The sequence below is a fragment of the Kitasatospora sp. MAA19 genome, assembly GCF_029894125.1.
In the GTDB taxonomy this organism is placed as follows: domain Bacteria; phylum Actinomycetota; class Actinomycetes; order Streptomycetales; family Streptomycetaceae; genus Kitasatospora.
This window is the reverse complement of sequence record NZ_JARXYZ010000014.1, coordinates 114,293-170,408: the sequence shown is the minus strand read 5'-3', so window position 1 is coordinate 170,408 and position 56,116 is coordinate 114,293. Positions and strand designations below refer to the sequence as shown.

At 72.0% G+C, this 56,116-nt stretch carries 52 protein-coding genes and 1 pseudogene (1 of these 53 only partly in view); 29 read left to right on the top strand and 24 right to left on the bottom strand.

Annotation, left to right across the window (positions count from 1 at the left end):
* Positions 1–252 precede the first annotated feature (252 nt).
* The 3 genes from modA to P3T27_RS22345 all read left to right on the top strand — a co-directional run bounded on the left by modA (position 253) and on the right by P3T27_RS22345 (position 3,228).
* Complete coding sequence (gene modA / locus P3T27_RS22355) at positions 253–1,110, top strand: molybdate ABC transporter substrate-binding protein (protein ID WP_280681112.1); 858 nt, start codon at positions 253–255, stop codon at positions 1,108–1,110.
* 122 nt (positions 1,111–1,232) lie between these two features.
* Positions 1,233–2,054 carry an ABC transporter permease gene (locus tag P3T27_RS22350; protein WP_280681218.1) on the top strand — a complete coding sequence of 274 codons (822 nt, stop codon included), beginning with the start codon at positions 1,233–1,235 and terminating at the stop codon, positions 2,052–2,054.
* Between the two features lie 73 nt (positions 2,055–2,127).
* Entirely contained in the window at positions 2,128–3,228 is a 1,101-nt protein-coding gene (locus P3T27_RS22345) for an ABC transporter ATP-binding protein (RefSeq protein WP_280681107.1), read from the top strand.
* Between the two features lie 74 nt (positions 3,229–3,302).
* On the opposite strand, the gene P3T27_RS22340 is transcribed toward P3T27_RS22345, so the two are convergent.
* Together P3T27_RS22340 and P3T27_RS22335 are read right to left on the bottom strand one after the other, a co-directional pair.
* Positions 3,303–3,962: a response regulator transcription factor gene (locus P3T27_RS22340; RefSeq protein WP_280681217.1), complete on the bottom strand. Its 660-nt coding sequence runs from the start codon at positions 3,960–3,962 to the stop codon at positions 3,303–3,305.
* A gap of 44 nt (positions 3,963–4,006) precedes the next feature.
* Positions 4,007–5,263, bottom strand: coding sequence for a histidine kinase (locus tag P3T27_RS22335; protein WP_280681105.1), 1,257 nt, complete (start codon positions 5,261–5,263; stop codon positions 4,007–4,009).
* Between the two features lie 225 nt (positions 5,264–5,488).
* Between P3T27_RS22335 and P3T27_RS22330 the strand changes: the two genes are divergently transcribed.
* The 4 genes from P3T27_RS22330 to P3T27_RS22315 all read left to right on the top strand — a co-directional run bounded on the left by P3T27_RS22330 (position 5,489) and on the right by P3T27_RS22315 (position 8,948).
* The gene (locus P3T27_RS22330; RefSeq protein ID WP_280681103.1) at positions 5,489–6,427 is read left to right on the top strand and encodes an ATP-binding cassette domain-containing protein; all 939 of its coding nucleotides are present in this window, start codon (positions 5,489–5,491) and stop codon (positions 6,425–6,427) included.
* A complete protein-coding gene (locus tag P3T27_RS22325) occupies positions 6,424–7,197 on the top strand; it encodes a hypothetical protein (RefSeq protein ID WP_280681101.1) in 774 nt (257 codons plus the stop codon). The genes P3T27_RS22330 and P3T27_RS22325 overlap by 4 nt, the downstream gene beginning before the upstream one ends.
* 17 nt (positions 7,198–7,214) lie before the next feature.
* Complete coding sequence (locus P3T27_RS22320) at positions 7,215–7,967, top strand: hypothetical protein (protein ID WP_280681100.1); 753 nt, start codon at positions 7,215–7,217, stop codon at positions 7,965–7,967.
* 63 nt (positions 7,968–8,030) lie between these two features.
* Entirely contained in the window at positions 8,031–8,948 is a 918-nt protein-coding gene (locus P3T27_RS22315) for an IS982 family transposase (protein ID WP_280681099.1), read from the top strand.
* A gap of 56 nt (positions 8,949–9,004) precedes the next feature.
* On the opposite strand, the gene P3T27_RS22310 is transcribed toward P3T27_RS22315, so the two are convergent.
* Entirely contained in the window at positions 9,005–9,832 is an 828-nt protein-coding gene (locus P3T27_RS22310) for a MerR family transcriptional regulator (RefSeq protein ID WP_280681098.1), read from the bottom strand.
* 117 nt (positions 9,833–9,949) lie between these two features.
* Here P3T27_RS22310 and P3T27_RS22305 point away from each other — a divergent pair, with 117 nt between their 5' ends.
* From P3T27_RS22305 to P3T27_RS22295, 3 genes are all read left to right on the top strand, one after another.
* Positions 9,950–10,681 (top strand): SDR family oxidoreductase, encoded by a 732-nt coding sequence (locus tag P3T27_RS22305; protein WP_280681097.1) that lies wholly within the window; start codon positions 9,950–9,952, stop codon positions 10,679–10,681.
* Between the two features lie 108 nt (positions 10,682–10,789).
* On the top strand, positions 10,790–11,200 hold the full coding sequence (locus tag P3T27_RS22300; RefSeq protein ID WP_280681096.1) for a VOC family protein: 411 nt from the start codon (positions 10,790–10,792) through the stop codon (positions 11,198–11,200).
* 498 nt (positions 11,201–11,698) lie between these two features.
* Positions 11,699–12,814, top strand: a complete 1,116-nt coding sequence (locus P3T27_RS22295) for a DNA alkylation repair protein (RefSeq protein WP_280681095.1) — start codon at positions 11,699–11,701, stop codon at positions 12,812–12,814.
* Between the two features lie 736 nt (positions 12,815–13,550).
* On the opposite strand, the gene P3T27_RS22290 is transcribed toward P3T27_RS22295, so the two are convergent.
* Entirely contained in the window at positions 13,551–14,369 is an 819-nt protein-coding gene (locus P3T27_RS22290; protein WP_280681094.1) for a MerR family transcriptional regulator, read from the bottom strand.
* Between the two features lie 129 nt (positions 14,370–14,498).
* On the opposite strand from P3T27_RS22290, the gene P3T27_RS22285 reads away from it, so the two are divergent.
* Together P3T27_RS22285 and P3T27_RS22280 are read left to right on the top strand one after the other, a co-directional pair.
* Positions 14,499–14,873 carry a nuclear transport factor 2 family protein gene (locus P3T27_RS22285; RefSeq protein ID WP_280681093.1) on the top strand — a complete coding sequence of 125 codons (375 nt, stop codon included), beginning with the start codon at positions 14,499–14,501 and terminating at the stop codon, positions 14,871–14,873.
* Between the two features lie 93 nt (positions 14,874–14,966).
* Positions 14,967–15,293 carry an antibiotic biosynthesis monooxygenase gene (locus tag P3T27_RS22280; RefSeq protein ID WP_280681092.1) on the top strand — a complete coding sequence of 109 codons (327 nt, stop codon included), beginning with the start codon at positions 14,967–14,969 and terminating at the stop codon, positions 15,291–15,293.
* Positions 15,294–17,208: 1,915 nt separating this feature from the next.
* Here P3T27_RS22280 and P3T27_RS22275 read toward each other — a convergent pair.
* The 3 genes from P3T27_RS22275 to P3T27_RS22265 all read right to left on the bottom strand — a co-directional run bounded on the left by P3T27_RS22275 (position 17,209) and on the right by P3T27_RS22265 (position 19,417).
* On the bottom strand, positions 17,209–18,084 hold the full coding sequence (locus P3T27_RS22275) for an NmrA family NAD(P)-binding protein (RefSeq protein ID WP_280681091.1): 876 nt from the start codon (positions 18,082–18,084) through the stop codon (positions 17,209–17,211).
* Positions 18,085–18,333: 249 nt separating this feature from the next.
* Entirely contained in the window at positions 18,334–18,870 is a 537-nt protein-coding gene (locus P3T27_RS22270) for a carbonic anhydrase (protein WP_280681090.1), read from the bottom strand.
* A 46-nt stretch (positions 18,871–18,916) separates the two neighbouring features.
* Positions 18,917–19,417: a hypothetical protein gene (locus tag P3T27_RS22265; protein WP_280681089.1), complete on the bottom strand. Its 501-nt coding sequence runs from the start codon at positions 19,415–19,417 to the stop codon at positions 18,917–18,919.
* A 718-nt stretch (positions 19,418–20,135) separates the two neighbouring features.
* On the opposite strand from P3T27_RS22265, the gene P3T27_RS22260 reads away from it, so the two are divergent.
* Positions 20,136–20,654: a MarR family winged helix-turn-helix transcriptional regulator gene (locus P3T27_RS22260; protein ID WP_348534123.1), complete on the top strand. Its 519-nt coding sequence runs from the start codon at positions 20,136–20,138 to the stop codon at positions 20,652–20,654.
* A 173-nt stretch (positions 20,655–20,827) separates the two neighbouring features.
* Here the strand turns inward: P3T27_RS22260 and P3T27_RS22255 are convergent.
* Positions 20,828–21,037: pseudogene (locus P3T27_RS22255) on the bottom strand (transposase); the annotation flags it as partial.
* A 410-nt stretch (positions 21,038–21,447) separates the two neighbouring features.
* Between P3T27_RS22255 and P3T27_RS22250 the strand changes: the two are divergent.
* Together P3T27_RS22250 and P3T27_RS22245 are read left to right on the top strand one after the other, a co-directional pair.
* Complete coding sequence (locus P3T27_RS22250; protein ID WP_280681088.1) at positions 21,448–22,671, top strand: Dyp-type peroxidase; 1,224 nt, start codon at positions 21,448–21,450, stop codon at positions 22,669–22,671.
* Positions 22,672–22,748: 77 nt separating this feature from the next.
* Positions 22,749–23,792 (top strand): beta-propeller fold lactonase family protein, encoded by a 1,044-nt coding sequence (locus P3T27_RS22245; protein WP_280681087.1) that lies wholly within the window; start codon positions 22,749–22,751, stop codon positions 23,790–23,792.
* 553 nt (positions 23,793–24,345) lie between these two features.
* On the opposite strand, the gene P3T27_RS22240 is transcribed toward P3T27_RS22245, so the two are convergent.
* The 3 genes from P3T27_RS22240 to P3T27_RS22230 form a co-directional block, all read right to left on the bottom strand.
* A complete protein-coding gene (locus tag P3T27_RS22240) occupies positions 24,346–25,098 on the bottom strand; it encodes a peptidyl-tRNA hydrolase (protein ID WP_280681086.1) in 753 nt (250 codons plus the stop codon).
* A gap of 105 nt (positions 25,099–25,203) precedes the next feature.
* Positions 25,204–25,770, bottom strand: coding sequence for a hypothetical protein (locus P3T27_RS22235; RefSeq protein ID WP_280681084.1), 567 nt, complete (start codon positions 25,768–25,770; stop codon positions 25,204–25,206).
* A gap of 90 nt (positions 25,771–25,860) precedes the next feature.
* Positions 25,861–26,793, bottom strand: a complete 933-nt coding sequence (locus P3T27_RS22230) for a hypothetical protein (RefSeq protein WP_280681082.1) — start codon at positions 26,791–26,793, stop codon at positions 25,861–25,863.
* A 123-nt stretch (positions 26,794–26,916) separates the two neighbouring features.
* On the opposite strand from P3T27_RS22230, the gene P3T27_RS22225 reads away from it, so the two are divergent.
* Positions 26,917–27,288, top strand: a complete 372-nt coding sequence (locus P3T27_RS22225; protein ID WP_280681080.1) for a YbjQ family protein — start codon at positions 26,917–26,919, stop codon at positions 27,286–27,288.
* Between the two features lie 110 nt (positions 27,289–27,398).
* Positions 27,399–28,523: an NAD(P)-binding domain-containing protein gene (locus P3T27_RS22220; protein WP_280681079.1), complete on the top strand. Its 1,125-nt coding sequence runs from the start codon at positions 27,399–27,401 to the stop codon at positions 28,521–28,523.
* 132 nt (positions 28,524–28,655) lie between these two features.
* Here P3T27_RS22220 and paaE read toward each other — a convergent pair whose 3' ends face one another.
* From paaE to P3T27_RS22180, 8 genes are all read right to left on the bottom strand, one after another.
* Positions 28,656–29,864 (bottom strand): 1,2-phenylacetyl-CoA epoxidase subunit PaaE, encoded by a 1,209-nt coding sequence (gene paaE, locus P3T27_RS22215; RefSeq protein ID WP_280681077.1) that lies wholly within the window; start codon positions 29,862–29,864, stop codon positions 28,656–28,658.
* A complete protein-coding gene (paaD, locus tag P3T27_RS22210) occupies positions 29,865–30,386 on the bottom strand; it encodes a 1,2-phenylacetyl-CoA epoxidase subunit PaaD (RefSeq protein WP_280681075.1) in 522 nt (173 codons plus the stop codon).
* On the bottom strand, positions 30,383–31,288 hold the full coding sequence (gene paaC / locus P3T27_RS22205; RefSeq protein ID WP_280681074.1) for a 1,2-phenylacetyl-CoA epoxidase subunit PaaC: 906 nt from the start codon (positions 31,286–31,288) through the stop codon (positions 30,383–30,385). Before paaC ends, paaD begins: the two co-directional genes overlap by 4 nt.
* Positions 31,289–31,301: 13 nt before the next feature.
* On the bottom strand, positions 31,302–31,595 hold the full coding sequence (gene paaB / locus P3T27_RS22200) for a 1,2-phenylacetyl-CoA epoxidase subunit PaaB (RefSeq protein WP_030234269.1): 294 nt from the start codon (positions 31,593–31,595) through the stop codon (positions 31,302–31,304).
* Positions 31,592–32,671, bottom strand: a complete 1,080-nt coding sequence (paaA, locus tag P3T27_RS22195) for a 1,2-phenylacetyl-CoA epoxidase subunit PaaA (RefSeq protein WP_280681071.1) — start codon at positions 32,669–32,671, stop codon at positions 31,592–31,594. Before paaA ends, paaB begins: the two co-directional genes overlap by 4 nt.
* Before the next feature lie 289 nt (positions 32,672–32,960).
* Complete coding sequence (locus P3T27_RS22190) at positions 32,961–34,385, bottom strand: M20 family metallopeptidase (RefSeq protein WP_280681069.1); 1,425 nt, start codon at positions 34,383–34,385, stop codon at positions 32,961–32,963.
* 765 nt (positions 34,386–35,150) lie between these two features.
* Positions 35,151–35,810 carry a response regulator transcription factor gene (locus P3T27_RS22185; RefSeq protein ID WP_280681068.1) on the bottom strand — a complete coding sequence of 220 codons (660 nt, stop codon included), beginning with the start codon at positions 35,808–35,810 and terminating at the stop codon, positions 35,151–35,153.
* A complete protein-coding gene (locus P3T27_RS22180) occupies positions 35,807–37,165 on the bottom strand; it encodes a histidine kinase (protein WP_280681067.1) in 1,359 nt (452 codons plus the stop codon). Before P3T27_RS22180 ends, P3T27_RS22185 begins: the two co-directional genes overlap by 4 nt.
* A 187-nt stretch (positions 37,166–37,352) precedes the next feature.
* Between P3T27_RS22180 and P3T27_RS22175 the strand changes: the two genes are divergently transcribed.
* The 3 genes from P3T27_RS22175 (at position 37,353) to P3T27_RS22165 (ending at position 40,074) form a co-directional block, all read left to right on the top strand.
* Positions 37,353–38,267 (top strand): hypothetical protein, encoded by a 915-nt coding sequence (locus P3T27_RS22175; protein ID WP_280681065.1) that lies wholly within the window; start codon positions 37,353–37,355, stop codon positions 38,265–38,267.
* Positions 38,268–38,397: 130 nt separating this feature from the next.
* Positions 38,398–39,411, top strand: a complete 1,014-nt coding sequence (locus P3T27_RS22170) for an aldo/keto reductase (RefSeq protein WP_280681063.1) — start codon at positions 38,398–38,400, stop codon at positions 39,409–39,411.
* Between the two features lie 75 nt (positions 39,412–39,486).
* Positions 39,487–40,074 carry a TetR family transcriptional regulator gene (locus tag P3T27_RS22165; protein WP_280681061.1) on the top strand — a complete coding sequence of 196 codons (588 nt, stop codon included), beginning with the start codon at positions 39,487–39,489 and terminating at the stop codon, positions 40,072–40,074.
* Positions 40,075–40,278: 204 nt separating this feature from the next.
* On the opposite strand, the gene P3T27_RS22160 is transcribed toward P3T27_RS22165, so the two are convergent.
* From P3T27_RS22160 to P3T27_RS22140, 5 genes are all read right to left on the bottom strand, one after another.
* Positions 40,279–40,545 carry a GlsB/YeaQ/YmgE family stress response membrane protein gene (locus tag P3T27_RS22160; RefSeq protein ID WP_280681060.1) on the bottom strand — a complete coding sequence of 89 codons (267 nt, stop codon included), beginning with the start codon at positions 40,543–40,545 and terminating at the stop codon, positions 40,279–40,281.
* A gap of 143 nt (positions 40,546–40,688) precedes the next feature.
* Positions 40,689–42,218: an NCS1 family nucleobase:cation symporter-1 gene (locus tag P3T27_RS22155; protein ID WP_280681058.1), complete on the bottom strand. Its 1,530-nt coding sequence runs from the start codon at positions 42,216–42,218 to the stop codon at positions 40,689–40,691.
* A 27-nt stretch (positions 42,219–42,245) separates the two neighbouring features.
* Entirely contained in the window at positions 42,246–43,259 is a 1,014-nt protein-coding gene (locus P3T27_RS22150) for a TIGR03842 family LLM class F420-dependent oxidoreductase (RefSeq protein ID WP_280681055.1), read from the bottom strand.
* Between the two features lie 77 nt (positions 43,260–43,336).
* Positions 43,337–44,767: a dihydropyrimidinase gene (hydA, locus tag P3T27_RS22145; protein WP_280681053.1), complete on the bottom strand. Its 1,431-nt coding sequence runs from the start codon at positions 44,765–44,767 to the stop codon at positions 43,337–43,339.
* A gap of 11 nt (positions 44,768–44,778) precedes the next feature.
* Positions 44,779–45,621, bottom strand: coding sequence for a nitrilase-related carbon-nitrogen hydrolase (locus tag P3T27_RS22140; protein WP_280681051.1), 843 nt, complete (start codon positions 45,619–45,621; stop codon positions 44,779–44,781).
* Between the two features lie 469 nt (positions 45,622–46,090).
* Here P3T27_RS22140 and P3T27_RS22135 point away from each other — a divergent pair, with 469 nt between their 5' ends.
* The 9 genes from P3T27_RS22135 to P3T27_RS22095 form a co-directional block, all read left to right on the top strand.
* Positions 46,091–49,486 (top strand): hypothetical protein, encoded by a 3,396-nt coding sequence (locus tag P3T27_RS22135; protein ID WP_280681049.1) that lies wholly within the window; start codon positions 46,091–46,093, stop codon positions 49,484–49,486.
* Positions 49,487–49,866: 380 nt separating this feature from the next.
* Positions 49,867–50,442 carry a cysteine dioxygenase family protein gene (locus tag P3T27_RS22130; RefSeq protein ID WP_280681048.1) on the top strand — a complete coding sequence of 192 codons (576 nt, stop codon included), beginning with the start codon at positions 49,867–49,869 and terminating at the stop codon, positions 50,440–50,442.
* On the top strand, positions 50,436–50,822 hold the full coding sequence (locus P3T27_RS22125; protein ID WP_280681047.1) for a rhodanese-like domain-containing protein: 387 nt from the start codon (positions 50,436–50,438) through the stop codon (positions 50,820–50,822). The genes P3T27_RS22130 and P3T27_RS22125 overlap by 7 nt, the downstream gene beginning before the upstream one ends.
* Positions 50,823–51,313: 491 nt before the next feature.
* A complete protein-coding gene (locus P3T27_RS22120) occupies positions 51,314–52,459 on the top strand; it encodes an ATP-binding cassette domain-containing protein (protein ID WP_280681046.1) in 1,146 nt (381 codons plus the stop codon).
* A complete protein-coding gene (locus tag P3T27_RS22115; protein WP_280681044.1) occupies positions 52,449–53,117 on the top strand; it encodes an ABC transporter permease in 669 nt (222 codons plus the stop codon). Before P3T27_RS22120 ends, P3T27_RS22115 begins: the two co-directional genes overlap by 11 nt.
* A complete protein-coding gene (locus P3T27_RS22110; protein ID WP_280681042.1) occupies positions 53,114–53,791 on the top strand; it encodes an ABC transporter permease in 678 nt (225 codons plus the stop codon). The genes P3T27_RS22115 and P3T27_RS22110 overlap by 4 nt, the downstream gene beginning before the upstream one ends.
* Before the next feature lie 40 nt (positions 53,792–53,831).
* Positions 53,832–54,776 (top strand): ABC transporter substrate-binding protein, encoded by a 945-nt coding sequence (locus P3T27_RS22105; protein ID WP_280681040.1) that lies wholly within the window; start codon positions 53,832–53,834, stop codon positions 54,774–54,776.
* A 112-nt stretch (positions 54,777–54,888) separates the two neighbouring features.
* A complete protein-coding gene (locus tag P3T27_RS22100) occupies positions 54,889–55,500 on the top strand; it encodes a hypothetical protein (protein ID WP_280681038.1) in 612 nt (203 codons plus the stop codon).
* A 566-nt stretch (positions 55,501–56,066) separates the two neighbouring features.
* Positions 56,067–56,116, top strand: the start of a protein-coding gene (locus tag P3T27_RS22095) for a glycosyl hydrolase family 18 protein (RefSeq protein WP_280681036.1). Its footprint extends 1,693 nt past the window's final position; only the first 50 of its 1,743 coding nucleotides appear in the window; the start codon lies at positions 56,067–56,069; its stop codon lies off the right edge, out of view.

Here is a 56,116-nt window from a genome sequence, read left to right as displayed (position 1 = left end):
CCCGGCCCGCCCCCTGCCCACCCCTGGCCCGACCCGGTGCCGAGCGCGGCACCGCCCCCACCCCTCCCCGGCGCCGTCCGTGCACGTTTGAGCCTTCCCACAGCCGGGCGGACGCTCTCTCCGTACCGCCCCTGTGCGAAGCGACAGAGGATTTATCGCTCGCATTTGCGGCACTATGATCACCGTAATGGCCGCACCTGCGACCGCATCCCCGCGCCCCTTCCGGCGCGCGCCCTGGAGGGGAAGCACCCGATGAGCACCCGTACGACCACCACCCGCAGAGTCGCCGTCGCCGTCGTGGCGGCCCTCGCCCTCGGCCTCGGCGCCACTGCCTGCGGCAGCGACGGCGGCCGCAAGTCCGGCGCCGCCTCCCCGGCCTCGACCGCGGGTTCCTCGGCCTCGTCGGCGACCGGCGGCGGCAGCGTCCCGAAGGCCGGTGGCAGCATCACCGTCTTCGCCGCCGCCTCGCTCAAGGAGACCTTCACCGAGCTCGGCAAGAAGTTCGAGGCCGCGAACCCGGGCGCCAAGGTCACGTTCAACTTCGGCGGCAGCTCCAGCCTCGCCACCAGCATCAACTCGGGCGCCCCGGCGGACGTGTTCGCCGCCGCCAGCCCGGCCACCATGAAGACCATCACCGACGCGGGCGGCGCGAGCGGCGACCCGAAGACCTTCGTCAGGAACACGCTCACCATCGCCGTGCCCAAGGGCAACCCCAAGCACATCGCGGGCCTGAGCGACCTCACCGCCTCCGGCGTGAAGGTCGCGCTGTGCGCGAAGGAGGTGCCGTGCGGCGCCGCCGCCCTGACCGCGCTCAAGGCCGCCAACCTCAACCTCACCCCGGTCACCCTGGAGCAGGACGTCAAGGGCGCGCTGACCAAGGTCGAACTCGGTGAGGTCGACGCCTCGCTGGTGTACAAGACCGACGTGAAGTCGGATGCTGCGAAGATCGACGGTGTGGACTTCCCCGAGGCCGACAAGGCCGTGAACGACTACCCGATCGCCGCGCTGGCCAAGGCGCCGAACAAGGACGGCGCCGCCGCCTTCGTCGCGTACGTCCAGTCGCCCGAGGCCAAGCAGGTGCTCACCGCGGCGGGCTTCCAGGCGCCGTGAGCGGCCGCACCACCGACAACGCTCCCGACAGCGGCCCCGACGGCGCCCCCGACGGCGGCCCCGACGGCGCTTCCGGGAACGGCCAGGGGAACGGCCCGGGGGGCGGGCCCGGCCCGACCGGCGTGGCAGGAGCGGCGAAGGCCCTGCCACGCCGGCGCCGGCGTACGCACCGCGTCCCGGTCACCCTGCTGCTCCCGGCGCTGCTCGGGCTGGCGTTCCTGATCCTCCCGCTGGTCGGCCTGCTGGTCCGGGCGCCCTGGAGCGGCCTGTCCGAGCAGCTCACCAGCACCGCCGTCTGGGACGCCCTGCGCCTGTCGCTGATCTGCGCGACGGCGGCCACGGCGGTCTCGCTGGTCCTCGGCGTCCCGCTGGCCTGGCTGCTCGCCCGCACCGAGCTGCCGGGCCGGCGGGTGATCCGGGCGCTGGTCACCCTGCCCCTGGTGCTGCCGCCCGTGGTCGGCGGTGTGGCGCTGCTGCTGGTCCTCGGGCGGCGCGGCATCGTCGGCTCCTGGCTGGACTCGGCCTTCGGCATCACGCTGCCGTTCACCACCACCGGGGTCGTCATCGCCGAGGCGTTCGTGGCGATGCCGTTCCTGGTGATCAGCGTGGAAGGCGCGCTGCGCGCCGCCGACCCCCGCTACGAGGAGGCGGCCGCGACCCTGGGTGCTTCCCGGCTGACCGCGTTCCGCCGGGTGACCCTGCCGCTGATCGCCCCGGGGATCGCCGCCGGGGCCGTCCTCGCGTGGGCCCGGGCGCTCGGCGAGTTCGGTGCCACGATCACCTTCGCGGGCAACTTCCCGGGCCGTACCCAGACCATGCCGCTGGCCGTCTACCTCGCCATGGAGTCAGACCCGGAGGCGGCGATCGCGCTCTCGCTGGTCCTGCTGGTGGTCTCCGTCGCGGTCCTGGTCGGCCTGCGCGACCGCTGGATGTCGACCCCGTGACGGCCCGGCGCACCCCTGCGACGCCCGACCGGAACACGGCCATCGCCGCCCCGACCCCCTGGACGCCGCCCCGATGAGCACCGCCACCGCCTCCGACGCCGTCCCCGCCCCCGAGGCCGCCCCCGCCCTCGACGCCCGGCTACGGGTGGACCGCGCCGCGTTCACCCTCGATCTCGCCCTCACCGCCGCCCCCGGCGAGGTGATCGCGCTGCTCGGCCCGAACGGCGCCGGCAAGTCCACCGCCCTGCGCGCCCTCGCCGGACTGCTCCCGCTCACCGGCGGCCACCTGCGCCTGGACGGCCGGCTGCTGGAGGACCCCGGGCAGCGCGTGCACACCCCCGCCGAGGAGCGCCCGGTCGGCGTGGTGTTCCAGGACTACCTGCTCTTCCCGCACCTCAGCGCGCTCGACAACGTCGCCTTCGGCCCGCGCTGCCAGGGCCGCCCCAAGCGCGCCGCCCGGGCCGAGGCGGCCGCCTGGCTGGAGCGGATGGGCCTGGCCGACCACGCCTCCGCGCGCCCCGGCGGCCTCTCCGGCGGCCAGGCCCAGCGGGTGGCGCTGGCCCGGGCGCTGGCCGTCCGCCCCCGGCTGCTGCTGCTGGACGAGCCGCTGGCCGCCCTGGACGCCCGCACCCGGCTCGACGTACGCGCCCAACTGCGGCGCCATCTGGCCGAGTTCGAGGCCGTGGCGGTGCTGGTGACGCACGATCCGCTGGACGCGATGGTGCTGGCCGACCGGCTGGTGGTGATCGAGGACGGGCGCGAGGTGCAGTCCGGCGGCCCGGCGGAGGTCGCCCGGCGCCCGCGCACCGACTACATCGCCCGCCTGGTCGGGCTCAACCTGTACCAGGGCACCGCCGAGGGCCACCAGGTCACGCTCGCGAGCGGCACGGTGCTCGCCACCACCGAGGAGCTGACCGGCCCGGCGTTCGTCGCCTTCCCGCCGTCCGCCGTGACCCTGCACCGCGAACGGCCGCAGTCCAGCGCGCGCAACGTGTGGGAGGTCGAGGTCACCGGCCTGGACCTGCACGGCGACCAGGTGCGCGCCGACCTCGCGGGCGACCTGCCGATGGCCGCCGACCTCACCCCGGCCACCGTCGCGGAGCTGGGCCTGGCGCCCGGATCCGCGGTCTGGGCCTCGGTCAAGGCCGCCCAGACCCACGCCTACCCGGCCTGAATCCGGCCGCGCCGCCTGGGGCGGTCCCGGGCCCGCCCTGGGCCCGACCCGGCCCGTCCCGGCCCGACCGGGCGCTACTCCGAGGGCTCGACGAAGCCGGACTCGTACGCGGCGATCACCGCCTGGGTGCGGTCCCGCGCGCCGAGCTTCGCCAGCACGCTGCTGACGTGGGTCTTCACCGTCTGCACGCCGAGGAACAGCCGCTCGGCGATCTCCCCGTTGCTGAGGCCGCGCGCGACCAGCCGCAGCACCTCCGCCTCGCGCTCGGTCAACGCCGCCCGGCTCATCGTCTCGCGGGCGGCCTGATTGCCGTGGCCGGCCGCGAGGCGGCGGATCGTGGTTGGGAACAGCAGCGACTCGCCCGCCGCCACCAGCCGTACCGCGTGGGCGATCTCGGCCGGGCGGGAGCGCTTCAGCAGGAAGCCGTCGGCGCCCGCGCGCAGCGCCTGGTAGACGTAGTCGTCGTTCTCGAAGGTGGTGACGACCAGGATCTTCGGCGGCCGCTCCCCCGGCGAGCCGGGCCGCAGGAGCTCGCGGGTCGCCGCCAGGCCGTCCAGGACCGGCATCCGGACGTCCATCAGCACGACGTGCGGGCGCAGCGCGCGGGCCAGCGCCACCGCGTCGGCGCCGTCGGCGGCCTCGCCGACCACCCGCAGGTCCCCCTGGGCCTCCAGGACGGCCCGCATCCCGGCCCGGACCAGTTCCTCGTCGTCGGCGAGCAGGATGTCGGTCATCCCGGCGGCGCCCCTCGTCGGACCGTCTCCCGCAAGATCGTTCGTCACGAGCCCAAGCGTAGGGGCAGCCGGACGGCGAGCACCCACTCCCCGTTCCCGTCGTCCGACGCCCCGGCCGTGGCCTCCCCGCCGAGCAGCGTGGCGCGTTCCCGGATGCCACGCAGCCCCTTGCCGCCCTTGCGCGCCGAGCCGGCCGCGGGCCGGGCCGGGCCACCCGAGGGCCGCGCCGCGCCGCCCGTGCCGGGGGTGCCGGCCGCCGTCCGGTTGGCGCAGCGCAGCTCCAACCGCCCGTCCCGAACGGCGATCCGGACGCTGACCGGCTCGCCCGGCGCGTACTTGAGCGCGTTGGTGACGCCCTCCTGGACGATCCGGTAGGACTCGCGGGAGAGCACCCCGGGCAGCATCCCCGCCGACACCTCGATCCGCGCCTCGACCGGGCTCCCGGCCGCCCGGGCGGTGTCGAAGAGCGCCGGCAACTGGTCCACGCCGGGCTGCTCGGTGGCCGCTCCGCCGCCGGTCACCGCGTTGCCCCCGGTCGCCGTTCCCTCCGGCGTCTCGCGGAGCAGGATGAGGGTGCGTTCGAGGTCCTCCATGGCCCGGCGACCGGCCTCCTCGATGACTTCGAGCGCTTTGGCGGTGAAGGCCTGGTCCCCGACCTCGCGCGCGGCGCCCGCCTGAAGGACCGTCACCGTCAGTGCGTGGCCGATGGAATCGTGCAGCTCACGGGCCAACCGGTTGCGTTCCAGCAGCCGTTCGGCCCGCAGCTCCGCCTCCGCCAGCCGCTCCACCGGGGATGGCCCCAGCAGCCTTACGGCCATGGCGAGTTGAAGGCGCCCGGCGGACACCACCAGCCAGCCGTAACCGAGCACCAGCAGCGGGGCGAGCGGGAGGTACCAGAACGCGTCCGGCCCGGTCAGCAGGTCGAAGCCGCTGGTGAGGCCGAAGGACGTCGCGAACCCGACCGCCGAACCGAGCACGACCCGCCCGATCAGCCAGCCGGCGGTGCGCCGCCGGTCCGCCCAGGTGCGGGAGGGCTCCGCGGCGATGTCCTCCTCCCGGTCGGGCACCAGCAGCAGCCGCGCCTGCACGCCCTCGGCGCGGCGGGCCGCGGGGACGAGGGCGATCAGGGCGATCAGGACGGCGTCCAGTGTGACGCTCGCGATCAGGATCTCGCCCAGGCCCTTCCGGTACGTCCCCGGGTAGATCATCAGGACGACGCCCGCGAAGATCCACCCGACCAGCAGGTGCAGCAGGCGCGCATACGTGGCGCCGGCCAGCAGTGGCGCGAGAATCCTGGGCATTGCGCCATCCTGCCAGGTCAGCACCCGCCCCGAGCTCCCCCGCCGGTCCGCGGTCCGCTCCCTCCCGGGAGGGAGGAGGCTCCCGACCCCGGCGGGATCCGCCGACCCGGCCCGCTCCGGTCGAATGTGACCACCGGCCGGGACCACCGAAACCGTCGGGACCACCGAGAGCACCGAGAGCACCGGGCCTCCGAGGCACCGGACCACCGAGAAGGGAGCGCGGCCGTGATCGAGATCCAGGGCCTCACCAAGGAGTACGACGGCCGGCGCGTCGTCGACGACCTGTCCTTCGAGGTCCGGCCCGGCCTGGTGACCGGCTTCCTCGGCCCGAACGGCGCCGGCAAGAGCACCACCATGCGCCTGGTCCTCGGCCTGGACCGCCCCACCGCCGGACGCGCCCTGGTCGGCGGCCGCCCGTACACCGAACTCACCCAACCGCTGAGGCAGGTGGGCGCGCTGCTGGACGCCCACGCCCTGCACGGCGGCCGCACGGCCGGCGGCCACCTGCGCTGGCTCGCCGCGAGCAACGGCCTGCCGCAGCGCCGGGTGGACGAGGTGCTCGCCCAGGCCGGCCTGGCGGACGCGACCGGTCGGCGGATCCGCGGCTTCTCCCTCGGCATGCGCCAGCGTCTCGGGGTGGCCGCCGCACTGCTCGGCGACCCACCGGTACTGCTGCTGGACGAACCGGTGAACGGCCTCGACCCGGAGGGCATCCGCTGGATCCGCAACCTGCTGCGCGAACTCGCCGCCGAGGGCCGGGCGGTGCTGGTGTCGTCCCACCTGATGACCGAAATGGCGCTCACCGCCGACCACTTGGTGGTCATCGGCCGCGGCCGGCTGCTCGCGGACGCCACCACCGCCGAATTCATCGAGCGACACGGCCGGACCAGGATCCGCGTCCGGGCCGTGAACCCGACCAAGCTGGCCGCCCTGCTCGGCAGCGACCTGCTCCGGCAGTCGGACCCCGACGCCGACCTCGCCGCGACCCAGGTGGACGACGGCGCCTGGGAGGTGACCGGCGCCGAACCCGAGCAGATCGCCGCGCTCGCCGCCGCGCACGGCGTGGTGCTGTACGAGATCGCGGTCCAACAGGACTCGCTGGAGGAGGCGTTCATGCGGATGACCGCCGACAACGTCGAGTACCGGGCGGAGGCCGCCGCATGAGCCCCGACCCCGACCCCGACCCCGGCTCCGACTCCGTCCCCATCTTCACCGCCCTCAACGCGGAGCGGATCAAGCTCACCACCCTCCGCTCGCTCTGGATCACCCCGCTGCTGTCCTTCGTGCTCACCGCGGGCGGGACCACCGCGGTCACCGCGGCGCTCGGCGGCAAGGACCACACCATCACCGACGACCCGGGCGTGGGCGTCTTCTACGGGCTCAACTTCGGTCAGGCCGCGCTGGCCTGCTTCGCCATCCTGCTGATCGGCCAGGAGTTCAACACCCGCATGATCGACGTGTCGCTCACCGCCGTCCCCCGGCGCGGGCGGCTGTACGGCGCCAAGCTCACGCTCGGCGCGCTGGTCGGCCTCGGCGTCGGCTCGGCCGGCACCGCGGGCTCCTTCGCCGGGTACGCGGCCACCGTGCCCGGCGCCTGGGACGGCCCCGGCTTCGCCCGCAGCGCCACCGCCGGCGTGCTCTACCCGGTGCTGCTGGTGGTGTTCTGCCTCGGGGTGACCACGCTGCTCGGCAACCTCACCGCCGCCATGGGCCTGCTGGTACCGGTCGTCTTCCTGCTCTCGCCGCTGCTCGGCGGTGTGCCCGGGGTGCGGCGGGTGGTCCAGTTCCTGCCCGACCGGGCCGGCCAGTACGCGCTGCACTACGCCGACGACCCGCGGGTCTCGTACGGGCACTGGACCGGACTGCTGATCATGGCCCTGTGGACCGGGGCCGCGGCCTACGGCGGCCTGCTCGCCCTGCGGCGCGCCAAGTGACCTCACCAGAAGGGAAGATGACGATGAGCGCGGCCCACGCCCTGCGCGCCGAACGGATCAAGTTCACCACCCTGCCCTCCCAGTGGGCGGCCCCGCTGGTCGCCCTGGCGCTGACCGTCGGAGTCACCGCGGCCGTCAGCGCCGCCTCCGGCCCGAAGGACCGGACCAGCGGCGTGGACCCGGCCAACGGGATCTACTACGGGCTGCTCTTCGGCCACGTGGCCGTGGCCTGCCTCGGGATCCTGCTGATCGGGCAGGAGTTCAACACCCGCATGATCAGCACCTCGCTCATCGCCGTCCCCCGGCGCGGGCGGCTGTACGGCGCCAAACTCACGCTCGGCGCCGGGCTGGGTCTGCTGCTCGGGCTGGCGTCGACGGCGGGCTCGTTCCTGGCCGTCGACGCCACGGTAGGACTGGACCTGTCCACCCCCGGCCTGGCCCGCAGCTTCCTGGCCGGCGTGCTCTACCACCCGCTGCTGGTGCTGCTCTGCCTCGGACTGACCGCGATGCTGGGCAACTTCAGCGCCGCACTCGGCCTGCTCGCCCCGATGGTGTTCCTCGGCACCACCTGGCTGGCGGCCATCCCCGGCGTCCGCGAGGTCGGACAGTTCCTGCCCGACCGGGCCGGCCTGTACGCGATGCGCACCCGGACAGAGTCCGGCATCCACTACGGGCACTGGACCGGGCTGCTGATCATGGCCCTCTGGACGGCCGCAGCCGCTTACGGCGGCCTGCGGGCGATCCGGCGGCACCAGGCCTCCGGCGACTAGATGATTGATGCCAAGGGCTCATTGACACGCATGAGATGAAGCGAGGGAGTCCAAAGGTCGGTTGTGACGCCAGACATGGACTCCCTCGCGACCGCACTCTACGTCAAGACCGGCGACCTGCTGATCGGTTCGACGCAGCTCGCCCCGTGGCGGCCGGTGGTCGGCATAGCACCGCAGCTCAGCGATGCCGAACTGGTGACGCTGTCGATGATGCAGGCCATGCTCGGCTACACCTCTGAGGCCCGTTGGCTGCGGCATGCCCGGGCCCACCTGCGGCACCTGTTCCCGTACCTGCCGAAGCAGCCCGGCTACAACAAGAGGCTGCGGAAGGCGGCCGGGCTCATCCGGCACGTCATGCGCGAGCTGGCTACGGACACCGCACTGTGGACCGACGACGTGTGGGTGGTGGACTCTACTCCGGTCGAGTGCGGCCGCTCCGGGGAGACCGCCAAGCGCTCCGACCTGGCCGGATGGGCGCAGTACGGCTACTGCGCCAGCCACACGCGCTACTTCTGGGGACTTCGGCTGCACCTGCTGTGCACGCTGGGCGGGCTACCGATCGCGTTCGCGCTGACCGGGGCAAAGGCCGACGAACGCGAGACGCTCCTCGACATCCTCGCCACCGAACCGACGCGCATCACCGACCGGCCACCCGGACAGACGCTGATCGGCGACAAGAACTACTTCGGCCGCGAGTTCGAGTCGCAGCTGGCCGACCTGAACATCGAACTGCTACGCCCGGCCCGTAAGGGCGAGGCCGGGCGGGCCGGATCGCAGCTGTTCAAGCCGTTGCGGCAGGTCATCGAGTCGATCAACGAGACCTTCAAGGGCCAACTCGACCTCGAACGGCACCGCGGCCGGACCCCCAACGGTGTGATCGTCCGCGTGCTTCAGCGGCTCCTCGCGCTGACCGCCGCCATCTGGCACAACGAGCACACAGGCCGGCAGATCATGCGGTCACTGACCGCCAACGATCACTGAGCCCTTGGACTTGATCATCTAGACGCGCCGGACCGTTCCACGTGTGACGTAGTTATCTAAGGCCTGGGCCGGGTTTGGAAGATCGGCCATCCAATTTCGGTCTGCCACAACGACTCATTCGGGGTATCGGAGGGGCCGACGAGGTAGTACTCGCGAATCGGCCCGTCGACCGCCAGGGCGTGTCGGGTCACGTAGTCGGCGAGGGCGCCATACGTTCGGTCGACTTCGGTGCTGGAACCGAGATGGACGATCGTGGCGAGCTCTGCCGACGGGATCACGGTGGTGCTGACGCGTCCGACCGGCTGTGGCAGGGGGTCGGACGGAAGGAAGATCGTGACCCGCCCCCGGCCCTCGGTGAACAGCTCTGTGTCGTAGATGCCCCCCAGGGGGCCGGCCGGGTTGATGCCCTGGGCGGACAGGGTGGCAGCCACTTCGCCCATGGCTCCCCGATACCAGGCCACAACGTCGGCCTGGTCAACGGTGTCGGTGATGGCAGCGGCGGGCGCGGCGGCGACATGGCGGTGATCAATCGCGACGGTGCTGTCCTGGGGGCGGTCCAGCAGACCCCGGAGGGATGCGACCGTCTCCTGGGTTCGGGCCAGGCTGGACTCGAGACGCGTCAGATGGTTGGCGATCACCCGATTGCGGGTCTCGACGTCAGGAGCCTGAAGCACGATCTGGATGTCATCGAGCGGCATCTCCAGATCGCGGAAACGGCGGATGATCTGTGCCTTTACGATCTGCTCCGCGGCATAACGCCGGTACCCGCTGTCCACGGCCACCTCGACCGGCTCCAACAGTCCGACCTCGTGATAGTGGCGAAGCATCTTCACGCTCAGGTGCGTGGCCCGGGAGAAGTCGCCGATGGGCATCGTCGAGTTCACGAGCCCAGCGTGACTCTCCCCCCGTAGGAGAGTCAAACAGAAACTCCGCTCTTGACCCTCCCCCAGCGGGAGCACAAACGCTGGCATCCGATCGTGACGCACAGAAACGAGGATGTCATGAGTACCACCGCTGGAACTGTTGGAACCGCCCTGGTCACCGGGGCCACCCACGGAATCGGCCGGGCGGCTGCACTGCGCCTGGTCCGAGACGGATGGGAGGTCATCGTCCACGGCCGCAACGCGGAGCGAGGCGCCGAGGTCGTCGCTGCCATCCAGGCCGAGGGAGGCCGAGCCCGCTTCGTGGCAGCCGACCTGACGGACATCAGCGAGGTGCGCCGCCTGGCCGAGGAGGCCGGCGAAGTCGACGCGCTGGTCAACAACGTCGGCACATCGTGGTTCGGCCCGACCGCCGATCTCGACGGTCCCGGGTACGACGCGCTCTTCGACGGCAACGTCCGCTCCGCCTACTTCCTCGTCGCCGCTCTGGCCCCGGCCATGGCCGCTCGAGGCCGAGGCAGCATCGTCAACCTGGGGAGCATGGCCGGCACGATCGGCCTGGACGGCGCCGCCGCCTACGGTGCCACCAAGGCAGCCATGGCCTCGATGACCCGCTCGTGGGCGGCCGAGTTCAGCCCGAAGGGGGTTCGGGTCAACGCCGTCGCGCCCGGGGCGGTGCACAGCATCCCGGAGCTGTACGACGTCACCGAGGCTTTCGCCAAGACCTCACTGATGGGACGGGGCGCCCAGGTCGACGAGATCGCCGAGGTCATCGCCTTCCTCGCCTCCGACAAGGCCAGCTACGTGACCGGCGCGGTCCTGGCCGCCGACGGCGGCCGCGCCGCTGTCTAACGCCGTGACGTGGCTCGACATGAGCACCAGCGTCGGTCACAGCCTGAACACGGGCATCTCGATCGACAGCAAAAGACAACAGCAAGAGAACAAGGAGGACTGAGGGCCATGAAGCTCCTCGGGTTGGATCACATCGGAATCGTCGTGCGCGATATGGACGAAACCATCGCGCGGGCGGGCGAGACCGTTGATGGCAGCGCTCTCGGCGAGCGCATTCTCACCGACGACCTCGACCTGCAGTTTCTGCTCTTCGGTGAAACGCGCCTGGAACTGATTGAGCTCCGCGCCGCCGGTTTCGGCATGCCGATGCTCAAGGATGGCGAGACTGCGGTCATCGGCCATCTCGGATATGAAGTCGACGACCTCGAAGACACCATGGCCGAACTGGCACACCGAGGGGTCGCCTTCCAAGGCGAGTTCAAGACCGACGAGGTCCACTCCATCTTCACGGTGCCGGAGACGACGTTCGGGCTGACCCTGCAGTTCACGCAGTACCTCGGCCGCGAGACGGGCGCGTGAGCGCTGAGGGATCCAAGAGGGTGATGGCGCGGTAATCCCGCCGACCGCGACCACCCCACCGGCGGTCACGGGCAGGCGGCGACATCGCTCGGTACGGCGCGCTGCCGCCTGCTGCTCCGCGATCTTCGCCCGGACCGCCCGGCGGTCCGCGCGTTCCTCGCTCGTGGGCATCGCTGCTTCTGGTGGGTGGCGGCAGTGGGCCCGGTTCCCGTTCCAGGATGGTCATCGCAGCTCGCGAGGACGCCACCGCACCACCCCGTGGCGCGAGCGGAGCAAGACCAGCGCCCCTAGGGCCTGCACCGCTCCCGCCTCTCGGCGCCCTGGTCTTCCTTGGAACTGACCGGCGTCTGTAAAGCCGCTGAGCACGGAAGCGGCCGGCCGATGTGCGTGCCCGCCGGACCGGGTGACCTGCCTGCGGCTTTGACTCTCCCGTAGGGAGGGGACACACCCTAGGGTGAGCGTGCCCGCACTGCCAGCAACGAAGGAGATGAGGACGGCGTGCCGTTCGCCGATCAGTTGATCAGCGTGGACTGTGTCGAAGCGCTGGCCGAGGTCTTGAGCAGCGTCGCACCGCGGCGTCAGTGGACGGCCACCCGAGCGGTCGCTGCGAGCCTGCCGGGTATGGCGCTGTCCGAGCGCGCCCGGGCGGTACGTGACGCGCTGATCAACGACCTGCCGAGCAAGTGGTCGGCCAGTGAGAAGATCATCTCCCGGGCGCTGGCTGATCCGGCGTTCACTAGCTGGATGATCTGGCCGGTGACGGAGGCCGTGGCCAGCCTCGCGACCGGTGACGGCTCGGCGGTCGTCTTCGACGCGGGCCTGGTGCTGCTGGCACGGTTGACGCCCCGCCTGACCGGTGAGTTCGCTTTGCGCACCTTCCTCAATACCGACCTGGATCGCACCCTCGTGATGGCACAAATCTGGGCGCAGGACGATGACGCGCATGTGCGCCGTCTGGCCAGTGAGGGCACTCGGCCCCGCCTGCCCTGGGCCAAACGGGTACCCGCGCTGCTGGCCCGACCCGCCGCCACCGAGGCGATCCTGGACGCCCTGCACGCCGACCCGTCGGACTACGTCCGGCGTTCCGTGGCCAATCACCTCAACGACCTCAGCCGCTCCGACCCCGCTGTGGCCGTTGCCACTGCCCGCCGCTGGACCGAGACCGCGACGCCGGGCACGGCCGGCAGGGTGGTCGGTGTGGTGCGCCACGGGCTGCGCACCCTGATCAAGCAAGCGGATCCGGGTGCCCTCGCGCTGCTGGGCTACGGCACGGCGGACGACCTGAGCGTGGACGGCCCCCACCTGCACAGCGACACGGTCACGGTCGGCGAGACACTGACCTTCGACGTGACGATCACGAACACCGGGGCCGAGCCGGTCAAGACCGCCGTTGACTACGTGGTGCACTACCGCAAGGCCAACGGCGCGCTGGCGCCCAGGGTGTACAAGCTCACCACGCGCATTCTCGCCCCCGGACAGAAGCTGGCTCTGACCCGCGGCCAGAAGTTCGTGCCGTTGAGCACGCGCCGGTTCTATCCGGGCGGCCAGGCCCTGGAGTTGCAGGTCAACGGCGCCCGCTACGGCTACGTCCCCTTCCTCCTGCGCGAGACATAACCCGTGCCTGCGGAACGGGCTCCCGCTCAGGCTCGACGAACTGCTCCACGGAGAGCCGCCAGCCGTCGGCCTCCATCAACGCCCGGATCTGTTCCGCCATCTCCCCGGACAAGGCCCTGAGCTCGTAGTACGGCTGGTCATCGCGGACACCGCGAAGGGTCCCGTGGTCCCGCCAGCGCAACGGCTCCGATTCCTGGATCACGATCAACGCCGTCGGCCGTGTGGCCCCCAACACGTGTCAGCGGCGGCCGCCGGTTCCGGCTTCGACAAGGCTTCGGCACCGGGGCCGGGCCGCCCTGACCCTCCGGACGGGACTTGGCCGGCCTTCGTGGCCGTCGCCGTGTGTCCCGACGGTGCGTGGCCCCGGGCCGCCCGGCGGGCGTCTTTTCCCCGCGCCGCAGCAACGCCGGTACACAGCAGGATCAGCTCCACGCAGCCGAGGAGCGGCACCGAGGGATACCACAACCCCACGGTCAGGACGATGAGGCCGACCAACGATGCGACGACCAGGAAAACAGCTCATCCGCTCTTCTGTCACCGGCTTCGGTCGGGACCGACGCTGACGCCGACCTGGCGTGCACGCACGTCGTAGGCCATGGCGCGGCTCCCTTCCGAGCTTCAACCGTGGGGGCGTCCTCGACCAGGCATACGCCGCGCGGCTGCGAGCGGTTCAGGGCCTGCTGGGGCGGGTTTCGGTCCAGTCGACCATGAGGCGTCGCTCGGCGCGGCCCAGTCACTAGCCGTTCGCGCGGAAGATGGGCCAGCCGACCTCGGTGACCCACTGGTCATCCTCGGCCGCATCGAGGGGGCTGCGCAGGTAGAACTCGCGTAGCGGGCCGTCGACGCCGATCTCGTGCCGTGCGGCGTAGGTGCCCAGGTCACCGTAGGTGAGGTCGATGGTCTGCAGGGGCCCGCGGTGGACCGCGACCGCGAGTTCCGCGCCGGGCACCACCACCGCGTCGATCCGGCCGACCGGGCGAACCTCGCCGTCGACCGGGATGAACACGAGTGCCTCACCGCGTTCGTCCTGGAGCAGTTCATTCGCGAACAGCCCGCCGATCGGGCCGGTCGTGCGCAGTCCCCGGGCTGTGGTGAAGCCGTGCAGCTCGCCAAGAGCGCCCTGCCACCAGCCCGCCAGGTCCTGGTGGTCGACGACCGCGCGGATCCCGATCGCCGCCTGCTCACGGACTGTGCGGTACTCGATGGCCGGCCTGCGCACGGGCCGGACCAACAGGTCGCGCAGCGATTCGACGGCGCTCTGCGCCTGCGCGAGCCGGTCCTCCAGGCGGGCGAGATGCACGGCGATCAGCTCGTTGCGGGTGCTCACATCCTCGGCGGCCAGCACCGCCTTCACGTCCGCCACCGGCATGTCCAGGTTCCGCAGGCGCACGATCACCTGAGCGGTGGGCACCTGGTCCAGGGAGTAGTACCGGTAGCCGGTGCCCTGGTCGACATCGGCCGGCGCGAGCAGCCCGACGTCGTGGTAGTGCCGCAGCGTCTTGATGCTCAGATGGGTCACGCGGGAGAACTCGCCGACCGTCAGGCCTGTGTGCATGGCACCAGTGTCAACCCTCCCCCTGCCGGAGGGTCCAGCGCAGGGCCGCCGGTTGACTCTCCGGTGCGGGCAGGGCCCACCGTTTGAGCAGGCACCGCACCAGTGCCGAGGTCATCGAAGGAGCTCCCCATGAACACCAACATCCAGGCCGCGGTTCTGCCCGACGTCGTCGCCGCCTACATCGAGGCGGTCAACGCCTTCGACGTGGACGCCGTCATGGCGACCTTCGCCGACGACGCCGTGGTCAACGACGTGCGCCGCGAGTTCGCCGACCTCACCTCGATCCGCGCCTGGGTGCGCCGCGAGATCGTCGGCGACAAGGTCACCATGGAGGTGGCCGAGGTCGTGAACCACCGCGCCCTGACGATCGTGCGGGCGCGCTACGACGGTGAGTACGACAAGACGGACCTGCCCGAAGAGCTGGTGCTCACCAGCTATCTCACGGTTGCCGACGGCAAGATCACGTCTCTGATCATCGTCCACAACCAGCCCTCTCCCTACTGACCGCGAGCAAGGTCGACCAGACCGCACCGCCCCCGCCGCCGACGCCTCGCCCGGCCGCCGCGGAATGGAACCGGACCCGGAAGGAACATCCCCATGAGCGCACAAGTCACTGCCGAGTTCTTCGCCCAACCTGGCCGTGGCGAAGAAGTCGCGAAGCTGCTGCTGGACGTCCTGGGCGAGAGCCTCACCTTCGAGGGCTGCGAGGACATCCGCATTCTGCGCGACCAGAATGCCCCCGACCACGTGACGGGCCTGACCCAGTGGACCGAGGCGCACAACTACACCGACTACCTCGCCTGGCGCGCCGAACACGGCTCCACCGCTACCTTCGAGGGCATGCTCACCCGCCCTCTGGTGATCCACTACTACGACGAGATCTACCACGGACAGGGCATCGCAACGCCCAGAGACCAGGTCTGAGAGCTGGACCGCGCAGATCCGGCCCCCCGACCAGCGGTCACCCGCCACGTCCGAGTGGAAGACCGTGTCATGCTCTGGACCGGCTCCGAACAGCACTCCCTCACAGCGTCGAGCTCGCGGGCCGGACCTAGGGAATGACACTGATCGAAGGAGCGCATCAAGGCCAGTCCCGAAGGGGGTGGCGGACGTGAGTCACATGCGTCAGCAGGCGGGCAAGGACGAATCTGCTTCAGGACGCCCGGGGCGAGGAACCGGTGCGCAGGGCGCTGCAGAACCGTCGACTTCCCCAGCGCGACCTACAGGAGATCGACGGCGAGGCGGAGGTCTGGCCGGGGGTGTGGATCGCCCCCACTCCCGGGCATACCGACGGGCACCAGTCGCTGGTGATCCCCTCTCTGTCAGCCCTGGGTGAGACATCCCGCCCCCTACTGGCGGACGCCCTTAGCGAAGCGGTTTCGCCATAACCCCCGTAGGGCATTTGGTCGGGCTTGAGCGCTGGGCCGATGCCCTTCCCCTTGACCCAGTGGCCGATCTGCCGCTCGACGCTCCGAGCGTGGCGTGCCCTGTCGTACAGCCACCGCCCGCGAAGCGTCCAACCCTGGCCACCGTGCTGCTTGAGCCGCAGTGGGCCGTTGGCGATTCCCCACTTCAACGCGTCGAGACCGGTGTGGTCTATGAGATAGAGGTAGCCGGGCTTGTCGAGTTCGATTCCGTGGTGCCCGCAATTTGGGCAGCCGCTTCCGCGCCTGCTGACGTTGCCCAGCCGGAGCCCGGGGTTGTCGTGCAGCGTTTCGCAGTCGGTGCAGAACATCTTCCAGGGCAGCAGCACACTGCCGGGGTAAGGCTCCTGGGGCACGAGGTTCGTTGGTACGCGGGCCCTAGCCTCAGCGTCACTGTGCTGGGAGGCGGCGGACATCTTCCTTAGCCCGCACGGTACGCACTGATGCCCAAACCTCTTGATGTTGGAGTGGGCTGGCGATGTCAGCACGCCCGTACGAAGACACTTGGACAGCCATGGTGCAGCAGAGCGGCGGAAGGAAACCTGGGGCTCCAGGTCAGCGTCGATCATGACGTCGTAGGCGTCCTCGCTCATGGCGATCTCGGCGCAGTTCCGGCAGGCAGCCCGTCCGTCCCGGACATTGCCCAGATGTTTCGGATATACCGTTGCACAGATCATGCATCGGCACAACCATGGAGCGTTCGCGCCTGGATAGTCCGCTTCCACCAGAGGTTCCCAGCCGGCGGCGCACATGGTACTGGCAGCTGTGGCCGAGCTAAATTTGCGGCTCTTCGAGATCTTCTCCGAGCGACAGAATCCATTGCAAGGGCCTTGGCGCTGCGTGTAGACCCTCTTGTAAGTCGGGGTGCACAGCTCCCCGCAGTTCATACATATGCATTTCCATGTGTTTCCTGAGCCGGGATACGGCTCGATTGGCCATGCTCCGCCGGCGATCATTCGCTTCTTCGCCAAGGCCGGATCAATACCTGGCGGCATTCCGTTACCCCCTTTGCAGGTCTGAAAAATTCTGGCGTGGTGCCAAGAAAGTGCGGGACTTGAGAGCGTCAAGCCACGCACTGGTGCGCTAAAGGAAGTTGCGGCTAGGACGGTCGGCGGCCGTATCGATTGTCGAGATCATCGAAGAACGCCCGGAGCATTTCTGGTGCTCCAGCCCATCGCCTTCACGGTCGCCAAGCCGCCTCAGCGGGCCCGGGTCGCCTGACCACGGCCCCGCACCTCGGTCCGGCGATCAGGGTGCGGGCACATCGTCCGAGCTGTTGCTGCTCGCCAGGCGGCGCCGGTCGCCGGTGTCTGCGTCCGATCGTGCGGGCCGGGCACCGCGTTCATTGCTCCGTGCGGATCGATTTCCCATCTGTCCTCGCCAGGATTGCGAAGCCGCCTGGTCCAGCCGCTGTTCTAGTTCGCGGGTTCGTCGAAGTATTGCTTGTTGCGTTCGACGAAGGCGGCGACGGTGAGCGGGTCGCGGCCGGTGAGGGTGCGGACGACGTCGCTGGTTCCGGCGAAGATCCCGTTGCGGTAGTCGACGGCGACGTTGGTCAGGTGCTGGATCTGGTGGACGCCCATGCCACGGTGTTCCAGCTGGGAGCGGAACTCGTCGATCTCGATGGGCACGTACGTGATCTGTCGTCCCAGGGCCTGGGTCATGATTTCGGCCATCTGGTAGTGGTCGAGCTCAGTCGGCCCGTAGAGCGGGTAGGTCATCCCGGCGTGCCGCTGGGGGTCTTCGAGAAGGGCGGCGATCACGCGTCCCTGGTCTTCGCCGGCGATGGGGGCGTGGTGCGCCTTGGCGAACGGCAACCGAAGCTCACCGCTCTTTGGGTCCCAGAAGGTGAGGAGCCATTCGGCGAAGAAGGTGGGTCTGATGTGGGTGACGGCCCCGCTGAAGTGGTCCAACATGCGTTCGGCGATCCAGTGCTGCCGGGCGGAGTTGCTCACCGCGTCGCGCCGGGCCGAGATCTGCGACATGTTGACCAGCGCGCCGACCCGGTTCTCCTCGGCCGCCTGCAGCATGATGGCGGAGGCTTCCATCAGCCCCGGGCGGATCGGGTAGGCGAAATAGACTCCGTCGACTCCCGTGGTCACCTGGACCACGGCGTCCAGGTCCAGCATGTCCCCGACGACGATCTCGGCGCCGGCAACGGCGAGCCGGTCGGAGCGCTCGTCGGTGCGGTGGACCAGGGTGCGTACGCGGTGGCCGTGCTCGAGCAGCGTGGTGGCGGCGCCTGCGCCGGTCTTGCCGGTGGCGCCGGTGATGAGGAAAAGGCTTGTCATGACGGGAACCCTTCTTTTCGACATGGGGCGCCCTGGCGGGCCGCCCGGTAGAGGAATGTGCCGACGGTCGTGGTCGGTCCGGGCACGGTTTCGACCGGAGGTAAGACGCGGGGCGGATTATCGAGCGTGCCGCGTGCCCGGCTGCAGTCGTGGCGCATTCGACCCGGGTCGGTGACGGCGCTCCCGGCCCCAGGGTTCCGAGGATCTGTTCTGTTCGGGTGGATACGCCCGCATCGCTGCTCCGCCTCGCTATTCGACGGGTAGCAGGGTCGGCGCGACGACGGTCTCGACTCGCCCGGTGTCGACGTCGTAGACGAGGCCCGACACCCAGTACGCGGCCGCCCGGATGTGGGCCAGGACCACGTCGACATCGACACGGACCGAGCCGATCGGATCACTGACGGACTTGGCGTCGAGCTTGTCTGTCGGGATCTCGAAGTACTCTGCGAGGAGGTCAGGGAAGGCGGCCAGGTCGGTCATGCCGCAATCAGTGTGGTGCAGGATGACCAGGTTCCAGTCCCCGGGTGGGCGGCTCTCCGCGTTGGCTTGGCCGACCTTGGCCAGCATGGCCATCGTGCGCAGCGTGGCGGGGGTTACCCGTCCTCCGACATTGCGGATCACGGCGGCCTCGCCGTTGTTGAGGCCCAGGACGCGCGCGGGGTCGACACGCGGGTCGACACAGCCGATGACCATCATGTTGCCGGACGGGCTGAGCCGCAGGTCGGGGTTGTAGGCATCGGCCGCGAACACGGCGTTGCGCTCAATCAGATCGCGAGTGTCGGTCATGAGATTCCTTGTCCGAGGGGGTTGCGGCACTTCGGCTACTAGGCGGCTAGGCGGCGGCTTCTTCGAAGACCTTGACCATCTCCGCATCGAGCCTGCTCGGGACGCCCGAGAGGGCGACTTCGGGGAACTTGCTGAAGAACGCGGTGACTTGGTCCAGGTCGATGCGCGTCTGCTCGCCGTCGCGCTGGGAGACGCAGATGCGGACCGGCGCGCCCAGGCCCGCGGCGCCGGAGTATTGGAACAGGCCTCGCGCGATGACGGCGTTGCCGACCAAGTAGAACTTGGACTCGACCGGGATCCCGGCGAGCCTCATCGTCGAGCCCTGCTCGAAGTCCCAGAAGACGGAGAACCCGGTCGGCACCGAGACCTCGTCGACATAGGCCTCCAGCCCCTCGCGGTCCGAGTGCGTGACGTACTCCATCAGCTTCGGGATCGAGAAGCGCTGCAGGCGCGACTCGATGGCCTTGACCACCTCGGAGTACGGCTTGTCGGAGCGGATCGTGAGCAGGACGGCGTCGTAAGGAGTCTGTGTGACCTGAGCTGCCATGGGCCTCTCACCACCATTTCATCGGAAGAAGAGCGTTGCCGGTGTCGTCAGCTTCGTGGACCACCGTCGCGTAGCAGAGCTCGAACCGGAGGACGGTGGCTGGGCCGGCCCGCAGCCTCAGGTCTGCGAACGCGCTCACCAGGAACTGCCGGGTCATCCTTGGCCGCTCGCGCGAGGGGGTGGGGTGGTGAAGCCCCCTTCCGCTGCACGAGCCAGCCGTTGTCGGTGCCATGTTTCAGATTCTCCCGACCCGGCGGCCAATGTGTTGTATCTACACTACATCTGCGCGCCGCAGACATGCAACGGCTGGGGCCGGTTTTGATTCGTGTCCAACGCCGACCGCACGCGAGCCGAGCACCTCGGTCGCGCCGACGACCCGGCGCCCGCCGAAGGCTCACCCCATCAGCGACGACGGTCAGGCCGGCCGGACTCTTTCTCGGATAGCGATGCCGCTCGTGCGCCCGGCAAGACCGGCGCGAGTGCGTGATCACCGGGAATCAGTCTGGGGATACAGGCGCGTGGTCACGCATGCTCAACTTCGAGTTGGCCCCGGCTCGCTCGCGTACGTACGCGCATCGCCGCGTAGTCACTGTCGAACCCCGGGAGCTGATCGAACAGTGAGCCATGCCAGAGATTCCCTCAACCAGCTGGTGTCGAGGTACCCTTTCGCAGCAGAGATGTAGCTGCAACACTTTGGGTAGTCGGATTCGAGGCAGGCATGGAGCAGTCAGCAATAGCGGTTGGCCTCGCGGCGGAGGTGGGTGGCGCTTGCCTGGGCATGCGAGTGGCCCGGCTCCATCGAGTCGTCACACGCTGCTACGAACAGGCGCTACAGACGGTAGGGCTCAGCCAGCCTCAGATGGAGGTTCTCGCCTGCCTCGTCATCGACCCCAAGCCCGTGAGGCCTGCGACGCTGGCCACGCAACTGATGCTTGAGCGGTCCACTGTGAGCCGGAACCTCGCGCTCATGCAGAAGAACGGCTGGATCGCGGCGGTCGAGACCTCGGCCACCGGACGGGCAATGTCAGTGACAATCACCGAAGCCGGTGTAGCTGCGTTCGCCCGTGCGGGTAGCGCATGGCGCCGCGCGCAGGCCGACGCGGTCAAGATGCTCGGCCCGGACGCGGTCACGACGCTCAACCAGTGGCTTGGCTTGGACACACCATCGCCCGCAAGCGAGAGCGACGTGGATGCCGTTGGCCCGCGAAGCCGAGCATCAGCGGGCAAGGACGGCTAATGGATGTGGGCGTAGCTGTTGCGCTAGGAGCGTGGGTCGGTAGCGGGCAACCCGCCGAGTGGCCGAGATCGGTGGGAAACGGTTGCGGTGGCTCGGACGGCGTCTATGGGGGTTGTGAACGGGGCCATGGGCCCGGATTCCGGCCTTCTGGGGACCGGGGAGGTTCGGGCTGGTCAGCCGGCCAGGGCGGCGAGTCCGGTTGTTCCGGTGCGCCGGAAGATCTTGCGGAGGTTGTGACAGGCGAGCAGTCGCCATTCGCCGCGGGCGCCGTCTTCGCCGCGCAGGAGGAGTTGGCGGCCGTTCTGGCAGGTCATGATCTGTCCGAAGACGGGTTCGACGATGGCCTTGCGGCGGCTGTAGGCGGCGAGTGGTTGCCGTCCAGGGCCGTCTGTTCGAGTGAAATCCGGACCAGGGTCAGGACTTGAAAGCTTCGCCCGGTGCCCTGCGGACCTTGGCATCCCCTGCCCGCACCCGAACGGCACGCCCGGGATGCAGGTGAGCATTGACCGTGATCGTATGCCACTGCCAGTAACCCCCCGGTGTCCCAGACGAGTCCCACGAGGACGCTCTCCGAACATCCAGGATGCGGCCGGTCACAGTCCGGAATTCCGACGAAGGCGACCCCGACCGGTCATCACCGCCGGGCCGGTCAGGCGGGGCATCGGCCCAGGCCACAGGTGCACACCACCGTGCTCGATCCGAGAGGGACAACATGGGTGACGAGAGAGCCTCAGCCCTGGCAGACGGGTGGCGTGGCGGAGGATGCCCCGCGAGTCTCCTCGCGCGACGGTCGATGCTTCAGGGCGCAGCCGCCAGCCTTGTCGGGGCGGCAGCCGGGAGCCTGCTGAACAACCAGGAAGCCATCGCCCAGGAAGGAGGAGGCGACGGCGACCCGACGACCGGGAGCCTGATTCCGTTTCACGGCTACCACCAGGCAGGCATCGTCACCCCGCCCCAGAGCGTCGGAGAGTTCGCCTCCTTCGACGTGACAGCCAAGAACCGCGCAGAACTCATCGATCTGTTCCGCACGTTGACTTCCCGGGCCCGATTGCTGACCTCTGGGCGCACGGATCCGAATGCGTCCCCGGACGCTCCGCCCACGGACAACGGGATCCTCGGCCCCGGAGTCGTGCAGGACGATCTCACCATCACCGTTGCCGTCGGCGAGAGCTTGTTCGACACGCGCTACGAACTGCAGGCGCGCAAGCCCGTCCAGCTCAAGACAATGGCGCCGTTCCTCCACGACGACCTGGACCCCGAACTGTGCCACGGCGACCTGTTGCTACAGGTGTGTGCCGGTCACCGCGACAGCACCGTGCACACGATGCTCGACATCCTGTCCCACACCGAGGGCATGCTGAAGCAGCGATGGACCTTCCACTGCCAGCGCAATCCGCCTCGCCCGACCGGGATTCCGCGTGACTGGTTCGGGTTCAAGGACGGCATCACCAACCCCGACACCACCAATACGGCCCAGCTGGACAACGTGGTCTGGGTGCAGCCCAACACCGACGAGCCGGCATGGACGGCAGGCGGGACGTACCAGGTGCTGCGCATCGTCCATTTCTTCCTTGATGCATGGCAGAAGGTGCCGATCTCCCAACAGGAGCGGATCTTCGGCCGCCGAAAGATCAGCGGCGCTCCTCTGTACGCCCTCTCGGACGACGCGCCGGACACGTTCGATCCCATCTACACCAACGACCCGCAGGGACTGATCACCCCGCTGAACTGCCATGTCCGGCTCGCCAACCCGCAGACTCCGGAGACCGCATCGACCAGCTCCATCCTGCGTCGCAGCTACGACTACGAGCGCAGTCCCGGAGTGAACAGCCAGCCGGACCTCGGACACCTGTTCTGCTGCTTTCAGCGCGAACTCAACACCTACATCACCATGCAGACCCGGCTGGAAGCCGAGGCGCTCGTGCCGTACATCAGTCCGCGCGGCGGAGGCTACTTCTTCGCCCTTCCAGGAGTGCGCGACAGCCAGGACTACTTCGCCCGCGCGCTGTTGACCTGACTGCCGCTTCCGGACCGGTCGTACGGGAGAGGGGCCGGGTCGCGAACCGAAGTTCCACGAAGTACCCAGGAGGCGAGATGCGTTTCCGAACCCACACCGACCGCGGCCTGAGCGGGAGGGCGGTCGGGCCGGTGCTGGGAGCCGGCATCGGGCTCCTGCTGGCCTGTGGCCTCCTCGCCGCGTGGCTCATCCCGGCGTCGTCGCCGTCACGCTCCGCCGCCCCGCTCGCGGGCGTCGGAGGCCACGTGTACGTGACCAATCAGCTCGACAACACGGTCTCGGTGATCGACGCCGGTACCAACAAGGTCGTCGCGACCGTCCCAGCCGGCAACGCGCCTGAAGGCATCGCTATCACCCCCGATGGCACGTACGCGTACATCGCCGACAACGGATCGGCCATGGTCTCGGTGCTCGACACCCGCACCAACAAGATCGCCACCACCGTGCCGGTCGGGCACAACCCCACCGGCGTCCGTCTGAGCCCTGACGGCACCTACCTCTACGTTGCCAACGGCGGTTCGGACAGTGTCTCGGTGCTCGACACCCGAACCAACCAGGTGACCGCGACGGTCCCGGTCGGCGTCTCCCCGGTGAGCATCGCCATCAGTCGCGACGGTGCCACGGCCTACATCGCCAACACCGGATCGCACACTGTGTCAGTCCTCGACACGCGTACGCAGCGCGTCGTCCGGAACCTGACCGCCGGCCCCTCCCCGGTGAGCGTCGCCGTCACCCCGGACGGCGAATCGGCCTACGTGGCCAACGAGACGGCAGCAACCGTCTCCGTCGTGGGAACCCGCGCGCAGGCGCTCACCGCCACGGTCCCGGTCGGCGAAGGCCCCTTCGACGTAGCGCTGGCACCTGACGGTTCAAGGGCCTATGCCGCTGATCTCGGCCCGGGCACGGTATCCGTGATCGACACCCGTAGCCACCGCGTCTCGGCGACCGTTGCCGTGGGCCCTCCGGGCACCGACCCGTTCAACCTGGCGGTCACCTCAGGCGCGGTCTACGTCACGAACCAGGGAGCGGGCACCCTTGCGGTCATCGACCCCAAGAGCCTCAAGGTTGCCGCAACCGTAACGGTCGGCACCAGCCCCTACGGCGTGGCGGTGAGTCCGTGACCGCGGTGTCCGCCCGCTTTGAAGTTCCACCGGCGACGGCAGCGGGCGGTCCTGCGGCTCTCCGCGCCCGGTCGACAGTCCGCCGCCGCGCCTCCGGCCAGGTGACGGAGGCGCACCTTCGCCTGTGCGGTCTGCGGTCCGGACGCTGGTCGCATCACGGCGCGGTCAGCTGCTATTGGATACCCCAGATGGTCACCATCGATCCCGACGACGTGAGCGCCCACGCCTACCACCCATCAGCAACCTCGCCGATCTGCGCATGCCCCATCCATGGAGGGGACCGTGCTCACTCAGATTGACGGGCGTCTTCGGCCAGCGCAGGATGAGCTCGACGGTCAAGTGGTCGATGCTCGGCGCGGCGCGGACGACCGGCGCCGGAACGGCGTTGAACACCGCGCCTGCGCCCCCGGGGACACCTACCCGTCTTGCCCGGTAGAGGGAGCGTCACCCTCCCCCCACCCCCTCCGAGAGAGGACCCGCCGGAGGCACGCGACTGCCGGGAACGCGCGCGCCTCACCCGCTACGCTGCCGTGTTGGGGTCAGAGTGGTGCGTTCACGAGCGCCGAAGGCGCGGGGTAGGGCAGTAGCGCGTGCCGCCTTCGAGTGCAACAGTTAGCCCGGGGGCGATCTCGGTGAAGCCCGCGTCCCGGACCAGCGGCAGTCCACTGGCCACCAGCCCCTCCCACGCCTCCGGTGTGGCCGTCCGCACCGCGAGCGCGAATCCGGACTCGGCCCACTCCTTGCGCTGCGCCTCCTCCAGCCGCCACCACGCGAGCTGGGCGGCGTGGCCGGTCTGGGCCATCGTCTTGCCCGCACTCATCTCCAGCTCCGGGTTGAGCCACAACACCGGCAGACCCGGCTCAGGAGCGCTGATCTCGGCGGTCTCCTCCAGGTCCGTCCCGGAGACCTGGAGCTTGGCGAGCTCCTTCGGCCAACCGTCCAGCGGCACCGGCGGAAACACCCGAACCTCGGCCTCCCGCCCGCTCACCGTGATCCCCGGCAGCTCGCCCGCCCGGCGCCACTCCCCGCCCCGGGCCCGCCGGACCACCTTGCGGATCCGGGCGTCCTCCCAGGCCACGACCCGCTCCGCCCACTCGCCGTCCGCCTCGGTCACCCGCGGGTCGGCCAGCAGGGTCAGCACCGCCCGGGCTGAGGTCTCCAGCGCGTCGGTCCGCCCGGGCGGCGTGGCCCGCTCCACCCGGACGACGAGCGGCAGCACGTACTGCGGCCGCCCGTCACGGTCCTCCGGGGCCGGAGCGGCGTCGGGAGCGGAAGCGGGAGTCGGGATGTCGAACGGAGAAGTCACCCGTCCAGCATGCCAGCCCCGCCACCCCGGTGATCACCCGGTGCCCGGAGTCCCCGAACGACCCTCCCGGTCCGCCCCGGCTCACCCCGCCCCACCCCGCCCCGCTCAGCGCAGCCGCTGCCGCAGCTCGTCGACGGCCGTCCGGATGCTCGCACCGTAGGCGTCCTCGGGCAACGCGTCCAGGCTGCGCACGGCGCGCTCGAGCTGCTCGCGCGCGAGGTCGGGCTCGCCGAGCTTGAGGTGGTCGGAGGCCAGGTTGAGGTGCAGCGAGGGGTAGAACGCACGCACCTGGAGGGCGGACTCGTACGTCTGGGCCCGCTCGGCGGTGAGCGAGTCGGCGGCGGCCAGCGCCCGCCGGTCCCACTCCAGTTCGGCCTGCGGATCGTCCTGCAGGTCGGCCAGGTAGTGGGCGAGGACACAGCGGTGGAAGACGTCGCCCCGCTCGCCCAGTGCCGCCCAGAGCTCCTCGAAGCTGGCCCGCGCCTCAGCCGTCCGCCCGCGCTGCGCGGCCTGCACACCGTCCAGTCCGAACCCGATCCGGGTGAGCACCGGGTCGTCCCCGCCTGCCGCAGAACCCGCCGCAGAACCGGCCGCAGAACCGTCCGCCCCGGGTGCCTCGTCCGCCCCGTCCGACCACCCGGACTCGGCGCGCACATCAGACATATCGGACATGTCCGCAGCCTAACCGCCCACCCGCCGCAGCGCCCGGAAGGCGACGTGCCGGGCGACCCGAAGGCCGACCGGTGCAGGACGAGCGACCGGTCAGCGCCGGTAGCCGCGCTGCAGGTCCCGCGCCTCCGCGTCCTCGTACGTCAGGAACCAGCCCTCCGGGTGCGTGGCCGCCAGCAGCACCTCGGTGCGCTGCTCGGAGCCCAGCTCCGGGTCGCCGTCGTCCGGCCCGTAGACGCCGAACAGCTCGTCGTGGCAGCCGTCCCAGTCGTAGTCGTACAGGTCGGCCGGCAGGTCGCCCATCATGTCGGCCACCGACTCGGGCTGCGCACCGAGCAGGGCCCGGGCGTCCACCAGGGCCATCCGCAGCGCGATCTCCTCAGCCAGGCAACGCGGCAGCGGCCACTCGCCGAGGGCGAGGTCGTCAGCAAGGTCGTCGAAGGCCCGGGCCATGGCGCGGCGCCAGCTCCGGTGCAGCCGCCAGGTGCGCTGGGGCAGCCGGGCATAGACCGTCCAGTCGGCGTCATCGGCCTCGGAGACCGGGTCGTCGCCGTGCTCGTCGAGGTCGTCGTAGGCGGCGTCGGCCAGGCCGAGGAGTTGGGCGTGCAGGAGACAGGCGGTGCGCGGGGTGAGGGTCCAGTCCGCCCCCGCGCCGCCCTCCTCGTCCTCGTCGCCCTCCAGCGGGAACAGCTCGGCGAAGTCCGGCGCGAAGTCCTCGGTCACGCTGATCTCCAACGTGCCGCCGATCGCCTCGACCCCGGGGATCGCGGCCACCAACCGGTCCGGGTGCAGCAGCGCGCCGAGCGCCGCGTTGGCATCCTCTGCGACCTCGCGCAGCAGCTCACGGCGCTGACCGGCCGGATCGTTGCCCTCGAACACCAGCTCCTCGACAGCCCTGATCGCGGCGGCGCGCAGCGCCGGCCAGTCGGTGATCCGCAGGCCCAGCACCACCGTCGCCTCGATCTCCTGCGCACCGGAGTCCTCCGCCGCGCCCGGCCCCTGTGGATGATCGCTTCGCTCGCCCATGGGGCTACGGTACGGCCTTTCGGCCGCCCGATCACCGGTCTGAACCAGCTTCTGGACCCCTTCTCGGCCATCCCCCGGCCCCGCCTCTGTCACTCGGACGCACGACACCGGCAGGATGGGCCCATGGCTGACATCAACGAGTACGGCGGCGGGCAGGGCCCGAACGCCGACGTCCTGGTCGTGACCACCAACGACATCCCCGGCTTCCGGGTCGATCACGTGATCGGCGAGGTCTTCGGACTGACCGTGCGCAGCCGCCACATCGGCAGCCAGATCGGCGCCGGGCTGAAGTCGCTGATCGGCGGCGAGCTTCGGGGTCTGACGAAGACCCTGGTCGAGAGCCGCAACGAGGCGATGGAGCGCCTGATCGAGCAGACCAAGGCGCGCGGCGGCAACGCGGTGCTGATGATGCGCTTCGACGTCACGGAGGCGGCGGACGTCGGCACCGAGGTCTGCGCCTATGGCACGGCCGCGGTGATCTCCCCGGCCGCCTGACACTCCCGCGGACCGGCTTCACCGGCAGGCCCCGCGGCCCGGTCTCCCGGGCAGGCCCCCGCAGGCAGGCGTCCAGGGAACACCCGCCGCACCCCCGATGTTTCACCGGCGTGACTGTTTACGGTGCAACCAACGACGGGCAGCGACGCGTGGACGTCCTGGTGGTGGGCGCCGGGCAGGCGGGACTGTCCGCCGCCTACCACCTGCGCCGCCGCGGCTTCGCCCCCTACCGGGCGGACGCCGACGGCGGCTTCGTCGTGCTCGACGCCAACCCCGCGCCGGGCGGCGCCTGGGCCCACCGCTCGCCCTCCCTGCGGATGGCCACCGTGCACGGCTTCCACGACCTGCCGGACGCCGAGCTCCCCGCGCCCGATCCCGAGGCCCCGGCGCGCGAGGTGGTGCCGGGGTACTTCTCCGCGTACGAGGCCCGGCACGCGCTCCCGGTCATACGCCCCGTCGCCGTTCACGCGGTGCGCGCCGAGACCGACCGCCCGGACTCCCGGCTGCTGGTCGAGACCGACCACGGCACCTGGTCCACCCGCGCGCTGATCAACGCCACCGGCACCTGGACCCGCCCCTTCCTCCCGCACTACCCGGGCCGCTTCGCCGGGCGCCAGCTGCACTACGCCGACTACCGGGGCCCCGAGGAGTTCGCCGGCCGGCGCGTCCTGGTGGTGGGCGGGGGCGCCTCCGCGATCCAGGTGCTGTCGGAGGTGGCGGCGGTCGGCGAGACGGTCTGGGTCACCCGGACCCCGCCGGTCTACCACGACGGGCCGTTCACCCCAGAGTACGGGCGCGCGGTGGTCGCCAAGGTCGAGGAGCGGGTCCGGCAGGGTCTGCCGGTGCGCAGCGTGGTGAGCGTGACCGGGCTCGGTCCGTCGGTCTCCTACCGGCGCGCGGAGGAGCTGGGCGCGCTGCACCGCCGTCCGATGTTCGACCGGCTCACCGAGCACGGCGTCGCCTGGGGGGACGAGGAACTGGCGGTGGACGCGATCGTGTGGGCCACCGGCTTCCGCCCCGAGGTCGGCCACCTGGCCCCGCTCGGGCTGCGCTCCCCCGGCGGCGGCATCGCGCTCACCGGCACCCGAGCCACCGCCGATCCGCGCGTCCACCTGGTCGGCTACGGGCCCTCCGCCAGTACCGTCGGGGCGAACCGGGCCGGGCGCGCCGCCGTCAACGACCTCGTCCGCCTGCTCGGTGAACCGGTGAAGCTCCCCGTCCCGGCCACGGTCTGAAACGCTCGGCGGCCGAGCAGGTCAGGGTGGGACTCGGCCGAGCCGCCGAGTCCCCGAGCCTGCGCGAGCCCCCGAGCCCGCGAGCCCGCGAGCCCCCGAGCCCGCGAGCCCGCACGCCGCGACGCCGGCCGCTCAGCGGTCGTAGTCGACCGTCACCCGGTCGGTGAGCGGGCGGGCCTGGCAGGTGAGGACGTAGCCGGCGGCCAGCTCCTTCTCCTCCAGCGCGAAGTTGCGGCGCATCTCGACCTCGCCCTCGGTGACCAGGGCCCGGCAGGTGCCGCAGACCCCGCCCTTGCAGGCGAACGGCAGGTCGGGGCGGGAGCGCTGGGCGCCGTCCAGGATCGACCGGTCACACGGAAGCGACAGTGTGCTGCCGCGCCCGTCGAGGACGACGGTGACCTCGCTGTGCGCGCCCTCGGCCGTCCCGTCCGTGCCGTCCCGGTCCGCCGGGCGCTCGGCGACCGGCTCGTCCTCGGCGTGGAACAGCTCCTGGTGCACGCGCCCGCCCGGCACGCCCAGCCCGGCGAGCAGCTCCTTCGCACCGGCGACCATGCCGAACGGGCCGCAGAGCCACCAGTGCCCGACACTCCCGACGTCCACCAGCGCCGCCAGCAGTGCCCGCACCCGCTCGGGGTCCAGCCGACCGCTGAGCAGTTCGGCGTCGCGGGTCTCCCGGGACAGGACGTGGACCAGCTGGAAGCGGCCGAGGTAGCGGTCCTTCAGGTCGGCCAGCTCGTCCGCGAACATCACGGTGTCGCTGCGCCGGTTGCCGTACAGCAGGGTGACGGTGGAGCGGCGGTCGGCGGCCAGGACGGACGCGGCGATCGACAGCATCGGGGTGATGCCGGAACCGGCCGCGAGCAGCACGTGGTCGGCGGGGACACCGAGGTCCGGGGTGAACAGGCCCGACGGCGTCAGCACCTCCACCTCCTCGCCCGGCCCCGCGTCCCGCACCAGCCAGCGGGAGAACAGCCCGCCGGGCACCTCCCGGACGGCGATCCGCAGCGGACCGCCGGCGGGGGCACAGATCGAGTACGAGCGGCGCTCGTCGGTGCCGTCCACCACCTTGCGCAGCGTCAGGGTCTGCCCCGGCCGGAAGGCGAACTGCGCCGCGAGGCCGTCCGGCACCGCGAAGGTGACCGCCACGGCGTCCTCGCAGAGCCGCTCGACCTGCTCGATCCGCAGCCGGTGGAACGCCGGACGGCGGGCGGGGCGCCCAGCGGTGGCCAGGGCCGGGGCCTGGGCCTCGGCGGTGGCGCCGACGGGCGAGGCGGTGGTGGCGTCGGCAGGCGCGTCGGCGGTGGTGTCCGCCGGCGAGGCGGCGTGCGAGGCGGCGGGCATTCAGATCTCCTTGACGCGTTCGAACGGCTCCCGGCAGGCGCGGCAACGCCAGAGCGCCTTGCAGGCGGTGGAACCGAAGCGGGACAGCTCCTCCGTGTCCGCGCCGCCGCAGCGCGGGCAGGGCACGGGAGCGGCGGTGCGGGTCGGGCCGAGCGCGAGCGGGACCGGACCGGCCGCGGCGACGGCGGAGGTCGGGCGCGGCGGGGCGATACCCGCCTCGGCGAGCTTGCGGCGGCCCTCGGCGGTGATCAGATCGGTGGACCACGGCGGATCCAGCCGCAGCCGGACCCGGACGTCCCGGTACCCGGCCGCGCGCAACCGGCGGTCCACGTCGGCGGCCATCTCGGCGACGGCGGGGCAGCCCGAGTACGTCGGGGTCAGCCAGGCGGTCACCGCGCCGCCGTCCACCTCGACCTCGGCCAGCACGCCCAGGTCGGCCAGGGTCAGCATGGGCAGTTCCGGGTCCGGGACGGCCGCCGCGACCTCCCAGGCCGCCCCGCGCTCCGCCACCGTCGCGCTCACCACGTCGCCCCCGGGTGTGCGCGGGCCAGCACCTGAAGCTCGGCGAGCAGCGGGCCGAGCGCCTCGGTGTGCACGCCGTCCCGGCCGGCCCGGCCGAGCACGGAGGCCAGCGGCGGCACGTCCGGCACGGTCAACCCGGCTTCGGCGAGGACGGCGGAGAGCGAGCGCAGCACCGGTTCGCGCAGCACCGCCGGGTCGACGCCCGCCCGCAGCTCCGCCGGGTGGGCCGTGAACAGTTCGTCCAGCAGCGGCCAGACCGCGTCCAGCCCGGCCTGCATCCGCGCCGACGAGTACGGCGTGCCGTCGCCGAGCCGCAGCGTCCAGGCGGTGGCGTACTCGCGGTGGTACGCCAGCTCCTTGACGCCCCGGGCGGCGACCGCCGCCAGCACCGGGTCCGGGTGCGCGCTCAGCGCCTCGTACAGCGCGCAGCGCGCGGTGGCGAACAGCAGCAGCCGGGCGATCGAGTGGGCGAAGTCGCCGTTCGGCACCTCGACCAGGCGGACGTTGCGGAACTCGTGCTCCTCCCGCCAGTACGCCAGGTCGTCCTCGGTGCGGCCGGAGCCGTCCGCCTGTCCGGCCCGGGTGAGCAGCAGGCGGGCCTGGCCGAGCAGGTCGAGGCCCAGGTTGGCGAGCGCGACCTCCTCCTCCAGTTCGGGCGCCCGGGTGCACCACTCGATCAGCCGCTGGGCGAGGACCAGGGCGTCGTCGCCGAGCATCAGGCAACAGGCGGCGAGGTCCGCGCCGTCCACGCCGGGGGGCAGGGCGGTGTCCACGCCGAGCAGCGGGTCGGCGAAGCCCGTCCCGTACGCCCAGCGGCCCTCGCCCTCGGGGCCGGGGGCGGCCTCGGCGAGGCCGAGGTACACGTGGTCGTCGACGTCGGCTTGGGTGCTGTGGTCCTGCATGGCGGTTCCCCCGTCAGATGTGCGGGACATCCTCGGGGATGTCGTAGAAGGTCGGGTGGCGGTAGACCTTGTCGCCGCTGGGCTCGAAGAACGGGTCGCGCTCGTCCGGGGTGGAGGCGGTGATCGCGTCCGAGCGGACCACCCAGAGGCTGACGCCCTCGTTGCGGCGGGTGTAGAGGTCGCGGGCGGCGAGCAGGGCCATCCGGTCGTCGGACGCGTGCAGCGAACCGACGTGGACGTGGTTCAGCCCGCGCCGCGGGCGCACGAACACCTCGTACAGCGGCCAGCCGGCCTTGGACTCCGTCACTTTCCGTTCTCCTGTTCCGTGTGCTCGCCGTGTTCCGTGTGCTCGCCGGTGGGCGCGTGCTGTCCGGCCGTCGCAGGCCGCTCGGTCCCTTCGGCGTGTCCGGATTCGGCGGACTGTTCGGCGCGGCGCTTGGCCGCGTACGCGACGGCCGCCTCGCGGACCCAGGCGCCGTCCTCGTGCGCGGCCCGCCGGCGATCGACCCGCTGGGCGTTGCACGGACCCTGACCGTGGATGACCCTGGTCAGCTCGGACCAGTCCGGCTCACCGAAGTCCCAGCCACCGCGTTCCTCGTTCCAGCGCAGCTCGGGGTCCGGGAGCGTGACGCCCAGGTGCTCGGCCTGCGGGACGGTCATGTCGACGAAGCGCCGGCGCAGCTCGTCGTTGGTGTGCCGCTTGATCCGCCAGGCCATCGAGCGGGCGGTGTTCGGCGAGTCGGCGTCCGGGGGGCCGAACATCATCAGTGACGGCCACCACCAGCGGTCCACCGCGTCCTGCACCATCCGGCGCTGGGCGTCGGTGCCGCGCATCAAGGTCATCAGCAGCTCGTAGCCCTGGCGCTGGTGGAAGGACTCCTCCTTGCAGATCCGCACCATCGCGCGGGCGTACGGGCCGTAGCTGCAACGGCAGAGCGGGACCTGGTTGCAGATCGCGGCGCCGTCGACCAACCAGCCGATCACGCCGACGTCGGCGAAGGTGAGGGTCGGGTAGTTGAAGATCGAGGAGTACTTCTGGCGGCCGGAGATCAGCTTCTCGGTGAGTTCGGCGCGGTCGACGCCCAGGGTCTCGGCGGCGGCGTAGAGGTAGAGGCCGTGGCCGGCCTCGTCCTGGGCCTTGGCGAGCAGGATCGCCTTGCGGCGCAGCGAGGGGGCACGGGTGAGCCAGTTGCCCTCGGGCTGCATGCCGATGATCTCGGAGTGGGCGTGCTGGGCGATCTGGCGGATCAGCGTGGCCCGGTAGGCGTCGGGCATCCAGTCCCTGGGCTCGATCCGCTGCTCGGCGGCGACCACCGCCTCGAACCGGTCCTCCTGCGCCTGCGCGGGGACCGCCTCGGCCACCTCTGCTGTCACCACGATCACCTCTCGTGTCCCGCGCCGGCGCCCTGAGCGCCAACCGACTGACCGTTCGGTCGGTACCATTCTGCGCGGCGAGGCGGAGGGATGGCAAGGGACGCGAGCAGGGGGAGGGTGGTGATGGGTGGCGGCGAACAGATAACAGCTAACAGATTTCAAAATCTGTTAGCTGTTATCTGTCATCTGTTACTTGTCAGCCGTCTGCTGTTCTCTGTTCGCCGCCGAGCGCCAGCCGGTAGCCGGTAGCCGCCGACTGCCGACCGCCGACCGCCGACCGCCGACCGCCGACCGCCGATCAACCCTCCGTACGGTCGCGCAGCCTCGGCAGCGGTACGGCGAGGAGCGTGGCCAGCAGGGCGATCCGGGGCGCCAACTGGTCGAGGCGGATGTGCTCGTGCCGGGCGTGGGCGCCGGCACCGACCGCGCCGAAGCCGTCCAGCGTGGGCAGCCCGCGCGAGCCCGGCAGGTTGGTGTCCCCCGCGCCGCCCGCCGGACCGCCGTCCAGTTGCTGCCCGAGCACCGCGGCGAGCGAACGGACGTGCCGCAGCAGCGGGTTGCCGGTGCGCTCGGGCCACGCCGGGCGGCTGGAAAGCACTTCGGTCCGGACCCTGGCCCCCGGCCGCAGCGCCGTGAGCCGGGCGAGGTTGTCGAGCGTACGGCGCTGCGCCTCCGCAGTGGAGAACCGCAGACCGAGCTCGGCCTCGGCCCGCCCCGCGACCACGTTGGCCCGCGAACCCCCGCTGATCCGACCGGCGTTGAGCTCGGTACCCGGCTGGCCTGCGAGGCCGCGAACGACGACGAGCTGGTCGACGAGTTCGTCCACCGCCGACACCCCGTCGTGGGCGTCGTTGCCCGCGTGGGCCTCACGCCCGGTGACGGTGAGCCGCACCCGGGTGCTGCCGCGCCGGGCGGTCTTCAACCGGCCGTCGGGGTGGGGCGGTTCGAGCCCGATCACCGCCGCCGCACCGCGCAGTTGGCGCTCGACCAGGCGCCGCCCGTCCGGGCTGCCGACCTCCTCGTCGGAGACGACGACCAACCGGACGGTGCGGTGGGGGCGCTGACCGAGGTCGGCGAGCAGAGCGAACGCGCCCTCCAGAATGGCGAGTCCACCCTTCATGTCGACGACGCCGGGGCCGCTGAGTCGACCGTCCTGCTCGGTGACCGGCCAGTCGGCGAGGGTACCGACCGGCCAGACGGTGTCGTGGTGGCCGACGATCAGCAGGTGCGGCAGGGTCTCGTCCTGCCCCTCCCACTCCAGGACGAGGTGGTCGCCGGCCGGCCCGGGTTCACGGAGGGCGGTGGCGCCGGTGGCGCTGAAACCAGCGGTCAACTCCTCGGCGAGGGCGTCGAGTCGGGGAGCGTCACCACTGGGCGACTCGATCCGGGCCAGGTCCACGCAGCGGCGTCGAACGGCGCCGGCCAGCGTACGGGCGCGCGTACTGAGGGCCAGCGGCAGGCCGGGTAGCGCCGCGGTGACCGCAGCGGTGGCCGCTGCGGAGACGGTGACAGCAGCGGTGGCGGCAGCGGAAACGGTGACGGTGACGGCGGTGGTGAGTGCCTCACCGTCGGCGGCGGCCGGGACGGCGGCGGGGGCGCGCTCGGAAACAGCCGCGGGCGCGGGGGCGGACACGGGCACGGGCACGGGGGCTGGCGCGGGGGCACCGTCGAGGTCGGCGGCGGCACTCGGTGCGGCGGGCGACCCGACGATCTGGGGACTCAACGTTCGCCTCCGCGGCCGCTGCCGGTATTCAGCGGCCGTACCGGCCGACCGCCCCAACCCGGCTGCCAGGCCCGGCCGGACCACACCGATCGACCGGTATGGTGTGCGGCCCTTCGGAACGGCTCGTCTGGCCCAAGTGCGGTGGAACGGTTGGGCGGCGTGCTTGGCATTGCGTCCTCCTCGCTCGATCCGGTGGCCCCGGTCCGCCCGGGGCCCCGTGGACGGCGGCTTCCTGACGGCGGGCGCAGTGGCCGCACCGCCGCAGGGAAGCCGAGATGTGAGCCTAGAAGAACCGTTCGGTTTCCTGCGAGGTGGCCCTGCTCCCAGCGTGCCGGGACCGGGCCCTCAGCCTCGGGCACCCGTCGGAGAGCAGCGGCGGGCGCGCGGCGCGCGGGCCTGGATCGGCGCGCGGGCGCGGTCGCCGGATCGCGCCCATCTCCACCATGGACCCGCCGCCCGGGTTCGGCAGCGCAAAGCGCCAAGGCGCGGGATTTCCACGCCGGATGGGTGACATCGGCTCAGCGCGCGGTACGAACCGGGAGCACGCGACCGGCTCAGGGGGGCCCAGCCTGACCCCCCGGGAACACCCACGCGAACACCGGCCGACCTGACGCCCCACCCGTCACCCGACGCACCACCGGGCGACCGCAGGAGCAGCAGGCCGCCGCCCCACCACCGGCCCCACCGGCCCCATCCGGCACCGCCCCGGGCGCCGTCCCAGCCACCGTCTCCGGCACCGCCCCAGGCGCGGGCGCGGGCCCCGCCTCAGGCGCCGTCCTCGACCAGCCCGGCGTCGCGCGCGAGCAGCGCGGCCTGGACCCGGTTGCCGACGCCGAGCGCGGTCAGGATCCGGCTGACGTGCGCCTTGACGGTGCTCTCGCGCATCCCGAGGACGCCCGCGATCTCCGCGTTGGAGAGCCCGTCGGCGAGTTCGCGCAGCACGTCGGTCTCGCGCGGGGTCAGCCCGGCGACCCGGTTGCGGGCGGCGACCGACCGGGGCGCGCCGGTGCGGTGGTAGCGGTCGATGAGACGCCGCGCGGCGGCCGGGTGCAGCATCCCCTGGCCCCCGGCGACGACGTGGACGGCCCGGGCGATCTCGGCCGGCGGGGTGTCCTTGAGCAGGAAGCCGTCGGCGCCGGCGGCGAGCGCCTGGTAGACGTACTCGTCGAGATCGAAGGTGGTGAGCGCGATCACCCGCGGGGCGTCGGGCAGTTCGCGCAGGCGCCTGGTAGCGGCGATGCCGTCGAGCCGCGGCATCCGGATGTCCATGAGCGCCACGTCGATCCGCTGGCGGCGGGCGAGTTCGACGGCCTGCAGTCCGTCGGCGGCCTCGGCGACGACGGTGAGGGCCGGGTCCTGGGTGAGGAGGTCGACGAGGCCGAGCCGAACGAGCGCGTCGTCGTCGACCACCATCGTGCGGATCATGCGACGTCCTTCGGCTGCGAGATCGCGGCGGGAGCAGAGGGCGGGAGGGCGGGCGGGGCGGGGACAGCGCGCGGGGCGGGACCGGGAGAAGGCGCCTCCTGCGAGCCCGGGGGCAGGGACGGGGACGGGACCGGGGCAGGCCCCCCGGGCACGGCCTGCGGTGGGCGCTCCGGCGCGGGCAGGCGGGCCGCGAGCCGGAAGCCGCCACCGCCGTCGGGCCCCGCGTCGAGGTGGCCGCCCAGCGCGCCGACCCGTTCGGTGAGCCCGACCAGACCGTACCCGCCACCGGTGGCCGACCCGTTCGACGACGCCTCCCCCGGCCCGTTGCGGACCTCGACGGTGGTGGCCGGGGCGCCGTAGCGGACCCGGACGGTGACGGACGCGGCGTGCGCGTACTTGCGAGCGTTGGTCAGAGCCTCCTGGACCAGGCGGTGCACGGCCAGCCGGTGCGTGGTGGGCACGGTCTCCGGGTCGCCGGAGAGGGCCAGTTCGACCTGCTGGCCGGCCGCGGTGGCCTCGCCGACGAGTTCGGTGAGGTCGCGCAGCGCGGGCGCCGGGACGCGTGCCGTCCCGGCCGGTGCGGTCGACTCGTCCTCGGCGACCGGTCGCGCCGGCGGGTCGGCACGCAGGGCGCCGAGGACGTCGCGCAGGTCGTCGAGCGAGCGTGCGGCGGTGGTGCGCAGCAGTTCGAGGCGGTGGGTGAGCCGCTCCGGGTCCGCGGTGACGGTGCCGGCCAGGGCCTGGTCGCGCAACACCCCGGCGTGCAGCACCAGCAGGCTGAGGCGATGGGCGAGCACGTCGTGCATCTCCCGGGCGATCCGGGCGCGTTCGGCGGCCCGGGCCTGTTCGGCGCGCAGCTCACGCTCGCGGCGCAGCGCGTCCACCTGCTCGTGCAGGGTGCGGATCAGCACCCGGCGGCCGTGCAGCCACAGGCCGACGGACAGTGTTGCGGCCTGGACGAGGAGTTGGGATCCGGTGGTGCCCGCCCAGCCGACCAGCGAGTCGGCCCGGGTGGCGCTCACCACCGCGATGACGGCGCCGCCGGCCGCCGCCGGGCCGGTCCGGCCGAGGGAGGCGAGGTAGTAGACGCTGAACAGTCCGGGAAAGGCGCGGTTGAACAGGCCGCCGGTGAACACCGGCAGGACGGCGGAGGCCATCGGGTAGCGGCGGGCGAACAGCAGTGAGAGCGAGGCGAGGACGGCCGCGACCGTCCGGGCCAGGCGCAGCGACTCGTCGGCGTGGACCCACTGGAAGAAGGCTTCCTCGACGGTGAGTGCGAGGATGCCGAGCAGCAGCAGCGTGTCCGTCCACGGCCGGCGGTCCGGGCCGTACCAGCCCAGTGGGGCTGTGCGCATCGGGCCGCTCCCGTCCTCCCGCATCGGGCTCCCTCCGGGCTGCCTCCGTCCGTCCGTCTCGATGCTACGGGCGGTCGACCGGCGGGCGCCCCCTTCTCCCGGGTAGCCGCACCCTCGACTTTCGGCGGGGGGCGGCGCCGCTCGTCGGCCGATTCGGGGGGCGGCGGGCCTGCCTAGCGTCGACGGCATGACGACCGAACGGCTCCGCCCCCGCTCCGACTCCCTTCCCCCGCCGCCCAGTTCACCGTCCGGCGGGGACCGTCTGCTGTTCCTCGCCGAGGCGCTGCGCACCTTCCACGACACCGGTGCGCTGGCACCGAGCGGCGCGGAACTGGTGAACGCCCTGGTGGTGCCGGTCACCAGCCGTCCGAACCGGCCGATCTCCGTGCTGGAGGTCGGCGCCGGGACGGGCGTGGTGACCCGTCGGCTGGCCCAAGTGCTGCGCCCGGGTGACCGGTTGCACGTCGTCGAGGCCAATCCGCGCTTCGCCGACCGGCTCCGGGAGGATCCCGCGCTGGCCGCGCGCCACCCGGGCATCGCACTGCGGCTGTCGGCCTGCCGGGTGGAGGAGCTGCCGCAGTGCCGCCCGGCCGCGCCGACCGCGCCGGACGGGATCGGCCGGGCCGCCGGGACGGGACCAGGGGGCGGGGCGCGCGCGACGGACACGACGGACGAGGCGGACGCGACGGACGCGACGGACACGACGGACACGACGGACGAGGCGAACGAGGCGAACGAGGCGAACGAGCGGTACGACGTGATCGTGTCGGGCCTGCCGTTCACCAACTTCGAGCCGGCCCAGGTACGCCACCTCCTCGACCTGTACCTGCGGCTGCTGATGCCCGGGGGCGAGCTCACGTACTTCGGCTACCTCGGCACGACGACGGCGCGCACCCTGACCTCGGGGCCCCGCCAGGGCGCCCGCCACCGGGCAGTGGTGCGACTGCTGCGGCAGTTCGAGGCGACGTACGGGCTGGGCGAGCGCACGGTGTGGCACAACCTGCCACCGGCCCGCGCCTACCTGCTGCGGACACCGGGCGGACGGGAGGACTGGGGGCCGGGCACCGACTGCCCGGCGACGGAACCGGCGGGTAACAGATGACAGGTTTCAGATGACAGATAACAGACGACAGCGAACAGATTTTGAAATCTGTTCGCTGTCGTGCCATAGTGGTCTCCGGGGCACCCCGCCCATCGCCACCCACGGCGCCACGCCCTCCCCTGGAGTCCCCGTGTCCACGACGCCCCGTCCCACACAGCGCACCCTCGGCGCCTCCGGCCCCGTCACCTCCGCCCTCGGCCTCGGTTGCATGGGCATGTCCGACCTGTACGGCCCGGCCGACGAGGCCGAGAGCATCGCCACCATCCACGCCGCGATCGACGCCGGGGTCACCCTGCTCGACACCGGCGACTTCTACGGCATGGGCCACAACGAGCTGCTGATCCACGAGGCCCTGCGCGGCCGCGCCCGCGAGAGCGTGCAGATCAGCGTGAAGTTCGGCGCCCAGCGCGGCCCGGACGGCCAGTGGCTCGGCTACGACGCGAGCCCCGCCGCCACCAAGACCGCGCTCGCCTACACCCTGCGCCGCCTGCGCACCGACCACATCGACGTCTACCGCCCCGCCCGCCTCGACCCGAACGTCCCGATCGAGGAGACCGTCGGCGCCATCGCCGACCTGGTCAAGGCCGGCTACGTCCGCCACATCGGCCTGTCCGAGGTCGGCGCCGACACCCTGCGCCGCGCCGCCGCCGTCCACCCGATCAGCGACCTGCAGATCGAGTACTCGCCGATCTCCCGCTCGATCGAGGGCGACATCCTCCCCACCGCCCGCGAGCTCGGCATCGGCATCACCGCCTACGGCGTGCTCTCGCGCGGCCTGCTCAGCGGCCACTGGAGCCCCGACCGCCCCCTGGCCGGCACCGACTTCCGCGGCCACAGCCCGCGCTTCCAGGGCGACAACCTGACCCACAACCTCGCCCTCGTCGAGGCGCTGCGCGAAGTGGCCGCCGCGAAGGGGGCGAGCGTCGCCCAGGTCGCCATCGCCTGGGTCGCCTCGCGCGGTGACGACGTCGTCCCGCTGGTCGGCGCCCGCCGTCGCGACCGCCTCACCGAGGCCCTGGGCGCGCTGGACGTCACGCTCACCGACGCCGACCTCGCCTCCATCGAGGCGGCCGTCCCCGTCGGCGCCGCTGCGGGCGACCGCTACGCTGCCGCCCAGATGGCGCACCTGGACAGCGAGCACTGACCAGCCGGAACCGGCCCGACGGCCACAACCGGCAGCACCACCCTTGACCGCACGACCCTAAGGACGGACCTCCCCGTGACCACGGACACCACACTCACCGCCGAGCAGATCCTGATCGCGGCGGAGGACGTCCTCCGGCGGTTCGGCCCGGCCAAGGCCACCGTCGTGGACGTCGCCCGCATCCTCGGCGTCAGCCACAGCAGCGTCTACCGCCACTTCCCGAGCAAGGCCGCGCTGCGCGAGGCGGTCACCCAGCGCTGGCTCGACCAGGCGCACCACCAGCTCGCCTTCATCTCGACCGAGGCCGGCCCGGCCGTCGAGCGGCTGCACAACTGGCTGGTGACGCTGTTCGCGACCAAGCGGAGGAAGGCACTGGACGACCCGGAGCTGTTCGCCACCTACATGGTGCTGGTCGAGGAGAACAGCGGCACCGTCGACGCGCACATCGAGACCCTGGTCGGCCAGATCGCCCAGATCGTCCAGGACGGCATGGAGACCAAGGAGTTCAAGCTCGCCCACATCCTCACCACGGCCCGCGCCGTGTTCGACGCCACCAGCCCCTTCCACGACCCGGCATACGCGTCCTCGTGGTCCGAGCCGACCGTGGACGACCGCTTCGAGGCCCTGTGGAAGCTCATCCTCGGCGGCCTGCTCGCCAGGTGACGCACCCCTGACGGCCCGGGACGGCCGGCACCCGGAGCAAAACCCGCTCGCCGGCCGCTCGCGAGGGCGGGCCGGACCGGGTCGCGGAGCTGTCGGCGACGGTGCGTTGAGCCGAGCCCGCCGGTCCGGTGGGGCCTCGCGGGCTCGGCTCGTCGGCGTCTCCTCGGCACCTCGACCGCGCGCGACCGGTTGCCGGCGCCCGTTCTAGCGTCGGGAGCTGCCGAACAGCAGCCGGTAGACGATCAGCAGCACCAGGGCGCCGCCGATCGCCGACACCCAGGTCGCCATGTCGAAGAAGTGCGCCGTCACCGACCTGTGCAGGAAGTGTGAGGCGATCCAGCCGCCGACGAAGGATCCGGCGATGCCGATCAGGGTTGTCACGATCAGGCCGCCCGGGTCCTTCCCCGGCAGCAGCAGCTTGGCCAGGGCCCCCGCGATCAGGCCAAGCACGATCCACGCGACGATGCTCATCTGTCCCTCCCGTCCGCGGTGCGACGGCCCCGTCCCACCGCTCTGCCTCGAAGGACGCCGCCCGCCGCCGCCCGGTTCCGGCGGCGCGGGACCACCGGACCGAATCGGCCACCCCGGACCCGGCCGCTCCGGGGTGGCACCCCCTACCCACCGGCCCGCACACCCGCCCGCCGGCCACCCGACACCGCGCCCAGCACCAGGTACAGCACCGACGCCGCCCCGAAGCCGACCGCCCACCCGTAGTCGGCCAGCGGCTTGAACACGGGCAGCAGCCCGTCCGCCGGGAACGGCCCGCCGTACGAGCCGCCGACCGCCAGGACGCCCCCGACCAGCAGCGCCGTCACCGCGCGCCAGTTCCACCCGCCCGCGTACCAGTACGCCCCGCCCGGCCGGTACAGCTCGGCGAGTTGCAGCCGGGTGCCGCGCAGCACCCAGTAGTCGGCGATCAGGACCCCGGCCACCGTCCCGAGCAACCCTCCGACCACGCCCAGCCAGGTGAAGATGTAGACGTGCGGGTCGGAGATCAGCTTCCACGGGAAGATCGCGATCCCGACCACGCCCGTGATCAGCGCCCCGGTACGGAAGTTGACGAACCGGGGCAGCAGGTTGGCCAGGTCGTAGGCCGGCGAGACGACGTTGGCGGCGATGTTCACCGACAGCGTCGCGACCAGGACGGTCAGCAGCGCGAACAGGATGGCGACCGGGCTCTCCATCCTCGCGGCGAGTTGGATCGGATCCCACACCGGTGCGCCGTAGACGGCCTGCGAGCCGGAGGTGACGAGGACGGACAGCAGTGCGAACAGCGTCATCGTGGTCGGCAGGCCGAGCGCCTGGCCGCGGATCTGGGCCCGCTGGCTGCCCCCGAAACGGGTGAAGTCGGGGATGTTGAGCGAGAGGGTCGACCAGAACCCGATCATGCCCATCAGCGCCGGAAAGAAGACCTTCCAGAACCCGCCGCCCCAGCCCAGTTCGGACGGCTGGTCGAGCAGCGGCCCGAACCCGCCCGCCTTGACGGTGATCCACACCAGCAGCGCCAGCGCGCCGACGATCACGAACGGCGCGGCCCAGTTCTCGAACCGCCGAAGGGTCTCCATCCCGCGCGCGATGATGGCCATCTCGATCAGCCAGAACAGCAGGAACGACAGCCACTGCGTCCACGGGTAGCCGCCGAACTCCCCCGCCGTGCGCCAGGATTCGCCGAGCAGCTTGCCGGCCAGCAGGAAGATGCCCTCACCGCCGATCCAGGTCTGGATGCCGAACCAGGCGCAGGCCACCGCCGCCCGAATGAGCGCGGGCAGGTTGGCACCGCGCAGCCCGAAGGCGGCCCGGGCGAACACCGGGAACGGGATGCCGTACTTCGTCCCGGCGTGTCCGGTGAGCAGCATCGGCACGAGCACCACGAGATTGGCGATCGCGATGGTCAGGACGGCCTGCTTCCAGTCCATGCCGAGCGCGACCAGCCCCGAGGCGAGCGTCCAGGACGGGATGTTGTGGGCCATGCCGACCCAGAGCGCCAGGAAGTTGTAGGTGGTCCAGGTGCGCCGCGCCACCGGGACCGGCCGCAGGTCGTCGTTGGTGAAGCCGTTGGAGGGCAACTCCCCCGAGGCCGGGTCGAGTTCGACCCGGCCGTCGGGGTGCTGCCACTGTCTGCCGCCGGTGGCCGTGCCGGCCATAGGCAACTCCCGTCTGCTGCACGTGCGTTACAGGTGGGGGATGACGTCGGTTCCGTAGGCGTCGATGGTGGCCTCGACGGCGTCGTGCATGGCGTAGACGGCGAACTGGTCGACGCCGAGGGAGCGGAGGTGTTCCAGCCGGTCGAGCTGGGCCCGCGGCGGCCCGATGAGGCAGAAGCGGTCGACGATCTCGTCCGGGACGAAGGCGGTGTCGGGGTTCCCGGCCCGGCCGTGATGGCTGTAGTCGTAACCCTGACGGCCTTTGATGTAGTCGGTGAGGGCCTCCGGGACGAGGTCGGAGTGCGCGCCGTAGTGGCTCACCAGGTCGGCCACGTGGTTGCCGACCATCCCGCCGAACCAGCGGCACTGTTCGCGGGCGTGGGCGAGTGCGGCGGGCGAGTCGCCGTCGGTGACGTAGGCGGGGGCGGCGACACAGATGGTGACGGCGTCCGGATCCCGGCCGGCCTCGGCCGCGGCGGACCGGACCGCCTTGACCATGTACTCGGTGAGGTACGGGTCGGCCAACTGCAGGATGAATCCGTCAGCCTGACGTCCGGTCAGCGCGAGCGCCTTCGGCCCGTACGCGCCCATCCAGATCGGGAGTGCGGCGCCGGGGCCGACCCACGGCAGGTGCATCTCGGTGCCGTCCACCTCGACGGTCCGCCCCTCGGCCAACTCCTTGATGGCGTGCATGGCTTCGGAGAGGCGGGCGAGGGTGGCGGGGTGGCGTCCGGCGACCCGCATCGCGGAGTCGCCGCGGCCGATGCCGCAGACGGTGCGGTTGCCGTACATGTCGTTGAGCGTGGCGAACAGGGAGGCGGTGACCTCCCAGGTGCGGGTGGAGGGGTTGGTGACCATCGGGCCGACGGTCAACCCCCGTGTCTCGGCGAGGATCCGGCTGTAGATGACGAAGGGCTCCTGCCACAGGACGCAGGAGTCGAAGGTCCAGCCGTGGCTGAAGCCCGCCTGTTCGGCCCGGATCATCCGGTCGATGAGCAGGCGGGCGGGCGGGTCGGTCTGCAGGACGAGGCCGATGTCCATGGGTGGCTCCGGGGAGGGTGGTTCCGCCGCCCGGGGAATCACGGGCACGGGCCCGGGCGGCGGCGCGGGAGGGTGGGTCAGGTCAGGTACTGGCAGGTGTCGCGGCGCAGGAAGGCACCGTGGCCGGCCCGGCCGAGCCAGCCGCCGTTGTCCAGTACGACGGTGCCGCGCGAGAGCACGGTGCGGGCACGGCCGGTGAGTTGGCGGCCCTCGTACGCCGAGTAGTCCACGTTCATGTGGTGGGTGGCGGCGGAGACGGTCTGCACCGCGGTGGGGTCGTAGACGACGAGATCGGCGTCGGCCCCCGGCGCGATGGTGCCCTTGCGCGGGTGCAGCCCGAACATCCGGGCGGGCGTGGTGCAGGCGATCTCGATCCAGCGCCGGCGGGTGATGTGCCCGTCGACGACGGCCTGGTGGAGCAGGTCCATCCGGTTCTCCACGCCGGGCAGACCGTTGGGGATCTTCGAGAAGTCGCCGCGGCCGAGTTCCTTCTGGCCGACGAAGCAGAACGGGCAGTGGTCGGTGGAAACCACCTGGAGGTCGTTGGCGCGCAGTCCGCGCCAGAGCGCCTCCTGGTGCTCGCGCGGCCGAAGCGGCGTGCTGCACACGTACTTGGCGCCCTCGAAGCCGTCGGCGCCGGTCTCGGCGAGGTTGTCGGTGGAGAGGAACAGGTACTGCGGGCAGGTCTCGCCGAAGACGTTGAGCCCGGCGTCACGGGCCTGGACGAGTTCGGCGAGGGCGGCGGCCGCGGAGACGTGCACGACGTAGAGCGGGCTGCCGGCGACCTGGGCGAGCTTGATGGCCCGGTGGGTGGCCTCGGCCTCCAGGAGTTCGCGGCGGACCTCGCCGTGGTGGCGCGGGGCCGTGTGCCCGGCGGCGAGGGCCTGTTCGACCAGCACGTCGATGGCGATGCCGTTCTCGGCGTGCATCATGATCAGCCCGCCGTTGACGGCGCCGCGCTGCATGGCGCGCAGGATGCGGCCGTCGTCGCTGTAGAAGACGCCCGGGTAGGCCATGAAGAGCTTGAAGGAGGTGGACTCGCCGGAGTCGACGAGGGTGTCCATCTCCTTGAGGACGCCCTCGTTGACGTCGGAGACGATGGTGTGGAAGGCGTAGTCGATGGCGCAGTTGCCGTCGGCCTTGGCGTGCCAGGTGTCGAGGCCCTCACGCAGCGAGCCGCCGACGGGCTGCACGGCGAAGTCGACGATGGTGGTGGTCCCGCCCCAGGCGGCGGCGCGGGTGCCGGTCTCGAAGGTGTCGGAGGCCGCGGTGCCGCCGAAGGGCAGTTCCATGTGGGTGTGGGCGTCGACGCCGCCCGGGATGACGTAGTGGCCGGTCGCGTCGATGACGGTGTCGGCGCTCCAGGCCTCGGCGGCGGAACTGCCGGTGCTGGCGAGCGCGGCGACGCGTTCGCCCTCGATCAGGACGTCGGCGTGGAGTTCGTCGGCGGCGGTGATGACGAGGCCGCCGCGGACGATGGTGCGCTCGTGCGGGTCGCGGGTGGTCATCGCGGCGCTCCTCAGGCCTCGGAGAGCGGTCCGTAGGCGTCGGGCCGGCGGTCGCGGTAGAACGCCCACTGCTGGCGGACCTGTTCGATCAGGTCGAGGTCGAGGTCGCGGACGACGAGCTCCTCCTCCTTGTCGGAGGCGACGTCGCCGACGAACTGGCCGCGCGGGTCGACGAAGTAGGAGGTGCCGTAGAAGTCGTTGTCGCCGTACTCCTCGGTGCCGACGCGGTTGATGGCGGCGACGAAGTACTCGTTGGCGACGGCGGCGGCGGGCTGTTCCAACTGCCAGAGGTAGGCGGACAAGCCACGGCTGGTGGCGGAGGGGTTGTAGACGATCTGCGCGCCGGCCAGGCCCAGGGCGCGCCAGCCCTCGGGGAAGTGGCGGTCGTAGCAGATGTAGACGCCGACCTTGCCGACGGCGGTGTCGAAGACGGGCCAGCCGAGGTTGCCGGGCTTGAAGTAGTACTTCTCCCAGAAGCCCTTGACCTGGGGGATGTGGTGCTTGCGGTACTTGCCGAGGTAGCGGCCGTCGGCGTCGATGACGGCGGCGGTGTTGTAGTAGACGCCGGTCTGCTCCTCCTCGTAGACCGGCACGACGACGACCAGGCCGAGTTCGCGTGCGAGGTCCTGCATGCGGCGGACGGTGGGGCCGTCGGGGACGGCTTCGGCCCAGCGGTAGTGCTCGGGCTCCTGGACCTGACAGAAGTACGGGGCGTTGAAGACCTCCTGGAAGCCGATGATCTTCGCGCCCTGGGCGGCCGCCTCGCGGGCGTACCGCTCATGAAGGGCGATCATGCTCTCCTGGTCGCCGGTCCAGCGGGTCTGGACGAGTGCGGCACGGACGATCTGCGACATGGATACCTCCGCAACTCCGCTGCCCGGCCGGGGGGTCGGGCCTGCGGTCTGAGGGTTCACGGGGCGGGTCTCGTCTGCGGGCCTCCGGGGGATCCGCAGGGGTCTACGTGCGTAGAAAGCGATCTGTAGACCGTAGGCCGGGCCTCGGTGGCCTGACAATACGTTGGCGGTAACGCGTCTGGGGCGATCTTGTTACGCGGACACGCGGATGGTCCTGGATGGGATGAAACGATCATTTACCCCGGGATCGGGCCCCTTACTCATTCGAGTGAAAGCGGGCGCGCTGGGTGCGGAATCGGCCACAGCAGGGTAGAACGCGCCTGGACATCGCTGTGGACCGTCACCAGGCGGCGGCACAACGCGACTTCGGGGGATCGGGCATGGGCTGAGCGCAGGAGTCGGAGACAGGAACGGCGAGCGGAGAGCGAGGAACGAAGAGCGGACGGGGATCGCACACGGGGAGGTGGAGATGACGGTGGTGACGGACCGCACGGCGGCGGCGGAGGCGGCGCCCGAGCACGCCCTCGGCCGGCTGCTCGGGTGGGCCCGGCGCGAGGGTCGAGCGGGGCGGGCGCCCACGCTGCCCGCCTGGGCAGGGCTGCTGCTCGCGCTCGGGGCACTGCTGCCGCTCGCCGTGGGCGGGTTGCTGTTCCGCCATTGGGCGCCCCCCGTACGGGAGGTCGCGCTCCAGCTGGCCGGCTCCCGTACTGCAGCCGAGGTCGTGGTCGGCGGCCGGGCCGGGGACCAGCTGGCCGCACTGCGCGCCGCCGCCTGGCTGATCGGCGGCTACGGCCTGACGCTGGCGGCCGCCGCCCTGCTCGGCGGGTACGTGTTCGGGCGGCGGCGCTGGCGGCTCACCGCGCTCGCGGCCGGCGCCGCCGGGCTGCTCGCGGCCTGCTGCGACGTCGGTGAGGACGTGCTGCTCTCCATCGGTCTGGTCGGCGGCGGGACGGGCTCCGACACCCCCTTCGCCGCTGCTACCGCGCTCGCCACCGTCAAGTGGCTGCTGCTCCTGCCGGCCGGCGTGATCGCGGCAACCGTCCTCGCGGTGATCGCCACCCGGGCGGCGCGCGGGCTCCGGCCGTGGCGGGCGACGGCCACCTGGGCGCCCACGGGCGCGGGCGACGACCCGGTCGCAGGGCCTCGCACTGCTACCGGCGCCGGCACCGCCACCGACGCGGGCACGAACGACGACGCGGGCGACGGGACCACCGACCGACCCGCGCTGATCCCGCCCTGGCCGGTGGCGGGCAGGGCCGCCGGCCTGCACGGTGTCCCACGGCCGTCGAAGCCCGTCTCGCCCACCGCTACCGACGCTCCCGCCACACTCAACGCACCCGAGGTACCCGACGCTCCCGCTGCACCGATCCGGCACGCCCACTGGCGCGACGGCGCCCGGGTGCCGCCCGGTCGCGAGCCCGCCGAACTCGGCTTCTGCGCCTCGGGCGGCGGCATCCGCTCGGCCTGCGTCACGCTCGGCGCCCTCCAGTCGCTGCGGCCGTGGCTGAAACGGGCCCGCTATCTGGTCTCGGTCTCCGGCGGCGGCTACACCGTCGGCGCGCTGCAACTCGCGCTCAGCGACTCCGCGCCCGGCGGCCCGGTGCGCGCCGTCTCGGGTCTCACGGCCGACACCGTGTTCGAACCCGGCTCCCCGGAAGAGGATCACCTGCGCCGCCACGGCAGGTTCATCGCCGACGGCGCCGGCGAGTGGCTGGTCGCGCTCGGGACGCTGCTGCGCGGGGTGCTCTCGGCCTTCTCCCTGCTGCTCGCCGCCGTCCTGGTGCTCGGCCTCGGGCTCAGCCGGTTCTACCACCTCGTCCCGATCACCGACCTGGACGGCCTGGCGGCGGCCGGCCTGCGCACCGCGGACGCCGTACCGGGCCCGCTGGCGTTCCGGGCGCCGGCGCTCGCCGCACTGGCCGGGCTGCTGGCCACGGCGGCCGGGTGCTGGCTGCTCTGGCTGCTGGCCTTCCCACCGCTCGGCTGGCACGCGCTGCTGCCGCGCGCACTGCGCCGGCTCTTCCTCAGCGCGCTGGCGCTGGCCGGCCTGCTGGCCGTCGGGGTGCTGGCGCTGCCGGGGCTGGCCTGGGGGGCGGTACGGCTCCAGCAGGCGCTGGCCGCCGGCCCGCAACTGACCGGCGCCGGGCTCAGCCTGACGGTGGTGCTCAGCTACCTGGCGCTGCTGCTCGGCATACTCTGGCGCGACCGCAGGACGATCCGCCGGGGCGCGGCCGCGCTCGGCGGGGCGCTGCGCGGCGCCGGGCGGCTCGGCGGCGGCCTCACCGCCAACCTCCCCCAGTACATCGTGGTGTGGGCGGCCCTGGCCGCGCTGTCGACGGGGGCGCTGCTGGCCCTGGGCTGGGCGGTCGCCACCGGGTACGCCTGGCCGACGGCCCTCCAGGTGCTGCTGCCGCTGGTCCTGGGCGCGGTCGGGCTCAACCTCGACCAGACCTGGATGGGCCTGCACCCGTTCTACCGGCTACGGCTGGCCTCGGCGTTCGCGGTCCGTCGGGTGAGCGAGGGCGGCCGGGCGCTGGCCCGCCCGTACGACTTCTTCCGGGAGCAGACCTGGCTCAGCCACTACGCCGCCCGGCACCCCGGATTCCCCCAGGTGATCTTCTCCGCGGCGGCCAACCTGTCCGGTAACTCCCGTACGCCGCCCGGCCGTCGGGCGGTCTCCTTCTCGCTCTCGTACGACTACGTGGGCGGTCCGGACGTCGGGTACGCGCGGACCGACCTGCTGGAGCGGCGCACCCGGCGGCACATCGCCCGGGATCTCACCGTGCAGTCGGCGATGGCGGTCTCCGGCGCGGCCTTCTCCTCCGCGATGGGCCGTCAGTCAAGGGTCTACCAGGGGCTGTTCGCGGCCACCAACGCGCGACTCGGCACCTGGCTGCCGAACCCGGCGGTGCTCGGCCCGGAGTGGTCCGGCATCCCGGACTGGCGCCGCCCGGCGCAGCCCGCCGTCCGCCGCCTGCCCTACCAACTGCGTGAGCTGACCGGGCGGTTCCCGGCCGACGATCGCTTCCTGCTCACCACCGACGGCGGCCACTACGAGAACCTCGGGCTGGTCGAGCTGCTGCGGCACCGGGTGCGGACGGCGGTCTGCATCGACGCCAGCGGCGACTCCGGCTACGCCGCCAACCTCGCCGCCGCGATCACCCTGGCCCGCGAGGAACTCGGCATCGTCATCACCCTGCACGAGCCGGAGTCGCTGATCCCCGGCAGCGCCGCCGACGGGCCGTGCACCAGCGAGCCGCCCACCAGCAGGCCGTCCACCGGCGAGCGGTCCACCGACAGGCCGCCCACCGGCGACGGCGGCCGCCGACCGCAGTTGCGCGGGCTGGCGGCGCAGCTGTCCGCGCGGCTGTCGGCCCGGGCCGTGATCACCGGGGACATCCACTATCCGGAACCGTTCGACTGCCCGGAGCCACTCGACGCCCGGTCACTTGCGGGTGGAGCGCCGGCCAAGCCCGGCGAGCGGGCCGCGGACGGCCGGCACGGCACGCTGATCGTCCTCCAGGCGGTCCTCACCACCGGCATGCCGTACGAGCTGCACTCCTACGCGGTGGCCAATCCGGCCTTCCCGAACGACGGCACCAGCGACCAGTGGTTCGACCACCAGCAGTTCGACGCGTACCAGACGCTGGGCCGCTACCTGGGCGACCAGGCGGCGCCGGTGATCGAGGCGGCGCTGGCGGCCTCCGGCGAGGACGCTGCCAGGAGCGCACCGGGGTACCGGCCCGGCGGCGGCATCGGGCCGGCGTCCGCGCAGCCTCCGGGAACCGTGCAGCCTCCGGGAACCGCGCCGACGACGCCATCGGCCGCGACTCCCCCGGCACCGCGCCGCCCGGCCGAGGGGTAGCCGACGACGGTCGGCGACAGCGCGAACGACGGGCCGAACGGCGGTGGGGCGGGGCACCCCCGGCCCGGCCCCGGCTTGACTTCGTCCGGTTCGCTCGGGGAGGATCCGGCGCATGGACACCGGCGCCACTCTGGTCTGCCGCCTGCACGTCGATCTGCGACGCCAGGCGAGTTCCATCTGTGCCTGTTGACCCTGTCTTTCCCCGCTGGTCCCGCCCTGTGACATCTGCCAGGGCCCGCGCCGCGCACCCGCAGTTCTGATTCCCGCTCCGCCCGACGCACCCGTGCGTGGCCGTGCCGCTCCGTCGGCCCGTGCCCGCGCCCGCCGCCGGACCAGCGCGCACCCCGCCGACGTTCCCGCCGCACCCGAGGACGCCCCCCATGAGCCTGAACCTCGCCCCCGACGACCCAGCTGTCGCGGCGGCCGCCCCGACCACCACAGCCACTGCCGCGGCCACTGCCACTGCCACTGCCACTGCCACTGCCACCGAGGAGGCCCGCGCGCCGCTCACCCCGAGCACCCTGCGCGCCGTCGTCCGCGACCTGGCCGAACGGCCCGACCAGTGGATACACCTCGTCCGCCTCTCCACCGAGGAGCGCTGGTACCAGCGCCTGGTGGCCGACGACGACCACGAGGTGTGGCTGATCAGCTGGCTGCCCGGCCAGTCCACCGGCTTCCACGACCACGGTGGTTCGCGCGGCGCGTTCACCGTCGCCCTCGGCGAGTTGGAGGAGTTGTCCCTCGGCGGGCCGGACCAGGGTCTGCTGATCCGTCGGGTCCCGGCCGGCACCGCCCGCGCCTTCGGCCCCGAGTACGTGCACGACGTGCGCAACACCGCGTCCGGCCCGGCCGTGACCCTGCATGCCTACTCGCCCCCGCTGGGTTCGATGGCGCACTACGACCTGCGGGCCGGCGGGCTCGTCCACACCTCGAAGGAAGGACCGGAGCAATGGTGACCACGATCGACGACCTGGTGGAACGGGCCCGCCAAGGCGTGCACCGCCCGCGCGCCCGGGAGGCGTACCAGTCCCAGCTGGACGGCGCGCTGCTGGTGGACATCCGCCCGGCGGCGCAGCGGGCGGCGGAGGGGGAGATCCCCGGCTCGCTGATCATCGAGCGCAACGTGCTGGAATGGCGGCTGGACCCGACGGGCAGTCACCGGATCCCCGAGGCGGCGGGTTACGACGTCAAGGTGATCGTGGTCTGCTCGGAGGGGTACGCCTCCAGCCTGGCGGCGGCCTCGCTGCGCGACCTGGGGCTACACCGGGCGACCGACCTGGACGGCGGCTTCGTCGGCTGGGCGGCCGCCGGGCTGCCGACGCGACAGGGCGGCTGAGGGCCGAGACGCGCGGCGGCACGGTGTCGCGGCGGCATGGTGTCGCGGCGGCATGGCAACGCTGCGGCGCAGCCGATGAGAGGCTGAGGGGCTTCAGGTCTGAAGGGCCGACAGGCTGAGCGGCCGCGGGGGCAAGCCCCCGACCCACCGTCAAAGCGGCCGCACCCAGCCCCTCTGACCTGCCGAAACGCTGGACGGTCGGGCGGCTCGGGCCGCCCGACAACGGGCTCCGAACCGCCTGCCGGGTGGTAAATGAGAGACAGGAGATGATGCAGGTCATAGTCTGATCAGAGTTTCCGCCGGTCCGAAGCTGGGCAGCCACGCGGGCGGAAGAACGCCCGGGCGGTCGATCCGACAGACGCCGTCGCGGCAGCGGCGGGCACGGCCCACGCCGTCGCCGCTTGTCGACAAACCGCCGTCGACGACCGCCATCAACCGAACGACCGAAACAGGCGCCGCCTCCCCGGGGCGCCCTGACGAGGAAACTCCCCGTGATCAGATTCGAGGGCGCTGGCAAGCGCCACCCCGACGGCACCATCGCCGTCGAGGGCCTGGACCTGGACGTCCCGACCGGTCGGATAACCGTCCTGGTCGGACCGTCCGGGTGCGGCAAGACCACCCTGCTGCGCATGGTCAACCGGATGGTCGAGCCGACCTCGGGCCGGGTGCTGCTGGACGGCACGGACGTCGCCGCGCTGGAACCCGCCAAGCTGCGTCGCGGCATCGGCTACGTGATCCAGCAGGCCGGCCTCTTCCCGCACCGCAAGGTGATCGACAACATCGCCACCGTCCCCTACCTGCTCGGTTGGGACCGCAAGAAGGCCCGCGCCCGGGCCGCCGAACTGCTCGAACTGGTCGGACTCGCGCCCGAGACCGGCAAGCGGTACCCGTTCCAGCTGTCCGGCGGCCAGCAACAGCGGGTGGGCGTGGCCCGCGCCCTGGCGGCCGACCCGCCGGTGCTGCTGATGGACGAGCCGTTCAGCGCCGTCGACCCGGTGGTGCGCGCCGGGCTCCAGGACGAGCTACTGCGGCTCCAGTCCGAGCTGCACAAGACGGTGCTCTTCGTCACCCACGACATCGAGGAGGCCGTCCGGCTCGGCGACCAGGTGGTGGTCCTGCGCGAACAGGGTCGGATCGCCCAGCTCGCCGATCCGCACACCCTGCTCACCACCCCCGCCGACGACGGCGTGGCCGCCTTCCTCGGCCGCGACCGGGGCCTGCGCGGCCTCGGCCTGCGCCCCGCGAGCACCGTCGCCGTCCGCCCGGTGGGCGACGGGCTGCGCTACGGCGGCTGGGAGCTCGCGCTGGACGACGAACGCCGCCCGATCGGCTGGATCGACCGCGACGCCGTCACCGCCGAGCTGCACCCGGCCGCCGGCTACCGGCCGGACACCGACACCCTGCGCACCGCGCTGGACTCCGCCGTCCTGTCCCCTGCCGGGGTCGCCGTCGCCCTGGACGCCGCCGGCCGGGCCACCGGCACCGCGAGCCGCGAGGCCGTCCTCGCCGCGCTGTCCACGCCGGGCACCGGCGCTGCGGGCGAGACCGCGCCCAGCGGGTCCGGCGAGGCCGAGCCCGGCCCCGCCGCGGCGGCAGCGGCCGGTGACCCTACGGACGGAGCGACCGGTGGACGATGAACCGATCGTCCGCTGGTACTGGATCGGCGACCACCTCGGCTACCTCGGCAACCTGCTCGCCGACCACGCGGTGATCGCCCTGCTGCCGGTGCTCATCGGCCTGCTGCTGGCCGTCCCGCTGGGCCTGACCTGCACCCGCTTCCCCCGGCTCTACCAGCCGCTGTCCGCCGTCTTCAACATCGTCTACGCGCTGCCCTCGCTGGCCGTGTTCGTGGTGCTCATCCCCTACACCGGCCTCGCCACCCAGGCGACCGTGATGATCCCGCTCACCTTCTACGCCCTCGCCGTGCTGCTGCCGACCACCGTGGACGGGCTGCGCGCCGTCCCGGACCCCGTCCGGCAGGCCGCCACCGCGATGGGGTACGGGCCGTGGCACCGGCTGACCTCCGTCGAACTGCCCGCCGCCGTGCCGTACCTGATCGCCGGACTGCGGGTCGCGGCGGTGTCCAGCATCTCGCTGGCCAGCGTCGGGGCGCTGGTCGGGCGCGGCGGGCTCGGCTACCTGTTCGTCGACGGCTTCCAGCGCACCTTCCCGACCCCGATCGTGGCGGGCATCGCGCTGATCGCCGTCCTCGCGCTGGCCGTCGACCTGCTGCTGGTGGGCGCCCGGCGGCTGCTCGCGCCCTGGGCCGTCCGGGAGAAGGGAGCGGGCTCGTGAACTGGCTGAGCTGGCTGAGCGACTTCTTCTCCGCCCCCGACCACCGCAGCGGTCCGGACTCGATCGTGCACCGGGTGTCCGAACACCTGCTGTTCTCCGGCGAGGCCCTGCTGTACGCGGCGGTGCTCGCCGTACCGCTCGGGCTGCTGATCGGCTACACCGGGCGCGGCGTCACGGTCGTCACCGCCTTCGCCGGCGCCACCCGCGCCCTGCCGACGCTCGGGCTGGTGACGCTGGCGGTGCTGCTCGCCGGGGTCGGCGACACGGCCGTGCTGATCCCGCTGGTCGCGCTCGCGGCGCCGCCGCTGCTGGTGGCCACCGTCGAGGGGGTGCGCGGCACCGACCCGGACGTCCGGGACGCGGCGCGCGGCATCGGGCTGACCCACCCGCAGGTGTTGTGGCAGGTCTGCCTGCCGTCCGCGGCACCGACCCTGCTGGCGGGCCTTCGCACCGCGACCGTCCAGGTGATCGCGACCGCCACGGTGGCCGCCTACGTCGGACTGGGCGGCCTCGGCCGCTACGTCATCGACGGGCTGGCCACCCGGAAGTACGCGGTGACCGTCGGCGGCGCGCTGCTGGTGGTGCTGCTCGCGGTCGGCGCCCAGCTGTTCTTCGCCCTGCTCGCCCGGTACGCGCTCCCGCCCGGGATGCGCGCCCAGCGCCGGGCCCGCTGAACCTCCTCTCCCCATCCTCTCCGGAAGGACATCTGTCACCATGTCGACAATCCACAGAAGCCGGCGCGCCGTCGTCCTCGGCACGCTCGCCGCGCTCGCCCTCGGCGCCACCGCCTGCGGCTCCTCCGGCGGCGGCGACCCGCTCGGCGGCTCCAGCTCCGCGGCAGGCTCCCCCGCCGCCTCGGGCGCGGGCTCCGGGTCGACCGTGGTCGTCGGCTCGGCGAACTTCCCGGAGAACGTGCTGCTCGGCTCGATCTACTCGCAGGCGCTCAAGGCCAAGGGCGTCAAGGTCGAGGAGAAGTTCAACATCGGCAGCCGGGAGGTGCTCTACGGGCAGCTCCAGAACGGCAGCCTGACCGTCCTGCCCGAGTACAACGGCTCACTGCTCGCCTACCTGGACGCCAAGTCCACCGCCGTCACCACGGAGGACGTGAACGCGGCGCTGACCAAGACGCTGCCCGCCGCGCTGGGGATCCTCGACTCCTCCCCCGCCGAGGACAAGGACTCGCTCAGCGTCACCCAGGAGACCGCCGACAAGTACGGGCTCAAGAGCATCACCGACCTGGCCGCAAAGGCGGGCGAGTTCGCCATAGGCGGTCCGCCGGAGTTCAAGTCCCGCCGCGAGCAACAGCTCAAGGACGTCTACGGGCTGACCTTCAAGGAGTGGAAGCCCACCGGGGACACCACCGCGAACGCGCTCAAGGACGGCGCCATCCAGGTCGGCAACGTGTTCACCACCGACCCGAAGATCGTCCAGCTGAAGCTCGTCCCGCTGACCGACCCGAAGAACATCTTCGGCGCGCAGAACGTCACCCCGCTGATCAACAAGGCGGGCGTGAACCCCACCGCGACGGCGGCCCTCAACGCGGTGTCGGCCAAGCTCGACACGGCGGGGCTGACAGCGCTGATGAAGCGCGTCGCGGTCGACAAGGAGGACCCGTCGACGGTGGCCAAGGACTGGCTGAAGGCCAACGGACTCAGCTGACCGCGCCGCACGGACACGGCAGACGGGCGGCCCGGGAGGTTCTCCTCCCGGGCCGCCCGCCGTCGCGAGCGGGATCTTCCCTTCGGCGCCGCGGACATGACAGTGTGACGCCATGCGCACTCGTCTCCTCGCCGCCACCCTCACGGCATTCGCCGCGGTGAGCCTCGCTGCCTGCTCCGGCTCGGGTTCGGGCTCCACCTCGCCCACCACCGCCGCCGCCGGCTCCCCCACCGCCCCGGCCGCCACCCCCGGCGCCGCTTCCGCCCCGCCGGCGCCCGCGACCCCCTCGGCCTCCTCGACCTCCGTGGCCGACGCGTCCGGCACGGCCGCCCCCACAGCCGGATCCCCCGCGGCGCCCGCCCCCGGCAGCCCCTCGGCCCCCGCCCCGGACGCCGGCTCGTCCGGCGCGCCCGCCCCGGCCAAGCCCGCACCGCCGACCGACGCCGGACTGCCCGGTAAGCCGGGCGCCGACCTGACCGGCAAGCTGGTCGCCGCGCTGAACGCGATCGACCCGGCGATCGTCGGCGGCAAGCCCGACCAGGCCGTGGACCGGGCCCGCAACCAGTGCCAGGCGATGTACCAGTTCCCCAAGGACAAGTCGAAGCTGGTCGAACTGGCCGACCAGCGCTTCACCTCGCCCGACCACCCGCAGGGCTTCGGACCGGACACCGCCGCGAAGATCAACGACGCGCTGCGGACCACCCTCTGCCCGCCGCCGGCGTAACCCGGAGCGGCGAACCGAACCACCCGACATCCTGAACCGCCCGGCGACCAGCGCCCGGCGAACCGAACCGCCCGGCGTCCTGAGCGCCGGGCCGCCGTGGCCGCGACCCGCCGTCGGGTTCGCGGCCACGGCACCTTCCCGCGCCCTGGGGTCGCGACCGGCACTCCACGTCCCGTGCCCCCCTGCTGCGCCACGCCAACCCGCCCAACGGCCAACCCCTTTGGGCGCGAGGACGGTGTGTTGACGAACTGTCAGATCTCTTGACAGACCAGTGGTCTAGTCCAACCATAAGCATGTCGATCCGACCGGGATGCACTGTGGGGGTGTGACCACCGGCGGCTGAGGCACCGCCCTGCCCTGTCCCGCTCCACCCCCGCTCCGTACGGCGTGCGCGCACTCGCACCGCCGCCCGCCTCCGCGCACGTCGGCGGGCTTCCGCGCGCCCGCATGTCCGGACATCCGCAAGCCCGCCCGCCCGGGCCCGCGCGGCCGACCCCACACGGCCGCCGCGCCCGGTCGTCCACGTATCCCCAACGTCCTGCCCCACCACGTATGTTGGAGAATCCATGCGTCTACGCAGAACCATCCAGGCGGCCCTGACGGCCTGCGCCACGCT

What these genes read in the sequence shown, in the direction of transcription:
- P3T27_RS22225 (WP_280681080.1), top strand. Translation starts at nt 26,917, where the DNA reads ATGGCTGACATCAACGAGTACGGCGGCGGGCAGGGCCCGAACGCCGAC.
- P3T27_RS22280 (WP_280681092.1), top strand. Translation starts at nt 14,967, where the DNA reads ATGAGCGCACAAGTCACTGCCGAGTTCTTCGCCCAACCTGGCCGTGGC.
- P3T27_RS22260 (WP_348534123.1), top strand. Translation starts at nt 20,136, where the DNA reads ATGGAGCAGTCAGCAATAGCGGTTGGCCTCGCGGCGGAGGTGGGTGGC.
- P3T27_RS22290 (WP_280681094.1), bottom strand. Translation starts at nt 14,369, where the DNA reads ATGCACACAGGCCTGACGGTCGGCGAGTTCTCCCGCGTGACCCATCTG.
- P3T27_RS22155 (WP_280681058.1), bottom strand. Translation starts at nt 42,218, where the DNA reads ATGGCCGGCACGGCCACCGGCGGCAGACAGTGGCAGCACCCCGACGGC.
- P3T27_RS22140 (WP_280681051.1), bottom strand. Translation starts at nt 45,621, where the DNA reads ATGTCGCAGATCGTCCGTGCCGCACTCGTCCAGACCCGCTGGACCGGC.
- P3T27_RS22320 (WP_280681100.1), top strand. Translation starts at nt 7,215, where the DNA reads ATGACGATGAGCGCGGCCCACGCCCTGCGCGCCGAACGGATCAAGTTC.
- P3T27_RS22325 (WP_280681101.1), top strand. Translation starts at nt 6,424, where the DNA reads ATGAGCCCCGACCCCGACCCCGACCCCGGCTCCGACTCCGTCCCCATC.
- modA (WP_280681112.1), top strand. Translation starts at nt 253, where the DNA reads ATGAGCACCCGTACGACCACCACCCGCAGAGTCGCCGTCGCCGTCGTG.
- P3T27_RS22300 (WP_280681096.1), top strand. Translation starts at nt 10,790, where the DNA reads ATGAAGCTCCTCGGGTTGGATCACATCGGAATCGTCGTGCGCGATATG.
- P3T27_RS22340 (WP_280681217.1), bottom strand. Translation starts at nt 3,962, where the DNA reads ATGACCGACATCCTGCTCGCCGACGACGAGGAACTGGTCCGGGCCGGG.
- P3T27_RS22345 (WP_280681107.1), top strand. Translation starts at nt 2,128, where the DNA reads ATGAGCACCGCCACCGCCTCCGACGCCGTCCCCGCCCCCGAGGCCGCC.
- P3T27_RS22305 (WP_280681097.1), top strand. Translation starts at nt 9,950, where the DNA reads ATGAGTACCACCGCTGGAACTGTTGGAACCGCCCTGGTCACCGGGGCC.
- P3T27_RS22245 (WP_280681087.1), top strand. Translation starts at nt 22,749, where the DNA reads ATGCGTTTCCGAACCCACACCGACCGCGGCCTGAGCGGGAGGGCGGTC.
- paaC (WP_280681074.1), bottom strand. Translation starts at nt 31,288, where the DNA reads ATGCAGGACCACAGCACCCAAGCCGACGTCGACGACCACGTGTACCTC.
- paaE (WP_280681077.1), bottom strand. Translation starts at nt 29,864, where the DNA reads ATGCCCGCCGCCTCGCACGCCGCCTCGCCGGCGGACACCACCGCCGAC.
- P3T27_RS22185 (WP_280681068.1), bottom strand. Translation starts at nt 35,810, where the DNA reads ATGATCCGCACGATGGTGGTCGACGACGACGCGCTCGTTCGGCTCGGC.
- P3T27_RS22265 (WP_280681089.1), bottom strand. Translation starts at nt 19,417, where the DNA reads ATGGCAGCTCAGGTCACACAGACTCCTTACGACGCCGTCCTGCTCACG.
- P3T27_RS22135 (WP_280681049.1), top strand. Translation starts at nt 46,091, where the DNA reads ATGACGGTGGTGACGGACCGCACGGCGGCGGCGGAGGCGGCGCCCGAG.
- P3T27_RS22270 (WP_280681090.1), bottom strand. Translation starts at nt 18,870, where the DNA reads ATGACCGACACTCGCGATCTGATTGAGCGCAACGCCGTGTTCGCGGCC.
- P3T27_RS22105 (WP_280681040.1), top strand. Translation starts at nt 53,832, where the DNA reads ATGTCGACAATCCACAGAAGCCGGCGCGCCGTCGTCCTCGGCACGCTC.
- P3T27_RS22230 (WP_280681082.1), bottom strand. Translation starts at nt 26,793, where the DNA reads ATGGGCGAGCGAAGCGATCATCCACAGGGGCCGGGCGCGGCGGAGGAC.
- P3T27_RS22335 (WP_280681105.1), bottom strand. Translation starts at nt 5,263, where the DNA reads ATGCCCAGGATTCTCGCGCCACTGCTGGCCGGCGCCACGTATGCGCGC.
- hydA (WP_280681053.1), bottom strand. Translation starts at nt 44,767, where the DNA reads ATGACCACCCGCGACCCGCACGAGCGCACCATCGTCCGCGGCGGCCTC.
- P3T27_RS22100 (WP_280681038.1), top strand. Translation starts at nt 54,889, where the DNA reads ATGCGCACTCGTCTCCTCGCCGCCACCCTCACGGCATTCGCCGCGGTG.
- P3T27_RS22160 (WP_280681060.1), bottom strand. Translation starts at nt 40,545, where the DNA reads ATGAGCATCGTCGCGTGGATCGTGCTTGGCCTGATCGCGGGGGCCCTG.
- P3T27_RS22275 (WP_280681091.1), bottom strand. Translation starts at nt 18,084, where the DNA reads ATGACAAGCCTTTTCCTCATCACCGGCGCCACCGGCAAGACCGGCGCA.
- P3T27_RS22285 (WP_280681093.1), top strand. Translation starts at nt 14,499, where the DNA reads ATGAACACCAACATCCAGGCCGCGGTTCTGCCCGACGTCGTCGCCGCC.
- P3T27_RS22130 (WP_280681048.1), top strand. Translation starts at nt 49,867, where the DNA reads ATGAGCCTGAACCTCGCCCCCGACGACCCAGCTGTCGCGGCGGCCGCC.
- P3T27_RS22250 (WP_280681088.1), top strand. Translation starts at nt 21,448, where the DNA reads ATGCTTCAGGGCGCAGCCGCCAGCCTTGTCGGGGCGGCAGCCGGGAGC.
- P3T27_RS22175 (WP_280681065.1), top strand. Translation starts at nt 37,353, where the DNA reads ATGACGACCGAACGGCTCCGCCCCCGCTCCGACTCCCTTCCCCCGCCG.
- P3T27_RS22180 (WP_280681067.1), bottom strand. Translation starts at nt 37,165, where the DNA reads ATGCGCACAGCCCCACTGGGCTGGTACGGCCCGGACCGCCGGCCGTGG.
- P3T27_RS22235 (WP_280681084.1), bottom strand. Translation starts at nt 25,770, where the DNA reads ATGTCCGATATGTCTGATGTGCGCGCCGAGTCCGGGTGGTCGGACGGG.
- P3T27_RS22125 (WP_280681047.1), top strand. Translation starts at nt 50,436, where the DNA reads ATGGTGACCACGATCGACGACCTGGTGGAACGGGCCCGCCAAGGCGTG.
- P3T27_RS22150 (WP_280681055.1), bottom strand. Translation starts at nt 43,259, where the DNA reads ATGGACATCGGCCTCGTCCTGCAGACCGACCCGCCCGCCCGCCTGCTC.